The organism is Stieleria maiorica, from assembly GCF_008035925.1.
In the GTDB taxonomy this organism is placed as follows: Bacteria; Planctomycetota; Planctomycetia; order Pirellulales; family Pirellulaceae; genus Stieleria; species Stieleria maiorica.
This window is the reverse complement of sequence record NZ_CP036264.1, coordinates 4171116-4228786: the sequence shown is the minus strand read 5'-3', so window position 1 is coordinate 4228786 and position 57671 is coordinate 4171116. Positions and strand designations below refer to the sequence as shown.

The following is a 57671-nucleotide window of genomic DNA, read 5'->3' as shown; positions in this document are numbered from 1 at the left end:
CTGGCCTGTTTACAGGTCTTTGCCCTCGACCCCGGCAAGGGCTCGAAGGTCGACGATGATACAGAAATCGGCTACTTTGCGGTTCGAGCCGCGATGGCCAAACAGATCCGCGACGCATCACAGCACATCCTTAAAAACGGTGTGGCGGACAATACCGCACCGGCCCTGGTCAAATTGATCAGCCAGATCGGCAAGCGCTTCGGCGTGGTGGTCAGCGAAAAACTGGCCGCGCAAGCAATTCCGGTCATCGGAGCGATCGGCGGCGCGCTGATCAACAGCTACTTCATCGATCACTACCAAGATCTTGCACGGGCACACTTCACGATTCGCCGCCTGGAACGCGTTCACGGCGAACCAATCGTCCGTGAAGCGTACGGTGCGCTGCGGTAAGTCGAGGATCCTTCGTCATGATTCACCGATCCACCGGAGTGATCGATCGGGTGTTGCGGGTTCACAGCTCATGATGACGCGCCGGATTGGCGGATCATCTGACTGACCAGACGCAACAACTTCTTCGCATCGATGGGTTTGGACAGGTAGTCATTGCAACCAGCCTCCAAGCATTTATTCATGTCACCCTGCATTGCGTCAGCGGTCAAGGCGATGATCGGTGCCCGGTATCCGATCGCCCTCAGTTTTCTCGCCGTCGAATAGCCGTCCAACTTGGGCATCTGCATGTCCAGCAGGACCAAATCGGGGCAACTTCCGTTACCCAAGCAATCACTGACGTGCTCCACGGCCAACAGGCCATCCTCGCACTCGTCGACGACCGCCCCCGCACCGGTGAGAATACGCTTGCTAAGAAAACGGATCTCTCTACGATCGTCGACGACCAAGACCCGGCAGGAGAGTTCGATCGGAGATTCATCTTGCGTGGACGCAGCCCCTTCCGCGTCTGATTGGCTTCCGTCCTGTTGGTCCCAATCCGAAGCGTCGACTTGGCCGGTCGCCACGCTAACCGAAAACGTGCTGCCGACGCCTTCGGTACTCCGGACCGAAATGTCCCCGCCCAACATTTCAGCCAGTCGTTGGCTGATCGCCAGCCCCAACCCCGTGCCACCGAAATTACGGGTGACGCTGGTGTCTCCTTGGGCAAACGGATGAAACAGCCGACGGAGTTGTTGGTCGGGGATCCCGATTCCGGTGTCCGCCACATCAATGTGTAATTGCCGTTCGGCGGCGACGAACCGCACCCGAATCGTCACCCGGCCGTTGGGGGTAAACTTGATCGCGTTGCCGACCAGATTGATCAGAATCTGCTTCAGCCTCTTTGCGTCCGATCGAATCAATCGTGGCAGATTTCCGTCGTAGTCGACCTCCAGCGTCAATCCTCCTTCGACGGCGCGGACTTCCATGATACTGCGTACATCCTCGACCAGCCGATGCGGATCAAAACTCTCACGCTGCACATCCAACTTCCCGGCTTCGATCTTCGACAGGTCCAAAATGTCGTTGATGATTTCCAACAAGTAATCGCCGTTTCGACGAATCGTCTCGAGGTACTGTTTGGCCTCCTCGTGATCGATCAATTCCTTGAGCAGATCCGCATAACCCAAGATGGCAGTCATGGGCGTACGGATTTCGTGAGACATGTTCGCCAGAAACTCGCTTTTGGACGCATTGGCTTCGCGGGCGCGACGTTCACTCTCACGCATTGCATCGGCTTGCAGGTGCTCCTGTGTCGCATCCCAATTGACGCCGTACATGCTGACCACGCGCCCCGATTCGTCACACACCGTTTCCCCGACTCCCGCGACCCAGCGAATTTGGCCATCGGGGCGAACGATTCGAAATTCGCTGTCATACGTGTCGACGCCGTCGATCGCGTCCTGCCAGGACTGCTTGAGTGCATCGACGTCCTCGGGATGGACCAGAGAAAAGAACAGTTCGGAATTGGCTTCGCGTTCCGGATCGATCCCCAACAACTCGTACAGCTCACGTGTCCAAATACTTTGGGTCGGCGACCACTCCCACGCCGCCATTCCTCCGGCGCGAAGCGCCATTTCCATCCGTCGTGTTGCGGAACGCTGCTCCTGTTCGATTTTCACACGTTCGCGAATGTCCACGCCGGACGGGATCAGGTACTCGACCCTTCCCTCGGCGTCAAACACCGGCGCGATCATGAAATCGATCATCACACCCTCGCTGCCATGCGAAAACAGTGAGACATCGTAACGCACGACTTCGCCGTCGAGCGCGCGACGCATCGCGTCACGCATTTGCCGGGCGACTTCGGGGTCATAGTTCCACCAGGGCGCATCGGCAAAGTGCTTCCCGACCACCTCCTCCCGCTCCGTTCTGGCAATTTCCAACGATCGGTCATCGACTTCCAACAGGATGCCGTTGCGATCGATGACCCCGACCAGCCCGAGCTGGTTGTTGATCACGCGACGCAGGTGCGCTTCGCGATCGACCAATTCATTTTCCCAATGTTTCCGCTCGGTGACGTCGACCGCGACGCTGACCATCGACAGCGGCGTCCCATCGGCGGCACGCGTGATTCGCCCCCGACTGAGCGTCCACATCGTGGCGTGGTCGTTTCCGCGAATGATTCGGAACTCGACCTCGTGCGTCTCACAGTTCCCGCTGAATGCCGACCCGATCATCCGTTCTAACATCTGACGGTCTTCCGGATGGACGATCCGCAGAAAACCGGCTCGGCTCGGTTCCAGTTCTTCGGCCGTATACGCGAACATCTTGTACATCTGATCGGACCAGGTGATGTGATCCGATTGGATGTCCCATTCCCATAACCCCATCCCTCCGGAATCCAATGCCAACTGCAGACGCTGCTCGCGCTGAAAGACCGCCTTTTCGGCCGCCTTGCGATCACTGACGTCCACACCCGACGGAATCAGATGAGTGATTTGTCCGTCGGCATCTCGCACCGGGCTGATCATAAAATCGATCGTGGCGGTCGCGTGATCGCCCACGCGGACGACCGCATCGTAGCGTACGATCTCGCCGGCGACCGCCCGTTCAAACTCACGCTTCAACCGATCGGCCACCTCGTCATCGTAGTTCCACCAGTAACATTCCCAGAACTTCTTTCCGATCACATCTTCGCGTTCCACCCCGCCGGCCCGCAACGCTGTGGCATTGGCTTCGACCAGCGTTCCGTCCGGCTTGAGCACTCCCACCATACTCAATTGATGGTCGATGACGCGACGCAAATGCCCCTCCCGGTCGGCCAAGTCCAATTCCCTTCGTTTGCGTTCGGTGATATCAGCGATGACACCGAAAAAATCTTCCGCGACACCGTCGGCCGCCCGGACCAATCCCCGCGCTCGCAAATGCCGCATCTCTCCATCGGGCAATCTGACGGGATACTCTTCGTCGTAAACCTCGCCCGTTTTGATGGCACGTTCGATTGCCAACGAGACACGCTCGCGCGATGACTCGTCGACCCGCTGGATAAACTCCAACAACGCCGGTGTCGCATCTTCGTCAAACCCGAACAAACGATTCAGCGTCGGATTGGAAACCGGTTGGCCGGTCTGCATATCCCAACTCCACGGAGCGATATCGGCGACCTCCAGCGATAGCTCAAGACGCATCTTGGCTTCGGCAAGGATCCGTTCATCTCGCCGCCGTTCGGTGATGTCGAAAAAGGTCACGACACAACCGATAATTTCTCCGTCGCGAATCTTCGGATGCGACCAGTACTCGGCCTCGAATGACGTTCCGTCGGCGCGCCAGAAGACTTCGTCATCGATGTGCATCCGCTTGCCTTCGCGAATCGCACGGACGATCTTACATTCGTCTTTCGGATACCGGCTGCCATCACGACGTTTGTGATGAATCACCTCATGCATATCCTTGCCCAGCAAATCATCGGGCGAGTCGTATCCGAGCAGTCGCGCACAGGCGGTGTTGGCAAACGTGCAGATTCCATCACGGTCGGTGCCATAAATCCCTTCGGCGGTGGAACTCATCAACGCCGCCAATCGAGATTCGCGTTGCACGAGATCCGAGACATCGACAAAGGTCACGACGACACCGTCTGTAACGCCGGCGGCGGACCGGTACGGAAGGACACGGCGGATAAAGTGTTTTCCCGACTTCGCACGAACCGTGTGCTCGATCACATCAACCTCGTCCAGCGTCCCCGGTTCAGGCAACGGCGGCATCTGATCGACCGACGGAACGAATTGTTCGAGCGGTCGGCCGACGTCGGACGCCAACAACCCATAGATCTCCTTGATCGCCGGGGTGAACCGCCGAATCTTCAACTGTTTATCCAGGAACACCGTCGCGATTTGCGTACTGCGGAGCAGATTCTCCAAATCCGCGTTGGCACGTGCCAGCGCGTCGCTGCCGGCGCGGATTTGCTCTTTCGAACTCTCCAGTTCCTCATTGGCCGATTGCAACTCCTCGTTCATCGACAACAGTTCTTCGTTGGATGACTTCATCTCTTCATTGGCCGCTTCCATATCCTGCAGCGTTCGTTCCAAGTCACCACGCGTGGTTTCGAGCTCGCGTTCCATTTGAGAGATGACTGCGTCGGCATCGCGGTCTTCCTTGGACTCGGCATCGCCCGACCGATCCTGCGCCTCGCGGCGAATCGGTTCTCCGACATCCTGAAACACGACCAGAAACAATTCGCTGTTTTCGCCCAATTGCGGCATCGGCTGAACCGTCAGCATGACTCGCTGAATTAAACCGCCGTCGCGTATCGAGAGGTTTCGGTGTGTTACCTTGCGGCGAAACTTGGTCGCTTCATTGATGGCCGCCCGCATCCCGATCCGCAATCCCGGGCAAGCCATTTTGACAACGTGATTGTGAAAGTCGCCGCCCGCGACCGCCAAGTACTTCGACACTCCATCGGAAGCATTGAGCACTTGACCGGATTGATCGATCACGACGGCCTGCGGTGCAAACTCATCAAGAATGATCCGCTGACGCAATCCATTGAGATCGACGGTGTGGTCGGGTTGCGTCTCACCGCCGCGAACGGGCCTGACCTGACCTTTCCGCATCGTCAGCGCGTTGACCGGCCCCGTCGCCGCTTCCTTTCGCTGGGAAATACGAAACTGACTGTCCAACGCGTTGAACAACTCACCATGCGATGAAATCGTCTCGCTGGGACCTAAGAACAGAAATCCGGACGGACGCATCGCGTAGTGAAAAAGCGGAATCAGTTTTTCCTGTAAATGCGATCCCAGATAGATCAGCAGATTTCGACAGGCGATCAGGTCCTGTCGCGAGAACGGCGGATCGCTGATCAGGTTGTGTTTGGAGAACAGCACGCGACTGCGCAACTGCTTGGTGACTTGGTAGCCGTTGCGATGTTTGACGAAAAACCGCTTCAGACGCTCGGGGCTCACGTCGTCTTCGATCCCCGTCGCATACTTGCCCTCCCTCGCAACCTGCAACGCCCGCTCATCGATGTCGGTGGCAAAGATTTGGAACTCCGGCGGATCATCCATCCTATCGGCATGCTCGAGGCAAAGCATCGCCAAGGAGTATGCTTCTTCGCCCGTGCTGCAGCCTGCCACCCAGACGCGGACCGTCTCGTTTTCGGGTTTCCCATCGAAAATCTCTGGCAGCACGGTCGACGATATCGCATCGAACGCTTCAGGATCTCGAAAGAAAGCGGTGACGCCGATCAACAGCTCTCGAAACAGCGCCTCGGCCTCGTCATCGCTGGACTGCAATCGAGTCAGATACTCATCTGCGTCGGCAAGTTTCAGCAATTGGATCCGTCGCTGAATGCGGCGAGTCAGTGTGCTGGACTTGTAGTGCCGAAAATTGTGACCGGTCACCTTCAACAGGTGTTTGGTAATCAGCGGAATCGCCGCGCCGATCTGCTCGTGAAGACGCGCCAGATGGTCCTGTTTTCCCAGTTCCGCCACATGCTCCGCGTAACGCCGCAGTTCCGCGGCGATTTCGCTGGGGCGACCGACGTGATCGGCCGCTCCGATCGTTGCCGCACTGGTAGGCATACTGTCGTATTTGGCGGACGGAGGATCTTGGGCAAACGTCAGACCGCCGGCGTCCCGGATCGATTTCAACCCCACCGTTCCGTCGCTACCGGCGCCCGAGAGCACGACGCCGATCGCCTGACCGGCCTGGTCACCGGCCAAGGAATGAAAGAAATGGTCGATCGAAGTCAGTGGACTGTCTTCGCCGCCGAGTTCGATCGGACGCACCGCGCCGTTCTGAATCTCCAAATACATCCGAGCCGGTGCGACATAGACACAGCCGGGTTTCAGCTTGCAGCGTTCGGTGATCTCGACGACTTTCATCTTCGTCGACGTCTCAAGCAATTGACCGAGAAGTGACGGCTTGGAAGGTTCGCGGTGCTGAACGAACACCAACGATAACCTGCCGCAATCCCCGAGGTGCTGCAGTAATTCACCAAAGGCCTCCAGCCCACCGGCCGACGCGCCGACACCGACAATGAGCGGTCCGTCGACGATTTCATCATGATTGTTATTCATGCGCTACCCAGCCCCATCTCCCTAGCCGATCTTCCAGGCCAATCCCATCGGGAGGCAACCCGCCCCCCCGCGTCGATCGATTTTCGATCAAGAGCCAATGGAATCCGATTCAGCCTTGCAGGTCAATCACGCCTCTTCCAAATCGAGTCGGTCCACCGGGCCCTTCACGGATTCTCCCTTCCTAACAGATGCGTCGAATCCGGTCGTTACCCGTCAACGCAATTAGAGACGAATGCGACGGCTTCGTCTCGCGGATTTCCACAGAATTCCAGTCAAGGCTCGAACCAACGGAGGTTTTCCGCTGGCCACGCCTCACTTCTTCGGCCGTAGCGGGTGATCCGATTCCCCACGAAGCAATCGCCGAAGCTTAGGGGAGATGGTCGGACAGGCGTCGGGACTTTCCGGGACCGGAGCTTCCGGGACTGGAGCTTCCGGGACTGGAGCTTCCGGGACTGGAGCTTCCGGGACTGGAGCTTCCGGGACTGGAGCTTCCGGGACTGGAGCTTCCGGGACTGGAGCTTCCTCGCGTCCGCTTGCAGGAGACCAGAGTGGGGCACCGGAACTGTCCGGCTGGAGGCTCGCGACCACGTCGCGCAAGAGACCGTCTCGGTCCAGTGGTTTTGGGGAAAATCGAATTGCCCCCACCCTCTTTGTGATGGACTCAATCTCGTCGTCCTGCAAACTGCTGATCGCGATGACCGGGACACGCTTCAGATCTGCCCCGCCAGACTCGCGAATCGCCCGAATCAGATCCAAACCGCTCACACCGGGCATGTCGATGTCGGTGACGACCAAGTCGACCTTCTGATGCTGGATCAATCGCCACGCCTCCTCGGCTCCAGACGCAAGTGAGCAAGAGAATCCCCATTCGACAAACCATTGATGCAACAGCTTGCGATAGGCTCGGACGTCATCAACGATCACGCACCGCCGATTGGCATAAGAAGTAGTCAATGCATCAAACCACTATTTTCGATTGGTCCACCCCTGAAAGATGAAACGATGCTCCGGCCAGGGGCTGATAAAAACGGCCGCTACAAATCATCTTTGTAACGGCCGCTTAGAAACGCGACGATCGAGGCTTGGATTATTCGTCATCCTCAGGCAACGTGATATCCACGTCCGGCACCTTCACCTTGGCCTTCTCGGTGTCAACGTCCACGTCTACGTCCGGCACTTCGATCTCTTTCTCTTCCATTTCGACATCGACATCAGGGGCGTCGACATCGAATTCCGGGAGGTTCCCGGGATCTCCGGAAACTTCGACATCAACGTCCGGCAACCGGCCTTCCTCGGTTTGCTCGACGTCACAGCCAACGCTCGCGACCAGCAAGCCGACGGCACAGAACGACGCAAAAATTTGTTTCAACATGACATTCTCTTTCAAACGGGTGAGTCACGATGTCGACAGCGGTGACCCACGGAACGGTAGTACTCAGATCGTCGACAAATCGAAGTAATGCAACGGCTGTACCAATCGCAGCCGTGTCACAAAAACTTATTGGCTGTCGCTCCGCCAGCGGAGACCCGCACCGACTTCGCCTGCCCCGCTGGAACACTTGCGAGTCTTGACACGCTCTGCCTGCCTTTCACGGCAGTATCGAATTGCGTAGGTGAATTGAGCCATCGGCAGGATCACACCGTGCACGGTGCGAATGGTTGCGGGGTACATCTCTCTTTCTCCGAGTAGTGCTGATCAAAAACAATTTCGAGAAAGAAGGTGCAACCAACATGCCACTCGCGTCAAATCGCTGCACGCTTTTCAAACTGATTTGACACAGTCCGCATTGATCGATTGTCGACCAACAAAAAAACGCAGTCCCCGGACCAAACGTCCAACGACTGCGTTTTGAGTCAGCGTCCTTTCCTGGGGACCACTGGCGACTACGACGTCGTCGCGCGATCACTGCTAACCAATCGCCGCTCGACTCGGACCGCACCTTCTTCCGGCTCCAGCCCTCGGCCGTACACGGTCGCCCACGCCTGAGTGAACTCCGCCCCCAGCAAGAAAATCATCGACGAGTAGTACACCCACACCAGCAACACGGCCAGCGACGCCGCGGCGCTCCCCAACCGAGCGGCCGGATCGACGTTTTCAAAATAGATGCCCAATCCGTACCGGCCCAACGAAAACAGGGCCGCAGTCACGAACGCTCCGACCGCAACGTCTCGCCAAGCGATCTCTGCGTCCGGCATGAATTTGAACATCGCGGCGAAAATCACCATCGTGACGACGAAGATGACTCCGTAATTCAGAGCCGAAACGACCGTTTCTTCCAAACCGATCCAATGACCGATCTGTGAGCCGACCGCCGCCAGCACCGTACTGACGATCATCGAGACGAGCAGTAAAAATCCTAGCCCCAGAATCATCCCGAGCGATAGGATCCGCTTGACCACGAACGACTTCACCCCCCCTTGCTCAGGATCGGGCTGAACCCGCCAGACCAAGTTGAGCGACGCCTGAACGGCAGCGACTAAACCCGTTGCACCAAACAGAATGCCTCCCAGGCTGACGAGTGACTTCCACCACACGCCGCCCTGTTGCTGGTTATTTTCCAGGATCGATGTGATCTCGTCTGCTGCTGCGTGATTCCCGATCAACTGACCGGACTGATTTTCGATCAACTCTCTCGCCTTCTCCCTGGCGACGTCTGCGTCGTAGGCGAGGGTCATCGAGTACGTGACCACCGTCAACAGCAGGTACAGCAGCGGCGGCAACGCGAAAACCGTGTAATACGCCAACGCAGCTGCCAACGTCGTGCAGTTGTCCTTAGAGAACTGCGTGAAAGTGTTCTTGAGTAGTTTCATCGATGCACCTTCTCTCTGATATGCGGCTTCCCGTCGGCCGGACCGGATGCCCTACAGCATGCCCTACAGCGTGATCGCAAGGGCGTGAATGATCCCGACGATCCAGAATCCCAGCAGGGTCAAGACGATGTTCAGCCAGAATTGGCCCGACAGACCTCTCTGCGCGAAGACGGCTGCCGGAGGAAGCAGGATCGCGAGGATGATCATCAATAGTTTGTTTTGCGTCGCGACGGTGGACATCAGAGAACTCCCAAAGGTTCGTGGTGAAGTAAGACCGAGCGCTGCGATCGCCCGATTGTTCTGCCCATCCCAGGAGCAGCTAACGTGCCAAACTCTCGCAACACGTTGGGCGTCACACCTTCACAATGCCTCGATTTGCCGCCGGCATCAATGCAAGTGACGCAGGTGTGGTTACGGCCTGTTGACCTACAAGCCCCCAGCAGTAGCAAGGGGCGCAGCAAATCCCCTCGCCAGCGTTTCGGGCTCGTCCTGTGTTGTTCGTTCATCAAAAACGATTAACCAACAGGCCGGTGACTCGCACGGCCAAGCGACCGTCTCGAGCCGGACGTACGGGAGCTGTCTACTGGCCAGAAAGTTGAAGCAGCGTCGTCGGATCAACCGGGATAGTGATCCACGGTGACTGCTGCGACGAAGAGTCAGAGCGTGACACGAGACGCATTTTCGTCATCGAAACCAACACGGACAGCGGGGAGGACGGTGTCGTCGAAAAGAGACTGCCGGCACTGTTGACCCCGACCAACAGGTTGCCCATCGGCCCGAGTCGGTCTTCCAACCACGCGCGGTGAATCAGAATATCGGCATGACCGTTCAACGGCACTTCGGCCAGCTCCGCCACGACCGATCGTTCACCGTCCAGGTCGGCCGCAGACGCACCAAGCACGGCATAAAGGGTGTCGTCCGAAGACCAGAACTGCGGATGCTCATTCCCTAAGATCGACTTCAACCAACCCGGCATGCTGTTGAAGCTGATCGATCCGTCCAGCGCTGCGAGTTGCTGATCGACATGCCGCTGAAAATGTTCCGCGAGTCGATCGAGCGTACGGCGACGGCTGATCCGGAGCGTCTGCTCCCGTCTCTCCGCAACGCGTTTCGCGGCAACACGCTTGGTCATGCGAGAAAGCAATCGGCGGTGTGTCGAAATCCCTTCTGTCCGACTACTCGTTTCGCCGTTGATCTGAACGGGTTCGCGGCGCACGCCGTTCTCCAGATCGAATCGCAAAACGACCGACGCATCAAAGTCCGTCCAGCAGCGCGAGTGAATGATGACCGGACCGTTGTAACCGTTGGTCTTGCTGGAAACGCGCCCGGAAAAGTTGATTCGGATGGACGCCGATTCACGACAGGGCTCCAAGTCGGCGTCGATTCGCCCGACCGTGTTCGCCTTTCCAACGACATGCGTCCCCAACAACATCGTGTCGACGTCCATTTCCTCGTTGATCGACGCGCCGAGTTCCTGTTGGATCCACGATTCGGACACCCGAACGATCACACCGGGTTTCGGCTCGGGCGCATCAGCAACGACGATTCCTGCGCCAAACCAACTAAAGACGAACAGCAGCAGCGATTGGCTAACGATTCTCATAGATTCTCTCCGCAACATGCCCGGTCACAATCGCGTTAAAACTCACCGAAGACCGCCGCCTAAGCATTCGGAACACGTCCATGAATCCCCAGCGTTACCAGCAGAGACTCTCGTCTTGCGCGGCCGAGTGCGTGGCGGTTGGCTCGCTCGGTGGGACTCCAGTTTCGACGAATGACGTTGATTTGTTCATGGATCAAACGTTCGGTCACGTCAATCTCGTCATCTTGCAAAACAGTCGGCTCGGTGTAGTTGGCCATCGCTTCAGTCTCCCGCGCTAGAAGTAAGATTTCAATTTCGCCCAGAAGTTCGTCGGGAAGCAACGGCCGTGCCAATCATTTGTCACGAGCGGCCGAATTCTCAAAATCGCCAGGCGTGGACTGACACGCGATTTTTCCGCCAACAGCAAATGCCTAAGAGAAGTCGAGCGGGTAAAACACCCACGCGAACGCAACAACGGTGTAGATCACGATCGAAACCAGACATCCAAGCTCGGCCATCCAATGACGACGGCCGGCTAGGAATCCGACCATTGCGACACTGACCATCGCTGCTTTGAACACACGCAAGCCGATCGCCCCGTGCGCCGAAAGCAACCACTCGGCGATCGGATTCGCTTCATACAACACACCGGCCTGAAATGCCGACAGCGTCATTTCAAGGTCGTACCAATTGAGAAGGGCCAGGATCAATCCAAAGCTTAGAACCCGTGACGCCCGATCAAACTCCCGCGTGAGGCTTACAGCGGGCGCCGGATTTACGAACTCAATCTTCCTGTGTGTTGCTTGCACGACTGCTCCCCCAACGAGTACGAACGGTTCTGCTCGAACCGAACATCACATTGGGTCAAAGGCGCGTCGGCTGAAGCGATGTGTCGACCGACGCAGATACCATGCCAATTGTTTGAGCCCTCCTTACAACTCGACGAAGAGGAGATCTCCGGCTCAAAGCGCAAGGTTTCCGCGCAAGGCCCGGGCAAGGAAACATTCGCCTTGGTTCCTTCTCGCACAAATCAAGATGGCTACGACTGGGCCGTAGCGACGTCTGGTTGGTGAATCGACCATGCCCAGCAGCCACGAAACACCAGCCGTCCCGTTACCTTAGAATCGTCGCCCGATTCACCGGCGGTAAACACCCGACGCCGTGCGGCGCGAGGCGATCCGGGCGGCACCGATCACTGCACCCGACAAAGCCCCCCAAAGCAGTGCTTCTTTCCAACTCACCGTGTGCGAGGCCGGGTTTTTTGGCGGCGGCTGACCAACCGACTTGCGCCAGACGGCCTCCAACGCCTCTCGCATGACAAACGTGGACGCAGTCGCAGCGGCAAACGCGACCACCGCTTCGCTCTTGGTGATTCCCGGGTTTCTTTCCGGCGTGTCACCCAAGCCCGTCGCCTGGCCGAATTTGTCGCGCAGGTCTTCCAATGGTTGGTGGATCGTATCGTGCATCGTCTTAAAGACTCCTGTAAGAAGAATGGATTTCAGGGGCGAGTCGGATAACAGGGAACACTCGCGGCCCTCCCAATTGGCAGCTAATGCGAACACTGTGCCAACGGATCAACCAACCGCCCTCCCACCCGGTCTGCCAGCCGACTGACTTCAAAGCGATCAACGTGGCAGGTCACCGACCGACAAAGTGATCCGGGATGCGACTCGCCCGTCAACTGATTTCCGGACAACCCGAATGCAGTCCCCCCGCGTCAGGCCGTCGCGAGATCATCGGCCAACCACACCACGTTTTTGGCACATCGGTTGCGTCCGGGTGACCGAAAGTTATCTTTCCTCCGATCCCTCCCTACCGTTGACGCAGGGTATTGACAACATGTCGGTTGACACCAACCCGCCGCTGACCGACGAAATGGTCCAACGGCTTCAGGATTTGATCCAAGCGAATATCGATTCCGCGGAAGGCTACAATGACGCCGCAGCCCATCTCGGTGACAGCGAACTTTCCGATCACGTGGTTCAACTGAACCGACAACGACTCAAATTTGCGTCCGAGTTGCAAACCTTCGTCCAAGTCGGCGGTGTTCGCCCGGTGAAAGACGGTAGCTGGCTGGCTAAGTTGCACGGCAGCTGGCTAGATCTCAAGGCAAATTTGATCGGCCGGGACATAGCGGAGATTCTTCGCGACATCCGGCATGTCGAAAAGATGCTTGAAAATGCCTACGACGAAACACTGGCTCTGATGACACCGGCGACCTCAACCGAACTGGCCGATCGCCTCCGTCAGCATCTCGATTCCATCCGACGGGAGAGGGAACGAATCAGCGGTCAACCACCACACGAGCGACTGGACGACGAAAGTAGTTGAGATTCGGTTCGTCGACCCGGTCAATCTACACCAACCCCTGAAACGCAATGTCCCAAACCAAGCGCTGTGTGTTGTTCGTCATCGACGCGCTTTCAGAGCCCGTCGTTCGACGATTCCTCGATAAAGCTCGGCTTCCCGCTTTGGCCACGTTGCTCGAGCAAGGCGGCTCGCTTTTACCCTGCCTGTCGATCTTCCCTTCGATCACACCGGCGGCAACGTGTTCCATCGCAACCGGCGAGTACCCGCGTCGCCATGGAATCGAGGGCGCCTGCTGGCTGGATCCGAAGAATAACGATGCGGCTTATTTCGGCGACGACCTACGTTTGGCGCTCCAAGAAGGCCTGCACGAGTACCTGAAAGACTTCGGTGACCGACTCAATTTTGAACGGCTTCACGCGCCCCTGGTTTACGAACACCTTTTCGAACAGGGGATCGAGTCAGCCTGTCTCAATTACATGTGGTTTCGCGGTCCGCATGAACACGCTCGCTCCACTCCGTTGACGTTGCGAATGGCCGCGGGAAGCCTGAGCGAGACGGTTCGAGGACCGAAGTTTTTAAAACTCGGCGACTTCGTTCACGGACTTCCCGACGACGTTGAGGTTTCGGGGATGAAATCCGGCCTGCTGGGCCGTTACGGATTCCACGACGAAACCACGATCGCCTGCTTGATGGCGCTTGCCGAAGCCGACGCGCTACCGCAGTTTACGCTCGCTTACTTTCCGATCAATGATGATCGGGGGCATGAAGCCGGCTTGGAGGAAGCGGCGGCCACCTGCGTGGAGCGGTTCGACGAGTTCCTGGCCGACTTCGTCGAAACGATCGGAGGCTGGAGCAAAGTCGGAACCGAATACTCGTTCGTCATCGTCGGTGATCACGGGCAAGTCCAATGGGAAGATTCGCCCGACGTGCTCAAGTTGGACGATTTGCTGAGCGAATTCTCGATCGCAGAGACCGCGGCAGGCTTCGGGGATGATGACGAGTTGCTGATCTGTCCGAACATGCGAGCCGCTGCAATCTACTCCGCGACAGACAGCGAGGTGCTGCGCGACCGCGTGGTCCAGCAGCTACTTTCCCACGACGGAGTCGACCAAGTCATCTATCAAGAAGCTCCGGGCAACGCGGCGTCTCCTCTTGTCGTCCGCACCCGCGACCGCGGCCAACTGACGTTCTGCCGGGCCGACGAGAAGTCAACCTCATTCACACAGACCGGCGGCGACCGCTATGGGAATCAATGGTCGTTCCGCGGAGATCTAAGCGCATTGGACCTTCGCCTCGACAACGGCGAACTGCTTCATGACGGCTGCTATCCCAACGCTTTGGAACGGATCGAGGGCGCGTTCACGGGCGCCGCATCGCCCATTTGGGTCACCGCAGACCGACGATTCGAGTTTGCCATCGACGGAACCTCCACTCACGACGGCGGCAGCCATGGTTCCTTGCTGACCGAAGACTCCACCGCTGCGGTCATCACCAGCGACGACGTCTCGCTCGAGCGGCTCCCCGTCCCCGACGCCCCGCGGATCGTCGATGTGATGGACCTGTGTCTGTCCACCCTCGGCGCAACGCGAGGCGGCGAAGTCCGTGCCCCTGGTTTAGTCCGTCGGTGACTTTTCAATCGAGTGCGTCAACCACCGACAACGGTCTGTCGATCGATGGATTCAACCTGACCGACATTGACGGCATGACGGCTGCACTGGAGTCAAGGCGGTCAGTCGATCGACCAGACCAACAAGCTGATCTAATCCTTAATCCCGGTGCAGGATGAAAGTTAAAGTTTCTTGCCGCGTAGATGTCCGCACGTGTTCGTCCGTTTCGCTAAACATCGGCCCACATTCGGAACAGGTTGAATTGGCATTTCTCGGCCAGTTCCTTTGATTGATGTCTGCTTTCGGCGAGTTGGCTGGTGAGGACCGAAAGATCAAATAAGATCCTCCGCTGCTCGGCGCTCCGCACCATGCTTTGGACCCAGGTAACCGCAACCAGCCGTTCGCCCGCGGTCACGGGTTCCACGCGATGAAGCGTTGTTGCCGGATAGACGACCGCATCGCCCGCATTTCCTTTGACCGACAACGGCCCCGCATCGGACTCGATCACCAGTTGGCCCCCCTCGTACTGGTCTGGATCGTTCAAAAAGACGGTCACCGAAACGTCCGTTCGCAGTGGATGGCTGCGTCCCATCAGCGGGTTATCTAGATGTCGGCCGTAACTCATCCCCTCGCGGTAACAGGCGAACATTGGCGCCGCGATCACCTTGGGACGGGCGCTCAAGAGAAATGGTTGGCTTGTTTGCAGTGCACTGACAATCAGTTTTTCGGCCTCTCGGGCGTATTGCCATCCGCCCGATGCCTGGAGGTTTTGCTTGACCTCTCGGGCCGCTTTTCCTGCAGTCAGCTTCCCATCTTGAAACTCCGCCTCGCCAAGCCATCGTTGCATCTGACTCAATTGCTCCGAGTTGAGCACATTTCGGACATTAATCAGCATCTCGCTTCACTCCCAGCTTCATCAATCAACGTTTGACAGGATCGCCGCTTCCGGGACTTCGACGACACAGATCTCGCTCCGATCTGACGATCCCCGCAACCCCTGACATTTGTACAGACCTAAAAATTTGCATCCTGGATTCTCGGCTGTTATAAAGTCTGCCGCCTTCAGCGGAACTAATCCAGCCCCCCCAAAAAGTCGCGCAAGATGTTCTCCGACCATTTCACTCTGAATTGGGTCATGCCTGAAACGCTGGGAACCGGGCCACGTTCGCTGATCGACCGGAATAGACGTTTATCTAGCCCAACGAGTTGGCAATCATGGTTAAACGAAGTCGTTTGCGAACAGCATTGGCCGAAGCCAGACTACGATCCCGTCAAAAGCGTCGACGGACATTACAGCAGAGTGTGTATCGCCGTCTTGAAAGTCTGGAAGAACGCACCGTTTTAGCGCATCTTTCCGGCCTGGGCGACATCGCGTTGACGACGGTCTCGGGCGACTCCGGCGCGGCGCATTTAGACGGTCCCACGCCAGGTTTTGTCGCGACGGATTCGTTTGCTCCGTCGGCGACCGCGTCTGAGATGATTGGTCAGCGGCCAAATCAACTGATCTACTTGGATTTTGACGGTGCGAATGCGGTTGAGTATTCCGGTCCAGTCACCCTAACGGCAATCGATGTGGCAGCCTTTGAACCGCCACCACACCTTGCCGGTCAATCGACAGCCATTGAACAAGCGACCTTCGAATCGCTGTCGCAAAGCTTTCCGTCCGGCGTCGTTTTCACCACAACGCAACCGTCGGATCAGGTCGAATACTCGACCGTCTATATCGGAGGAGACGACAGGACGTTTTCTGAGTTCGGTCATTTCTATGGTGTTGCCGAGCAGGTCGACCACGGCAATCAAGATCGCACGGACCTGGCATTCGTGTTTTCCGACGTCATTCCAAGCGTCGCCCAAACAGCTGAACGGTACGGCGAAGATTTGGCGCGAGTCGCGGCACACGAAATTGGCCACCTGCTAGGACTTGGACACGACGACCTGGACCATGATCATCCCGACGAGTCGATTCTGGCGGATGTCGCGTACAAACCACAAACGCACGTTGAGATCGCGAAGGACGTGCGCGCTGATCTGATCTCCGACGGCGTCCTGACGATTGCCGGACGATCCTACGACGTTCACCCGAAGATTCTCGAAGCGATAAAGAAGTACCCGAGTTTCTACTATGCGGGAGCGACGGGACCGGATGCCTTTCCGGATATCGTGTTCGGCCAGAGTCTGATCCATCCCGTCGACACGGGCATTTGGTTGCAACGAACGTTGGACATGGCTTGGGCCGCCCAGAATGATCCGGCATGGGGCGACGCCGAACGACTCCAGATCCTATCGTTCGTCTACGGGTATGCGACTCATGCTGCCGGCGACTCGTTCGCACATGGTTTGGTCAACGAATTCTCTCAAGGCGTTTTTCCCAACTTGCTCGACGCCGATCAGGAAGAGTTGGCAAACGCCGTGCGTCACTTCCTGGTCGAAAACTACATCGCCGAGGTCACCCCCGGTGCAGACACCGATGGCGTGCGAACCTTATTGCCCGACGGTGATATCAGCGATAGCTTCACCAATGGGATTACCTACGATGCCCCCAATCGTTTTCTTTACGAGACGCTGATCAAGCCGTTTCCCGGGGATCCGGCCGCCGAGGCCGATACCGGCTACACCACATTGAGCGTCAATACGGCGTCACAATCTTTCACTCGTTCCAGCGGCGACTTTGTGGCCGAAGGATTCGCCCCCGGCCAAACCGTGCATGGTTTTGGCTTTGCTGCGAACAACGGGACTTACACCGTCGTCAACGTACTCCCCAGCGTTCTCACCGTCGCCGAAGCGCTGTCCGCAGGCGACGCGGCCGGAAACGGTGATGAAGCCCTCGTGACCCAAGGAAGTCGCGGCGCAATCATCGACCGCTTCCTGGAGCTGAAGGCTGCTGTTGATTCGGCTGCCGACCTGGCGCTCGCAAATCTGGGTTTCCCCCCCAGTGACACCTTCGACAACCTCTTCACCGCCTACTTGGCCACGCCAACGCCGACGCCGCAGCAAACCGAAGAATTGTTTGTGGCATATCTGCTGAATTGGAGCCGAGAAATCGACGACGGTTTGGAAAATTGGGGAATAGTCGGACTCGCAACCTCGAAAGGCCTGTTCGATCCCCAGACACGCCGCGATCTGCAAAACAATCAGGGCGGTAACGTCGGCATCGACGTCGATCCGGCGCGCGGCGATCACGAGTCGGGCATCGGGAGCGTCGACGTGATCTTTGAACTCCTGGAAGATCCCAACCAGGATGACAATCACGATGATTCGTTTATCAACAACCACCTGCTGCCGATGTTCGGGGTGCCGCAGCAATTGGCGGAACTGAACGGCATCTTCAGCGACTTTTCGGACTTCGTGCAAGACAACATCGCCGGACCGGTGCGGTTGATCTTGAACCCCGTCACCGAAACCCTCGCGGATTTGAAGCAAATCCCGAAACAGTTCATCAAAGACATGATCCTGGAACGCTACGGTTTCAACGTGGACCAGGTGGAACTGCTGACACATGTGTCCAACAAGATGGACCTCAAGTCGTTCGCACTTGGCGACAGCATGGTCCCGATCTTCAAGCCGGGGGATCACGAGAGAATCAATCAATACCTGGGCATCAAGGGCTTCGAGAACAGTGAGTTATTGCAGGATGCGTTGAAATCCATCCCCGGGCTGGAGTTCTACGACAACGCAACGATCTCGATCAGCCCCAATGTCGAGTTCGACAAATCCAAATTCGCGGCTTATGCCAACGGCGTGACGTTGAGCAAGATGCTGCTGCTGATGGACGATCCGATTGATGCCGAAACCGTCGGGTCGGGCCAACTCTCCCAGTTGATGACCGACTTGACCGGCGCTCCTTACGAGTGGTCGCTACTAAACCTGAACGGAAATCACGGCGGAAATATTTTCACCACGACGTTGCCAAAACCGGGCGTCGAAGTGCTTGTTGCTCCCGAGTTCGGCCCGACCGGTTTTGTTCCGGTCGATTCACAACCCTGGCTGCGGACGATCGATGGGGGGAGTTGGCGAGATCAAGTTGTCAACCGCACGACCGCCTTGTACCGGGTCAGCTCGCCGTCACCGGGCGCCCCCAACGCGACTGCCGTCTGGACGGTAGATGTGGCACCGAATCATGAGTACGAAATCCAAGTCTCGTGGATGCACAACGTCACGACCCGAATCGATGACCCCAACGTCGATGATGCCGGGTTGGAATTTCCTCATCTTGACGACGTCCCGCTTGATCCCGCCGGCGCCGCAACCTATCGCGTCTACGACGGGGACACGCTGATCGGTCACATTTCGATGGATCAGAGGCGTTTCAACACGGACGTTGTTGATGGCGACGTGACCTTTGACATCCTGGAGAAATCCGGTCAGTCGACGTTTTTGATCGAAAGCGGCACACTGCGAATTGAACTGGACAACGATGCCGACGGCCACGTGATCGCAGGTCCCGTTCGTATCGTATCGGCACCGCAGTATGTGATCCACCGCGAAGGATCAAAGATCGGCGTTCCACCGACCTTGCTGGAAATCCCCGCTGCGACACCGGATGAGTTGGCCGTCGTGATTCGCGATGGCGGATTACGAGAGTACTGGCGCTGCAACGGAAACACGGGGCAGTGGGATCCGGCACCCGATCAAGATCCGCAGCGTGTGCAAGTGAACCGAGATCCCACGACATTGGCGCAGATTCCCGGGAGCGGATACTCCGAACAAGGTGGTCCCTGGTCCGACCTGGCCTTCGGGCCGCCGACGATCGGGGGCGGAAACGGGAATTTCCCGCTCTGGGAAAGCTCCGTTCTGCGACCGGCGTTTCGTCAATTGTTCACCGATTGGCAAAATGGTCCGCTGCAGTTCCCCGATCTTGGAGACCAAACGTCTGCAGATCCGAACACGACGACCGTTGCCGCAACCGCCCAGATCCCGGATCTGTCGACCCCGTTCGGGCCGGCACCTGCCGCACCGACGACCCAAAGCGACGTTATCGTCGACCTGGTGGTCGCCGACGCCCAGGTCCTCAATTACGGTGACGTCACCATCACCGGCATTCGCGGCAACGCCAGCGGCGGCGCCGACACGCTGACCATCGTCTCCAGCGGAACGGTCCAGATCGCCGGCGATGTCGGCGGCGCAGGGCTGAACGATTTGACCATCCAAGCGGAACGGATCTTGATCGATCCGGGCGTGACGGTGTCACTTCCCGGTGACGCCGTTTTGACAAGCATCTCGCTGGAACAGCTTCAATGGACCGTCGGTTTTGACAACGCTGTCTTTCAGTCAAGTCGTTCTGCGGCATCCATCCAGATCGGTGAAGGCGTCACGATCAACGCCCACGATATTCTGTTGGATACCAATGCGGCAAACAACAAAGTCGCCATCGATTCCGGGACAGGAACGCTAACTGACCTACAGCTTGATCTCGCCGACGACGAGGTGGCGCCGATCGGCGCGGTTGCCACGGGCGTGTTGTCCCAAGCGACCTCGCGTCTGGTCATCGCCTCAGGCGTCAACTTAAACGCCGGCAGAAATCTGAGCCTGGACGCGCACGCGGAAGCCGGCAACACGCTGAAAACCGTTGGCGACTATTTCGGATTCGTCTACGGCGGATCGACGCCGACGGCGGAAATCATCGTTGCCGATGGTGCCGTGCTGACGGCGGCCGGACGCGTTGATGTCAATGCATCGGCGAACAACGATCTGAACATCAAGACACTCGTCCCGGATGGCCCGGGCAGCCGCCATTACTCGGTATCATACGGGAAATCGCGGGTCACTTCCCGGATCGAACTCCAGGCCGGATCGTCGATCAACGCATCGACGATTTCGATCAACTCCGACAACCAAAACGCCTACGTCAACGTTGCCGAAGCCGCCGGATTCACCGACAGTGAAAGCGTCGGTGTCGGTGCGGCTCTCGTCTTGGGGACAAATCAGTCAGCGGCAACGACCGATGTCGCCGCGGCGATCAACGTGAGGGGAGACTTGACGGTCCGAGCCAATGCGGACGACAACCGGAATGAATCGCGCGCCTTCGGCCAGGTTACGCAGCACATCGATTCCGCTGTGGCGAACGCACTGCAGGAAATCGAAGATGCCCTCAAAAGCATCGATACACAATTCCTATTGGTCGATCACGATGTCGATGCGTCGGTCGTGCTGCCGGAACTGGCGATCGGTGCCGCGGTGGTGTTCGTCGAGAGTGAAAACAAGGCTGCGGCGCTGATTGACGACGGCGCAGACGTCGTCGTCGATGGTGACCTGATCCTCCGATCGGTCGCCGAGGAGAACTACCAGTCATCAGCGACCGCCAACACCGCCAACGCAACTGACATGGGGCTGGCAGGCGCAATCGTATTCTCGCGTTTGGCGAATCAGGCGACGGCCTTCGTCGGTCCCAACGCGGTCGTCGATGTATCAGGGACGATCGACATCGATTCCGATTCGGTGATCAAGAATCCGGTACCGGTCTTCGACCCGACAATTTCACTGACCGATACCGACACTGCGACGGGAGAGGATCGGATTCGGGAGGAATACGACGACGCCGATGCGGTCGCAAAACGCATTGGCGACCAATTTGTCAACGATGGCGGCGGAGCAGCACCCGCGGATCTGGCGGCGTTTTTGACACCGTCCTTGTCGGACAAATCGCTGGTCGGTAGCAGTTTTGTGCAAGCTGGCAGCGCGTCGGAAAATGGTGACGTCGTTCAGGCCGGTGTCAATTTCCTTGATGTCTACAACCAATCCGCGGCGGGAATCTCGGCGGGCGCTCAAATCAATCAGCGAAACTTCGGCGCCGATGTGGATCAGGACATCCTTCTTGACGCCGATGCGACGATCCAGATGGCCATTCTTGCCGGTCTGAGTTCCGCACTCAACTTTGCCGACGGCCCCGGCGGCGTTGACGATGTTTATGGCGGATACTTCAACGTCCTGTTGGCCGATAACTATGCTCACGCCACCATCGATGACCGCGCGGATGTCGGTGCAGTTCGCGATGTTCGTCTCAGTTCGCGAACGACGAACAACCTTCTGTCCGTGGTGGAAGCCGGAGAAAACGGCAGCAGTAATCTAGGCGTCCTGGGTGCCGTCAGCCTGATTGTGCTGGGACACGAATCGATCGCCAACATCGAAGATCGAGCGCGTGTCTCGGCAGGCAACGACGTTGTGATCAATGCGACGAACACCGGCGACGTCGTGAATATCGCCGGCGGCCTGGTGTCAGCAGGTGACACCGGCGTCGGTGTCTCGGCTGCAGTCACGATCGTCACCGAACCGCGAGCATTGGATGAAGGCGGCAGCCGAGACGAGGAGCTCGATTTGCACGCCAAGACACATGCATTCATCGGCGACCGACGCGAGGACGTGCCTGGCAGCGGCACGGGCGGCGAGACAGGTCGGGTGACGTCGGGCAACGACGTCTTGCTCGATGCCACCTCGACGCTTGAAACGTGGACCATGTCAACGTCAGGCGCCGAGGCGGGGCAAGCGTTCGATCGACTAGGGGGGCTGGCAAACCTGCACAACGGGTTTGAGTATGGGATCGGGGTTTCAGGCGACGCGGCAGTTAACCTGCTGACCTCAAGCGTGCAAGCATTCATTAGAGACAGTGATCGCGTTGCAGCCGGAAATAACATCGCTCTCAATGCATTGGATGCACCGCTGGTCATCACCGGTGCCGGAGCCGTCGCGTTCGGCAGTCATTTGGGAATCGGAGGCTCGTTGGCGCACAACGAAGTGAAGGGAGCGACGCGTGCTTACACCCAAGACACGACATTGGTGGCGGCCAACGTCACTGTCAAAGGGAAAACTGACAACAAACTTGTCGCGATCTCCAACGGCGGCAGCGGTACCAAGGCGAGTGTCGCGGTCGCCGGTTCAGTCAATCTTAACAACTTGGACACGGTCGCCGAAGCAGCGCTCGGCGATCGGACCGTCGCTCACATCCCCAACGACATCATCATCGACTCCGACGGAAACCTGTTGTTGATTTCAACCGCCGGAGGGTCGTCGGCGACGAACCATGGATTCTTGGCACTTGGAACGGCTCTCGACCTGGGAACCATCGCCAACGGCGCCGACGCCTTTGTCGGCATCGACGCGGATGTCTCGACTCCGAATGACCTGGTGGTGGACGCAAAGACGCTGGAAACGGTTCGGACGGTGACCGCGTCGGTGGCGCGTGGGGGCGAAGGCCCGCGGCACCGAGCTTTTTTGAATAACGATTCATCCGCTCCGTTCAACGGTGCCAGCGGACAAGACGCCGGTGGCGGCGACACGTTAACCACCTCAATCACACTTGGCGACATCGACTCAGACGGTGACCTCGATCTCGTCACCGGCAATTTTGGCCAGTTCAATCGCCGCTACCTCAATGACGGATCCGGAAATTTTGAAGAAGGCAAAGAGATCGGAAGCCTGATCGCGTCGCTTCAGAATTTTGAAGTCCCCTACTTCACCCGCGACGCAATTGTTCCCGACTTCACGACCGACATCAAATTGGTTGACGTCGACAGTGACGGCGATTTGGACGCGATTTCGGGAAACCTGGGGCAACCCAATCGTGTGTACATCAACGAAGGCGAAGGAAACTTTGCCGCTGCAAAACTGCACTTCAGGATCGACATCGGTCTGCCCGAGCTGCCAAACCTGGAGATCGAACTGCCGGCCATCTCGCAACGGCTGATTGATGCCGCATCGGATCCACAAGGGGCGCTGCAAGATCTGCTCTCACCGGACAATTCGTTCCTAACGGACTTCGTCAAAGACGTCCAATCGGTGATTGATAAACAGCTCGATCTCGTCCGCCTGGCGCGTGATTCGGTCGATTTCCGCTACGAACCCGGGAGCAAACGATTCGTCCTGGAAATCCCAGGCAGCACGATCGAACTCGGCAATCCCTTAGACTTTGCCCGCGATCTACTTGAAGCGCAATCGAGACTTGACGACGATTTCAGTTTCGGGTCGGAGGTCGTCGGTGCGACGCTAAAGTCCACCGACACTCATCTCGACAACCGATCGATCGAGGATGTCGTCAGTGACCTTGAAAAGGCCCTGGTCGACACGGGTGTGTTCGCGTCAGGCACGTTCGCCATCGGGATTGATCCCGACCAGCAAAACAAAATCACCATTGATTCAGCGGTGCGCGACGTTCAGTTCGTCGACACGGGAGCCATTGAAGCGTTTCTTAACCGCAACCTTCGCCACCAGGGCTATTACGGCGAAGCCCCGTTTTCGCTGACCGTCAATGACACCAGCGACCAATCCAGCGGTGCGCAGCAATTCGACGTCGTGCTGGGCAAGCCGGGAGAATTCATCCACTTTGAAGACGACACTAAGTTTCTCGAGTTCATTCAAACCGCAGTTGACGACGCCGCCGGCGCTGTTCAAGCACCACTTGGCATCAAGGTAACGCTGGACAACGGACTGGTACAATTTGGTCCTAAATCCGAACACTACGAAGTGTCTTCCTCGGCGGCAGACGTTGCATCGGCGACGGTGGAGACCCATCGCAGACGCTTCTACGTCACCGAAGACTTTGCGTTTAGACTCTCGGTCATCGATGCGGATCTGACCACCGCGATTGCGGTCGCGGATATCAACCGAGACGGCACGATGGATGTGATCGCCGGTAATCTGAACCAACCGGCACGCGTCTATTTCAACGATCCGGTCGGCGTGTGGGAGCGGATCGTTGACGTGTTCACCAATTTCGGCGCGTCGACAACCGGCGGCGACTTTGGGGTCGGTCGGGATGTCACCAGTGATACAGGACTGACAACCGCAATCGCAGTTGCGGATGTGGATGGAAAAGACGGTCCGGATATTATCGTCGGAAACGTCGGCTTCGATATCGCCGACGCGCTTGAGAAGAATCTGATCGGTGTCAAGGATTTCGCCAGCGATGTCGTGATCAGCATCCAAGATTTCATCAACAACACGGCGGTGACCTTGTTGGATCTGGTGGAAGACGGACTGGTCGATTCGCTGGACTTTCTTCAGAACAAGTTGCTGCTCGCTCAGGATTTGATCGATCAGGGATTGACCGACTTGGGCAAACTGACGACGGCGGGATTGATTCCGCCCGGCGCTCCTCCCGGGGCGACCATCCCGTTGAATCCCCTCTTAAATTCCGGTCTGGTCAATTTGAATAGCCTGGTCTCCAGTGGGCTTTTGGACGCCGGCGACCTCGTCACACAAGGGCTGAATTTGACGACAGTGCTCAAAGCGCAACTCGTCAATTTGAGGGAGTTGGTCGATGCCGGGTTGGTCGATTTCGGCGATCTGGTCGAAGAGAATCTTGACCTGAAACGACTGACGTCACTCAGCCCACTCGGCGGCCAATCCCGCATTTATCTCAACCGCGGCGACGGTACCTTCGGCGATGATGACCAAACCGCCGGTGTCGAATACGTCCTCGACCTTGGGGCCGATCGATACATCACCACCTCGATCGCGACGGGGTTAGTCAACAACGACCAATACGTTGACCTCGTGCTGGGAACGGCCGACCAGGGGTCGCTTCTGTTCCTCGGTAATGGTGACGGGACTTTCAGCGATCCGACGGTGATCAGCGATGTCTTTGGGAATCCCGTGACTCAGCCGACGACATCCGTCGCGCTGGCGGACATGGATGGGGACGCGGATCTTGATTTGGTGGAAGGCAATCTGAATCGCCCGAACCGGATCTACCTGAATACCAATGGTGTGTTCGGCGTCGGAGCCGATATTTCTGTCGAATCGATTGGAACCTCATCGATTGCCGTGGGCGACATCAACGGCGGAAATCGTGATGTCGTCGCCGCGGAGGTCAACGCCGCAATCGGAGTCGCCGGTTCGGTTGCCATGTTAAATGCGGGCGGGCAAATCAACGCGTACGTCGGATCCGGCGCGAGCGTCGTGACCGATCGCAGCCTGAGCGTAACCGCCAACGATCATGCCGATATCATCACGGTCGCCGGCGCCAACGCGTCGGGGGGATCACTGAGCGTCGGGCTTTCTTTGGCATCGCCAAATGTGGTGCGCGAAATCAGCGCGTCCATCGACGGTACCGTTCACGCCGCCCAAGGCAACGACGCGACCGCGGTCGAACGCCACGTCCTTGTCAACGCAACCGCAACGGATGATTTGATCACGTACGCCTCCGGCACAGCGTTGTCGCGAGAGAAGGGCCTGGTCGCATCGGCGGTTTGGAATCGAATGGACAGCGTCGTCGATGCCCACATCGGGGCCGGCGCCGATGTGCAGGCCGCCAACACCAATTCGGCGGCCAAGCAATCGGTGAATGTGTTGGCCGATCACGTCACCAACGCGATTGGCGTGGCACGAAGTATGTCTTTGGCCTCCAATATCGGCGTCGGAGCGGCACTGGACGGCCATTTTCTCGGCAAGACGATTCGCGCTCACATCGATGGCAAGAACGCCGCAAATCCCTACCAACCACGCACAAACGTTCGTGGTTTGGACCATGTCACGGTTCATGCCGACTCGATCGAAAACATCGACTCGACCGCCTACGGTGTCGCCGGCAGCTTCGAAATCTCCATCGCCGGTTCCGTCTCGTATGCCAAAATCGACCGCAACACCTACGCAACCCTCAACGGGCTTGATGGAATCGACGTGTGGTCGGATGGAAACGTCGTCATCCTGGCGACCAACAACGCGCCTGATTTCAAAGCCACAGCCGGCACAGGCAGCTTTGGCCTGATCGCTGCAGGAGTCTCGGCCGTCGTGTTGGAGAACAGCGCCGATACAAGGGCGTTCATCGAAGGAGCCGCACGCGTCGATGCCCTGGCCAATCGCGCTGCTCAATCGGTTCGGATCGAAGACGACCTCGGCACGCTGACCGATCAAGCGCTTCGCGGTGTGATCATTTCCGCCGTCAACTTGCTGTCGCTCGACGACGACACGAAAGCCGAAGGCGGATCGCTGGGCGGAATCTCGGTCGCCGGCTCGGCGAAAGTGCTGGTCGCCGACAACAGCGCAAAGGCATACATCGATCGAGGCGATCATGCCACCGGTGGACCGGTCATCAACCGAAACGATTCGGGCCGTTCCAGTTCCCAGTCGGTCACGGTTGTCGCCCGTGACAATGTCGCCGCCAGTCGATTAGGATTTGACTACTCAATCGGGATTCTTGCTGATATCAGTGCGGTCTACGAAAGCTCCGATGTCAAACAAAACACCGAGGCTTACATCGGAGATGGTGCCGACGTCGATGCCGACGCAGACGTTAATGTCCAAGCCCATTCGATCAATAATGTCACCATCCTTGCCGGTTCCGGAGCCGCCGGACTGGTTTTGGTTGGCACTGGCATCGGCGCCAATCACGCCTTGCAAGCCGAAACTGCCGCTTTTGTGGGGCGGTCAAAAGTCAATACGCCCAGCCGGGTGCGTGTGAGGTCCAAAAGCTACAGTGATATGTTGGTTGTTGGCGTCGCGGGAGCCATCGGCGGGCTAGCCGGTGTGGAGTTCATGTTGTCAGACATGAACACAGGCGGACAGACCAACGCATCGATCAATGGTGATGTCAACGCCGCGACGATCGATGTCTTTGCCGATGTCGATCTTACCAGCCACGCGATCGCATTCCTGCCGGGCGCTTCGGGGCTGGTGACCGCAAACATCGCCAAACCTTCGATCCGATCGGACCAGGGTGTTCACTCCTCACTGGGACCTTACGCCGTGCTGGATGCGACGGATGTGAATGTCCAGGCGAACACAAAACAGAAGGGTTACGCCGACGTGTTCGGTCTTGCCGGCGGAACCGTCACTGTGTCGCAGATGTCGCTGTTGGCCGACCTCGGTGGCCAAACCATTGCCTCTGTCAACAGCGGCGCAAGGGTGACTGCCGACGGCTTTGATGTGACCGCCCACGGAGACAATGCCGCCATCACAAAACCATCCTTCGTCGGCATCGGAACGTACGCCAAAGCGGGCGGCGGAGAAGAATCACACGTCTCGAAAATTTCGCATCACGTGGGGGTTTTTCACGGCGGCGATCTCGCGGACGTTTTTGATCCTCAGACCGCGGTCGACGACAACGTCCGACCGATAATCGGATACGACTCGGAAAATGATCTACTCGTCGTCGATCCCCGCCAGGGCCTTCAGGACGGCGATGCCGTTTACTACCGATTTGACGACGATGGAGGTGATGAGTCGATCATCGAAGGATTAAGCACTGCCACACTGTACTATGTTCGAGTCAGCAACATCCCGGCGGAAACGTCGTCCGGTGAATCGCCAAAGCTTCTTGTCTCGCTGCACACCTCAAAGGACGACGCCGAAGGTGATGGACAAAACCCCGTCTCCATCTCCGATTCTCGTTCGACAATTGGACGCCATGAAATCGAACGCGTCGCCGATGACGGCAGCGAACTTAAAGACACCTTTTCCGTTGCGGGTGCCGATGCGTTTGTCACCGGCGACGCCGTTTACTATGACTCCGGCGACGGGACACCGGTCGGTGGACTGGTTTCCGGCCAACTGTACTACGTGCGTGTTCAACACGACGTAGGGAAATTCCGCGACAGTGGTCAACAGACCGCAATCTCGCTCCATGCGTCTCGGGCCGATGCCGATTCAGGCGCATCCCCGATCGGGCTTCGTCGTGATTCGGCCGACGGCGACGGGCATCGACTTACTCGCGTCAGCCAAATCCAGGTGGTCGCCGATCGGGTCACCTTTGCGGCCACTTCGGACAACGACGCCCAGGCGTCCACGTTAGGGATTCAAGCTGCGATCGTTTCCGACGTCGATCTGAATCCGACCGCCATCGTCAGCGGCGTCACCCGAGCGAATTTTGGCGGACAAGCCTTGATCAATGCCAAAGCATTGGACGTCACCGCGTTTGCCGACAACGCAGCCGACGCGAGCGTCACGCCCATCACCGTCTCCGGTGTGCAAATGGAAAGCATGCTGTTATCGGCTGATGTCAGCCACCACGTCGATGCATCACTCGGTGCGGACCGTAGAACCGATGAAAGCGAAAATCCGCCGGTCGAATTTCAAGGCGAAATCACCCTGCACGATGGCAAACTCAACGTCGATGCGTCGTCGCTCAATCGCGGGACGGTCGACCAATTCGGGATTTCTGCCAGCGGTGTCGGACTCAGCAACATCAAATCAAACGTCCATCTTGGCGGGTCCACCCAGGCACATGCCGGCGGGGATGTGGTTGTCAACGCGAATAGCGTCAGCAGTCCTACGGGCTTCGACGTCCATGCGTCGTCGGACAATATCGCACTCTCAAAATCGCTGGGGATTGAGGTCACCGGAGTCGTTTGCACGGAAGTCCCTCCGGCCGGAGAAGATCCGCCATGGTACTGCGGCGCGGACGCGACCTCCGTCACAACCGATCACCGAACGGGAGCTTTCGTCGCGCCAGGTGCACAGATCGCCGTCAACAACGCCGGCCTTGACGTCCGTGCCGAAACAATCCGCAACGAAGCGTTGATAGACGTAACGAACTTGGGCATCATCGGTCTGCAGATTAGCGAAACACTGTCCACGGTCGATGCGGGCGGATCGACTCGCGCCCACGTGGAACAGGGAGCGATGATCCAAGCCGATACTCTTGCTGTCCGTGCCCTCGGCGAGAACAACCGCGCAGCGATCAATACCATCACACTCACACAGACCGGCGCTTCGGTCGAAGCGATCGATCTGGTGGCAAAAACCAATCACAAGGTGGAAAGTCACATCGGACCGGCGCCAGGGACGGAACCCGATTGGACCCTGCGTGGTGTGATCGACGTCGGCACGAGCACGTTGACGGTCGATGCCCGTTCTGAAAGTCTCGCCGTCGTGGATCAGATCGGTTTCAACCTGTCAACGTTGTCGATCAAACGCGTGTTGCCCAACGTCACGACGGGGGGAGAAACGTCCGCCTCCCTGGGCGGTGATTACGCGATCACCGCCGGTACGGTCAACCTCAACGGCGACGCCGACGTACGTGCACAATCCAAGGTGATGTCGTTCCAAGTGACGGAACTCGGCCAAAACATTGCGGAATCCAATGTTTCTACCGCGAATGATGTCCGTGTCTTTGTCCAACCTCGTGCCGACATCAACGTGATCGGCGGCGGGCTTGATCTATCAGCCACCACGTCTCGTAACGAAGCCACCTTGGAATCCGCCTCGCTCGGGATCGCCGGTCTGAGTCTCTCGGAGATCGAGACCGATCTCAATGCGGCAGGATCGACGAGCGCTTACATCGGCGATCGAGCCGCCGTTGACGCCAAGACCGTTCACATTGATTCCAATGCCGCGAATAACCTTGCCGAATCCCGAGCCATCACACTCGGCTACAGCGGGCTGTCGATCGACACGGCAAAAATCGACGCAAATACCGAGCATACTGTCAACGCTTTTATCGACGCAGATTCGACCGACCAGACGTTCGAGTCAACGGACGACGTCGACACGGCCTTTCAAGCGTTCGACCCGGCATCCGCCGTCGATCCCGATGCCAACATCATTCAATTGGGCGATCTTACCGGTTTCGAAAACGGAGGTGCATTTTTCTATCGCAAGGGCGGAGGCGACAACCGAGACATCGGCGGCTTGAAAAACGGCAGCCTCTATTTTGTCCGTTTGGTCGATGTTGACAATTTGCGGATCAGTTTGCACAGGTCTCAGGCCGATGCGATGACTGGCGAAGCCCCGATCGACCTGACCGTCGATGCAGAACTCGGTACCGGCCATCGCCTCGACTCCATCACGCTGAACTCGATCACATTAGAGTCTGTCACCGACTATCGCACGGGGGATCAAATCCGCTATCGAGCGCGTGGCGACGAGGCGATTGGAGGGTTGAACGACGGAGGCATCTACTATGTGTCACTGGCGATCGATCAAAACCTGGTTTGGATACACGAAACCAAAGCCGATGCCGTGCTGGGCCGCAACGCCATCGCCCTCTCGTCTCCACCAGCCCGCGGTGATCGACATCAACTTGTCCCACTGACGACCGTCACGGCGGATCAGGGCGCCATCGCGGTTTCGGCAAATTCTACGAATCTGGCCCGCGTCAACGAAACCACACTCGACGTGGCCGGGTTCAACTTTCAAGCCTTCTCGCCGTCGGTCAACACGGGAGGTCGAACACAGGCGTACCTGGGAGCGGGTGGCCTGTTGGTCAATGCTGCTGCGGTGGAAATCAAAAGTGATGCCGACAGTCGAGCGGTTTCGGAATCATTAGCTGTAGCGATCCGCGGCGCATCGATCAGCGCGCCCGCACATTCGATTGGTACCAGCCACGAGGCTCAATCATTTGTGGGAGCGGGCGCCGACGTGGAACTCTCCAGCGGCGCTCTGACGTTGAGTGCGATCACGTCTCGGAACCATGCATCCAATACGACCACCGCGATCGGCATCAGCGGGTTCGATATCGGGGTGCTGAAGGCAACGGTGAATGCCGCCGGCGCAACGAGAGCCTTCGTCGACCAAGGGGCATCGATCGTCGCCTCGGGAGTGGATCTGGACGCTAAATCGAACAACACCCAGGCGTTGATCAACACGTTCTCACTCACCGGAACCGGCGCGAAAGTCCAGCTCTCGAACCTCGTCGCGCGGACCGACCATACCGTTGAATCGTACATCGGCCCCCGTGGCGGAACCTCCAGCGACGGTGTAGCGGCGGGAAGGATCCAAGCCACCAGTGGTTCGATCGATGTTGACGCGGACTCCACGAACTTGGCCACCATCGATGAAATCGGCATCAACCTTGCGGGATACTCGCTGGAGGCCGTCAGTCCCGAAGTGACGACCGGTGGCGCGACTCGCGCCTATGTCGGCGGAGCGTTTACGTTCAACTCCGCGGGCTTGAATGTCGCGGCGACTTCTGACAACCGTGCCACCACCAAAGCGCTCGCGATCGAAATAAAGGGTGCGGGAATCAGCGTCCCGAAGAAATCGATTTCGACCGATCACACCAATGAATCATTTGTCGGTGCCGATGCTGACCTTCGCGTCAGCGGCGCACTGAACCTGAATTCGACGACGACACGAAATCACGCCACATTGTTGTCCACAACCTTCGGAATCGCGGGGCTGGATTTGTCCTATGCCGAAACGAATGTGAGCTCGGCCGGCAAGACGCGTGCTTTTCTCAACCACGGTGCAAGGGTCGATGCGGGTGCGTTGAATCTCTCGGCCGTTTCGGAAAACAATCGCGCGAGCGTCGAAACGTTCTCGTTTGAAATCGCGGGCACCTCATTGCAGGTTGCACACTTGAACGTCGACACCTCGCACGATGTTGAATCCTACATCGGCCCGGGACTGGGTGTTTCGAATTCCGGTCTGGACACCGGCGAACTGACCGTCACCAGCGGGACGATCGTACTGGACGCCCGTTCGGACAGTTTGGCACGCGTGAACGAGATCGGATTTAGCGTCGCAGAACTCTCCGTCGAAGTCATGAGCCCCGACGTCAAGACGTCGGGCAACACGCGAGCATTCTTGGGCGGAGCATTCGACGTCAATGCCTCGAACGTCAACGTCACGGCGCGATCGAATAACGTTGCCACGTCCGACGCATTCTTTTTGCAGGTGGCCGGAGCCGCCGTTTCCGCTCCCACCAAAAACGTGTCGACGGATCATGTTACCGAAGCCTTCGTGCGCGATGACTCAGTCGTCGATCTTGTCAACGGCAACCTGAAACTCGATGCTCAATCAACGAACAACGCCTACCTGGACGAACTACAGCTTTCACTGACGGGGTTGAATATTTCGTTTGCCAACACGGAAGCGAAGGTTGACGGCACGACGCGTGCCTACATCGGTTCCGCCGCACGCGTGACCGGTCGCGACATCGACGTCGTCTCATCGGCCAGCAATACCGCCGACGTGGGCAGCCGGACGTTGGGGATTTCGGGTGCCAACCTCAGTTTCGCGTCGATGGAAGCCATCTCATCCCACGATGTATCGGCCCATACCGGATCGAATTCGATCATCGACGTGACGGGCGACGTTTCCTTCCGGGCTCTCAACCCAACGAATACCGCGACGGCCAAAACGCAAGAACTCGCGATTCGTTTGCTCAGTGGTGGCCAGGTGAGTGCCGACGCGGTGGTCGAAGGAACCGTTGTCGCTCAGATCGGCAACAATTCGACCATCGATGCGGGAAGTTTGACCGTCAAAGCCGATTCCGTTAACAGCCATGCGGACGCGAGTGGCGAAGCCGTACGACTGACGTTGGTTTCCGGGCACATCATCAGGGCGGATGCGGACGTCGATCTGGATGTCACTGCATCGATCGGTTCCGCCCAGGTCACCACGTCGGGCAACGTCACAGTTGACGCGGACGGGCACAGTCGCGCCGACGCGTTGAGCGGCCAGATCGGAGTCAGCCTGGCATCGCTAGCTTCCTCCGACGCGATCGCCCGCGTGAGGAATTCCGTCACGGCGTCCATCAACGACGGCGCGAGCCTGACTGCCTATCGTGTCAGTGTCACCGCGGACAACGATCGCGATGCGGATGCGGACGCCCGCGCTTTCGGAGCAGGACTACTTTCGGGAAATGCCGCCTCGGCCGATGCGCGGCTGACAGGCACGGACCGGGCTTTCCTTGGTGATGCCACCATCCGGGCGACGACAGGTGTGATCGTCGATGCCGACACCGACCGCAGTGCAACTGCGGATGCAGGGCAACTCTCCGGTGGCATCGCCGCAGCCGGAAGCACCGCTGCGGATGCCGACGCGGGCGGCGCAACGACCGCCTCTTCGGCCGCGAATGTCACCGCCGGATCGTTGACCATTCGTGCCGACGACGACAACGCTTGGGTGCGAGCCGATGCCAGGTCGCTTTCCGGAGGCATCCTTAGCGGTCAAGCCTCGAATGCATATGTCCGATACGATCCGACGATCAACGCATTCTTGGACACCGGATCGTTGCTCAACCTGACCGGCAATCTGACGGTCGCGGCAACGTCGAATTCGGCCGACGCCAACGCGACAGCCAACGGAATCGCAGTTGCGTTCGGTGCGACTGCGGGGGAGTCGCAAGCGACTTCACACCTGTCGCCGATTGTCGAGGCTTCCATTCTTGGCGGTCGGGTGAATACCGGCGGCGACGTCTCGATCCGAGCGACCCATCGCCCCGACACAACCGACGCGACCGCGCGGGCGTCCGGGGGGGCCATTTTTGTCGGCGCCTTCGGCGCCAATCCGAATGCCAACGCCGACGCCTCGGTCACCAGTCGAATCTCCGCTCCGGCTGTGCTTGCTGCCGGCGGGAACATCCTCGTTTCGACCCTGTCAAAGAATTCTGCCGATGCCGAAGCGAGAAGCTTGGCGGCGGGAATCTTGGGCGTCGGCACGAGTGATCCCGATGCGGATGTGGGCGGCAGCACCACCGCATATATCAACGGTGATGTAAACGCTGCAAACGATGTGACCGTCCGCGCCGAGGTGACCAATCGTGCCGCGGCCGATGCGGCGGCCACAAGCGGCGGATTGGCCGCGGGCGTCGGAGCCAGCGCCGACGCGGATGTCGCTCACGAACTTTACGCCTACATCGGCAGCAATGCGACGATTGACGCCGACAACAATGTTTCGGTGTATGCGGAGTCCGATAATCGGTCCGAGGCGACTGCCGATGGAGAGACGCTCGGAATCGCCGGAGCGGTCGGGACCAGTGTGGCCGACGCCTCGTTGGATTCGACAACCGTCGCTTACCTGGGATCGGCGACCAACATCAACGCCGGACGCGACGTGATCGTTCGATCTGATGCCTCGGACGTCGCCGAAAGCGATGCCACTGCGGCATCGGCAGGAATCATCAATGGTGCCGGCGCCGACGCAAAATCGCTTGTCGATCCGACGGTCCAGGCGTGGGTCGGTCAAAATGTGACGATCGAGGCGGAACGGGATGTCGAAATTGAAGCGCACGGCAAATCCCAATCCTATGCCGATGCCCAAGGGCGTGCACTTGGAGGCGTCAATCTCGGGAAGTCCGTCGCGGTTGCCGACGCTTTTCCGTCGGTTTTGGCGGAGGTGGGAGAATCGACAAACATCAATGCCGGTGATGAGATCGATGTCATCGCGACGCTCAATCAGAACCTGTCTGGCTATGCCGCCGAGGCGCTTTCCAACGCCTCGGCCGGTGGTCCATTGGCCAGCGGAATCGGCGCCGAAGCGTTTGTCGATTCGCGGGCCTACACCGACGCGGTCGTCGGAAACGATGCCAATTTGTTCTCCGAACGTACGGTCGAGATATTTTCGCAAGTTGACAACAACACACGAGTACGCTCCCTCGGCAAAGCGGGCGGCTTGCTGACGGCGGGATCGACCCAAGCGGAAACCTATCTCGACACCGCGGCCAACATCAACATCAATGCGTTTGCCGACATCAACGCCGACCGCGACGTCATCCTGTTTTCCGAAGCCGATTCGAACGTGTCCAGTTTGGTCGAAGGTGGCGTGGGAAATACCATCGGCGATTTTCTCAAAAGTCTGTTTGAATTCGATATCGCCGAGGCGTTCACCAACGTCCCGTCCATTCTTTCCGCCGGCGGAAGTGCCACCGACGTCGTTGTCTTCAACTCCTCTGTCATCGATGTCGCCTCCAACGCGGAGATCCATGGCGGAAATCAGGTCGAATTGATTGCCGATACGGACGTCTTTTTGGACGTGGACGGAAAAATGACGTCCGAGGGAGCGACGGCCGCGACTGCAACCGCCTTGGTCGATGTCTTTGTCGATTCCGACGCGATCGTCAACATCGGCTCCGGCGCCAGCGTGACCGGCTTTGATGTTCGCATCGAATCGGACAATCGGGTAGGAGGCAATGCAGCGTCGGTGGCTCGTGCCGAAGTCGACGTCGAAGGCGCGTTCGCCAATGCGATCACCCGATTCAGTATCGGCGGTAGCGGAAACCATAGCGTTGCATTGATCGATATCGGTAGCAATGCGGAGATCGCGGGTACCGGGCGTCTGGTGATCGAAGCCACGAACGAGCAGCTCAACGGCAACGTTGTCTCCGACGCGAATTCCAATGCCGAAGCATTGGGAATCATCGGCACGGCCACGGCTCACGCAGCAGGAACCGTCTTGGTCGATTCGGAAGTCCGATCGGCAACCGGTTCTGAAATCGCAAGTGCAGATTTGACCGTCCATGCCGAATCGGACTATCTGCTGGTTCGCAATCCCGTGGCCGAAGCGACGACCTTCATCACACGCGTGATTGAAGTGGTACGCACGATCACCGAGGAAATTTGCAGCTGGTTGCCGGGCGGAATCAAGGACTTCTGCGAAACGGTGACTCGAACGGTGATCGATTTTGTGGAAGAAGTGATTCCCACAACCCAAGTCCTCTCCACCACGGGAGGGTTGGGACTGCGCCAGCGAGATCGGATTGATCTGAACAGCGAGATCTCAGATTCCGCGCTGGGTGCCGACCGGTTCTTGGTCGTCGACCCCGGCGGGTCGGTCAACCCGGCCAGCAATATTCCGGCATCCGAAACCGGCGACGCGATCATCGTCGGAGACATCATCAATGGTCGCCTTGCCAAAATGCGTTTCCTGGCACCCGCTGGCGAGGTGACAGGTAGCGCCTTGTTAATCCTAAACAAGCTCACCAGTCGAATCCTGCTGGAAAACAACTCCGACAAAGACCTGGTCATTCAACGGGTCAACATGGTCGCCGACAACCAGGGTGAGCCGGACGTGGTCTACGAGTTCAGTGAAGGCGGTCGCTATGCATTCGATGAAACGGTCCGGTCATCGCGGCTGGACGTCGAAAACAATGGCAACGGCGACGTGATCTTCACCCGTCCGATCAGCAACTTGTCGGCGACATTTGACATTGCCAACCGTGGCGGTGCCCTAAGAACATTGGGAGGCGCCTATTTGGAAATCGGTGATCAGGGGCGTCTGTATCTGGATGCCTTTGCAGACGATATCGGCGCCAGCACTTCCGAACGATTCGCCGTTCGGCTTGTACGCACCGAAGGTGCACCCTCCAACGCGGTCGTGCGAGCCGTCTCTGGTGATGACGTCCGGCTGGGCGTGACCGGGATCAATTCCAAGTCTTCGGCCTCCGATTCCACGGATCGCGTCGAAGGTATTTCGGTTGACGTGCGTGCCGACGATCTGATCGATGTCCGTTTCTCCAGCGGCATGATTCTTGACAACGCACGCCGAACACGCGTCGTTCCGGGAACCTACGAGGTCGACCGCGCACAATCGTCAGGCGGTAACGTGACGGTGAACGTCGATCACGGGGACTTGCTGCTGAAACGTACCAACGCGATCAACGCCCCCCAAGGTACCGCCACCGTCACTGCCTCCGGCTCCATTGAAGACGTTTCCTCGACCTCAAAAATCCGTGCGGTTGACATCGACCTCACCGCCAACGGCGGGACCATCGGATCAGTTGACAATCGTTTGGAAATCAACAGTTCGTCCTATTCAACCGGCCACGTCAACGCACAAGCGGCCCAAGGCATCTTTATCACAGAAACAACGGGCGATTTGCGGTTGGGCGCCGTGACATCGACCGGTGAAAGTATTCAGTTGTTTTCCAACGGCGGTTCCATCCTGGACGCCTTTGGGGACGTCGCGAGTGATCTCGTCGGATCGGAGATCTTTTTGAGTGCTCCGCTGGGAGGAATCGGCAGCGGTTCGCGGCCGCTCCATCTGGAATCTTCACTGATCAACGCTGAAGCCCGCAACAACACCTACCTGACAGAGGTGACCGGCAACCTTTATGTCGATCGCGTGCGATCCTCGTTCGGCGACGTGACGCTCACGGCATTGACCGGCGCGATTCTGGATGCCAGTCCCGGCGCACAAGCGAATGTGGAAGCAAGAAACGTTGATTTGTTCGCCGGCGGTGGAAGCATTGGGTTGAGCAACAATGACTTTGATCTCAATTCATCGCGATATTCCGTGGGCAAGGTGGACGCCCAGGCGACCTCCGGCATCTACCTCACGGAAACCCCTGGCGCACTCCGCGTCGGCGACATCCACTCCACCGGCGGCCCGATACGACTGAGCGTGCCCGACACCGCCGCGGCTGGCAGCGACCTTGAATGGACCTCCTCCAGTCGCATCATGACCGACACCGATACGGTCTTGTTCCAGGTCGGGGACAACGTGATTGGCCAGGCAGGCGGTCAAGTGTTCGCTCCGGGTGGAGTCATCCTTCTAGCGGATTTCGGCAACCGAGACACCGGAATCGGGACGACCAGCTCGATTGCCGGGACAATCAACAGCCCGCGGATCGAGATTCGAGGCAACACCGACGACGACCATTTCACCGTTATGGTCAATCACTCGCAAACCGGACCGTTCGAAATCTATGGCGACTCGGGTACCGATACCATTTTTGCCGGACCAGGACGGCAAACGATCTATGGTGGGGCGGGGGATGACGTTTTGTGGGGCGAAGCCGGCGAAGACACGATCTTCGGCGAGGCCGGCAGTGACACAATTCACGGTGGAAACGAGAACGACCGAATCTTCGGCGCATCCGGGGCCGACACGGTCGACGGGGGGGCCGGGGACGACTTGATTGAGGGCGGCAGCGAGGGAGACACCCTGCGCGGCGGCCCCGATCATGACACGATTCTTGGACAAGGTGGAGACGACAACCTGGCCGGCGATTCAGGAAACGATTTGTTGGTCGGTGACATTGGCAATGACACTTTGTTCGGAGGCAGCGGTCGCGATTTGCTTTGGGGCGGGACCGAACTCTTCTCACACGCGATGTGGGACCTGACCTCGTCGCAATCGGATGACTTTGTGCTGCCGATGGAGTTCGTGCAGGCAGAAACCGCAACACCAACCCCGTTCGGTCTGATCGCCGACTCCATCAACCAGTGGCGGATCATTCCACTGGAAGTCATTCAAGCAGGGCAACAATTATCGGTTCCTGGAAGCGTAGGCGACGGTGAAGACACGCTGTATGGCGGTCCGGATGGCGATTGGCTGTTCGGCGGTGGCGACGCCGACACGTTGGACGGCGAGGGCGCGAACGACTACGTCGACGCGGGAGCCGGAGCGGACCGCATGGTGCGTGGCGGCGAGGGAAACGACGTGGTTCGCGGCGGCGGAAACGACGACGTGCTGTTCGCCGACGCCGGGATCGACCTGTTGCTGGGCGAACTCGGAAATGACACGCTGATTGCCGGTCCGGGCAGCAACGCCACCTTCGACGGGCCGGGCACGATCCAACAGGGTCAGCGATTGTTCGGTGGCCCAGGAACCGATCGCCTGTACGCCTACGCCGACAATCAACTGGACGAACAATCCAAGATTGGTGACGAATTGCATGGGGGGCCAGATGGTGACATCCTGTCCGGAAATCTGCGTCAGGACTACCTGCTCGGAGAGGGCGGGGATGACACGATTTACGGCGACATTCAACGCGGCCCCGTCAATGAATTGAACCCCGAGTCATCGGTCAACCCGGACGCGGCGGTGATCGGCGGCGATGATCGGATTGACGGTGGCCCCGGAGCGGACAAGCTTTACGGCGGAGGTGGTCGCGACTTTATCGTCGGCGGACCTGATTCCGACCGCATCGAAGGACAAAATGGCCGGGACCGATTGTTCGGCCATGGCGGTAGAGACATCATCATTCTCGACACGAGCGCCGAGTACACCGAGTTGGGTGATGAGTTCGACGGCCACTACGGCATCGTTGACGACGACAACGCGACCGACGTACTGTCGGCCCGGGGAACCAGTGAAGATGACTTTCTCCGAATCTCCGAGGAGGTCGCGATCCTGTCGGCCCCCGAACTCTCGGTCGCGACCGGCGGTGTTCTGTCGGGTGACGCGTTCTTCACCCTCACAATTAATGAATCCATTTCAGCACCGGTGATCGTACGACGATCCGAAACGATCGCAAACGCTACCGAGTGTGATGCAGATTCACCGCAATGGTGTATCGCCGCGTTGGCGGCCGACATCACGGCCGCAATCGATGAACGTCCGGAAATCACCGGAATGGTCCAGGCAATCGGCTTGGGAAATCAGATCGCGATTCTCACCCGCGGACTCGGACGTCATGCAAGCCTTCAATTGTCCGCAGCAAATGCCATCACGCAAAACGAGTTGCGGTTCGGTGCGGAGCAATCCGGACAAGAACAATTGATTGTCGACATCGGTGAAATACCGTCCGGCATCATGCCGAGCGACGTTGACCCCGCGGAGCTTTCCCTGCGGACGTCAATGGCAACCTGGCGATTCGTCGGCGACTCCGCGACACTTTCGTTCGATCAACAGACGTCTTCGGTTTCGGCAACGGGGACCGATCCGATGGAGTTGCTGTTTCCGATCGGGTCGGCGATCAGTGATGGCCAAACATTCTCAATCGGCGACGGAACTCACACACCGTTGGTGTTTGAATTTGAAGACGTTTCGGATGGGCCGGGAAACGGCACCGACGATGTCCACCAACCGATTCGCTTCAAACGGGGCGACTCCGCCGTCACGATTGCCAACGCGGCCGTCGATTCGATCAATTCGGCAGTCGTCCAGTCAAAACTCGGTGGTTTCAATCTGGGAGGCGTTGGAGCGTCGGTTGAATTGACTCCGGCACCCAGTCGACCGTTGATTGAACAAATTCATCTCGCCGGGTTGGTCGGCAACGACCGAATCGAGTTTGTGCAAGGACGCAATGCCGTTGACGTTGCGGTTTTGTCGGCCAGGTCAAATGATTATGTGGGCATGATCGACGGCGGTCCGGGCGATGACTATTTACAAGGCACCAATGCCCGTGACCGGATCGACGGCGGCTCGGGAAGTGACTTCGTTTATGGCCTCGGCGGCAACGACCGCTTGCGGGGCGACGGCGGTTCGTTGGTCGGGCGTCCCGTCGACCACGACGTCTTGTTCGCAGGCGCGGGCAACGATGATTTGATCGGCGGTATCGGTACGAATCAGTTGTTCGCCTGGTCGATGAATCCTGATCCGGAGGTCATCGATTTAAGCCGTCAATCCAATCGCGATGCGTCGACACTCGATCAGATCGGCAGCTCCTTCGGCGTGTTTGCCGATGGATCGGGCCAATTGTTCAACGACTATGAACAAGATGCAGAGTTGGGCAACCTCGAGTCGCTCCGCCGTGTCGTGGGGATGCGGTTGGCCCATCCGATTCAAGCGGACCGGTTCCGTTTTACCTTGAATCCGAATGCCCAGGTCACCGTCGATGTCGGTGCAACTTCGATCTCGCAATCCTTGGCCGACCCGTTGCTACTAACGGTGCCCAGTGGCGACCAGATCATGGACGCCTCGGTCATGGAAATCAGTGATGGAACATCCCTCGTCCGCTTTGAGTTCGACGAACTTGGATCGGGCAACGGGACGAACATAGGAAACGTTCCGGTCGCCTTCGACTCCGGCGACAGTCCTGATGTGATCGCCGCCCGACTGATCGTCGCGATCCAAGACGTCATCGCATCGGGCGGCCTGCGTGAGATAACCCCGGTCGATATGAACGACGGATCGCTCCGCATCGTCGTCCCCGCGACCGACGGCGACGATCGATTACGTCTGGTACCGCAAACGTCGACATCAAAGATCAGCTTTGAATTATTCGCCATCAACGGCCAACGCCTGCGTGCGGTGACGTCGGAAGCCGGGGGCGAAGCCGTCATCAACCTGTCAGGATTACCGTCGGGCAGATACGAAATCGTCGTTGTGGGAATCGCGGCAGACGGTATCACCGACAACGAGGCATTCCCGGTCGATTACGAAATTCTCGCCGAAGCGAGTGACACGACCGACGAGCGGATCCGCATCGTCGATCTGTCACGAACCCCCGAGGACACCGGACTCAATCGAATCCTCGGCGAATCGAGGACCGACGAACTGTACGGCGGAACAGTGCTCGACTTTCTGTACGGAAATGGAAGCGACCCGAATGATCCCGACCGTTTATTTGATCGCCACGGAAAACTTTTCTCGGCCCGCGACGGCGCGTTGGCCGGCGACGAGTGGAAAGCGTTCGCACGAGAAACGGATGCGGTTTGGTATTACAGCGGAACGAATCTGGACGATGTGATCACGGTCGACTTTGTGACCGAACCGGGATTTCTGGAAGGCCGGCACTTGATCACTCGACTGACCAACAACAACGGGAACTTCACGTTTGACGCCCAAGCTCAGCTGGATTTTGACGCCGTCGACGATGACGGCAACTTCATCTGGAATCCCGATGATGCGTTTACCGACTACCGGCTGATCGGCGCCAAATCAATGCCTGCCGATGGCCAACTGAGCGGTGACGCCACATTTTCGCTTAGCGTTCTCGGTCAAGATCCGGTGGCAATCACCGTGCCGGTGAACGATTCGCGTGAGACGGCTTTGACCGGGACCGTCCAAGCGCCCCCGGCCTTGTCCGCGGCCACTGAGTTTTCGTTGTTGTTGGACGAGGATCCGATCGAAATCACGGTTGGCGTCGATGCCATGAATACGTCGTCCGGCGCTGAATTGGTCGCCGTGATCAATCAGGCGATTTCTGATGCGGAGCTGTCACAACGAGTCAAAGCTGAAATCGATCGCGACGGCAGGGTCGCACTGCATCTGCTTGAAGGGTCATTTCTGCAGATCGCATTTTCACCACAGGCGACTCAAGTCCTTCGCGATGAGCTTGGATTTGTCAGCGGCCAGCGTATCGCGAAACATGGCACCGTTGATAACCGCAACGTCGACGACCTGATCGACGACATCAATTTCTGGATCGGCCAGGCCGGCCTTGGTGATCACGTTCATGCCGAACGGGTGCTGAAGGCAACCGATGGGGGGCAACAGGAGCACCTCGGTTTTCGAGTCGACGTCGGCGACGCAGAATCTGCCCCAACCGCCGACGGCCGTCCGCCGGCCGAATTGAGCATCACGTCATTGAATCAGGTCGCACAGGATGATTTCGGGCTCGTCGAAGGGCAAGTGGCTGTGGTCGACCGTGCGGGTGGAATCAACATCAGCCGACTGCTACCGCCGGAAAGCGATTTTGTGGCGATCATCGTTGACGCCTTGGACGGTGATGACCAGGTCACGATCGGCCCCACCGTGATTAAAACGGTCTGGACCGACGGAGGAGACGGAGATGACGTCATCAAGACGACCTCGGGCACACCGATCCTGATCGACAGCACGGAACATCCGACACGCAACGATGCGCTTGGCACACCGTTCGATCTGGGGCTGATCGATTTGAACCGCAACCCGTCGGCCATCGGGCTGACCATCGATCATCCGCGGGATGAAGATTGGTACCGGTTCGAATTATCGTCCGCCCCGATGGATGGCGATGCGATCAATCTGTACAGCCTTTCCGAAGATGACGACCTGACTTTGGAGCTCACGGATCTTGATGGTCGGATCCTGGCGTCGGCGTCACGGGTGGGCAGTCTGCATCGACTGCCACTAACCGGAATCGATTCCGACGGCGATTCCAGCAATGGTGTCTCTCCGTTAGTGGCCGGCACGTACCTGCTGCACGTGACGACGAACCTGACACCCACCCGCTACCAGATCGACTTTGTCAGTCGCGATTGGTATGACCGCGCAGACTTCAACCAGTCTGTCCTCGGCGCGAGCCGATTGGGCGATGGCGGAATGAGTCTCCGGGAACAGGAAATCGGTATTGTCAGCGACTTGACACTTCACTCGGGTTTCGACACCGATTGGTATCGATTCGCGCTTGATGCCGACGATGCCAGCGCCGGTGCATCAATTCGCATGGACTTGCTGTCAGCCACTGCGGGAGTTTCGATCACACTTTACTCGGCGGATGATCCGCAACACCCGATTCGATATTGCTCGCAATCCGTTTTGGGCGGCTCCGCATGCGATCTCGTGGATTCCACGGTAACGACGCGCAGCCTGGGCCGCTCCGCAATCCTTCCCTTGATGACCTCCGAAACCGTCGACGGACAAACACGCCCCGTGCCGCTGGGTGCGGGAGAGTATTTCTTGGAAGTCACCTGGAGCGACGACGTCGGTCCGCAAGACTTTGCCCGCTACGAGTTGATTCCGACATTCGATGCGCCGTTGTCGAAGTCGCTCTCGGACCCCGTCAGATTTGCCCCCCATGACTACAGCAATCCTCTGCTGGACAACATCGACCAGCGGCGCGATGTCATTTTGGGAGGTGCCGGAAATGATGTGCTGGCCGGCGGCTCGTATGAAGAGTGGATTTTTGGCGAGGAAGGCAACGACGTGCTGACCGGTGGTGCGGACCGCCAAGCGAGCGATCTGCTATTCGGCGGCATCGGCGACGATATCTTCCAAGTCATTCCCGATGGACTTCCGTTGGATAAGCGTACCGAACGATTCATCGACTCGGCCCGCCAAGAAACCACGGTGCTGACGTTGACCGACCGCTTTGAGGGCGGCGATGGTGAAGACCAGGTGTTGTTTCTCGGTGGAGATCTGGACCGACGTGGACAAGCCATTCGCGATCACGTGGCGGTCGGTTACGACACGGTGTTTCACCAATACGTGATCGGCGCCCTCGTTTGGGATCCGGATCGGCAACAGTTCCATACCGACCCTACCGACGATGGTGCATTCCAGGTCCAACGATCCTACTTCACGACCAACGAAGTCGAGAAGATGGTGATCAACACGCGTTCCGGCGATGATGTCGTTCGTGCAGATCCCGGCTTTCAATTTCCCGGTGACGAAAGTGAGTGGGGCATCAAACCCGAATCGTTCCCGCAGCGAGCTTTGCTGGGAAATCTGACGATTCTCGGTGGTCCCGGAAACGATCGATTGTTCGGCGGGGCGGGCGATGACGAAATCGATGGTCAATCCGGCAACGACTTCATCGTCGGTGGGGGCGGAAACGATTTGGTTCTCGGCGGCGCCGACGACGATTATCTGTTGGGCGGATCGCGTGACGACTTTGTTCTTTCGCAAATTGAATTCGGTTGGACCAGCGTCTCCAGCGAGATTGATTTCTCTCGTCCGCTGTTCCCCACGCTGACCTGTGGCTGCCAGTCATTCCCGTTTACGGAGGTCAACGGCGGACAAGCCGTCGTCACCGACCTGCTGGGGATGGACGCCGCCTCACTTGGCATTAGCGCCCTGGACGATGTGGTCTTTCGATTTGGCGACATGGTGGCCCCGTTTACGGCGCCCGCACTGACCCTGGTGGACTTTGACAATGGTGACCAGACCGGTCTGGCGGTGCAGCGTTTCCGTCCAACGAGTGGGACGGACAACAGCGTCGAACTGTTAAACGACGGAATCGTCGTGGCGGTCGGAAACGTGTTGGGTGTGGACGTCATGACGACAAAGACGTTGCAGTCGACCGCACGGGGGACCTATCAATTCACCGCACCGGGGTCGGATTCGAGAATCTTCAACGAGATCCTGTTGCGCACCGGCGGGACCGGAACCGTCGAATTCACGCTCAACGATTTCGCCTTTTCCGGCACGGGGACCGACCCGGGAACATTTGTGGCCAACGGGTTCTCCGAACTTTCCGGCAACGCGATCGAATCACCGCCCGCCTTTGTTCCGGGACCGGACCGATTCGAATTTGTCACCCGCGGCGGTGCGGTCAGCCCAAACGACAACCCATTGTTCGCATCGCAACTTGATCACATCGTAAGCGGTCAAACGATCGGAGGCCTGACGTTCCATAAAGGGGGGCTCGATCAAAACGGCGACATCCATCTCGATCTGAACGACTGGTATCTGATCCAGACGCCGTATGCGATCAACCGTTTCGGCGGCGGTGAACGAGCCTTTCTCAGCCGAGAGATGTTTCATGTCGTCGGCAGCCGTGATGACAGCGTCGTGCTCGATGTGGAACTGTTTCCGGCACAGCGATCGGGAGACACGATCATTCCCGTGGACCAGTTTTCCGGTGTTCCCGAATTCTACCTTTTAAAGATTCTGCGACCGGGCGACGCCGACGCGATCACTCCCGCTTTTGAATACGAAATCCGGGTCGATCTACATCCCGAGTTCTTCAACGTGCTGGGCGCGACCGTTGACGTGCCGGCAGAAACCGGGATTCTGAAAATCGATTCCGATGTGGCGTCTGATGAACCAGCAGTGATTCCATTGGGTGATATCAATGGGGACGGCCGCCCAGATTTTGTCAGCATGTTGCGCGAGAGCTACGGCGATTTCAGCGACTATTTTGAGTGGGTCGATGCGGGCGGAACGGACAGCGGGCGTCATCCAGCGGACTTTGTTTCGAGCACGTTTGCCAAGGTTTACTTCGGTGGCGACCCGCTCCAGGACACGACCCTGGACAATAACGCGATCACGCTGCAATTGCCGGCTCCAGTCCGAGAACCGTCCATCTTCGGCTCGCAATCCTCCATCGTGCGCGGAGACTTTGACGGCGATCAAATCGATGACATTGCGATCGCCGTTTCTTTGCAGGAATCGTACGGTTCGCTGGGAGATTCATTTGGAAATTCCGGTCTCTACATCATCTTCGGACGCGACACCCCGCAATGGGATCAAATCGACCGCCCCATCGATGTGCTGAACGATCTGGTCAGCGGAATGGAGAAGCCGATCAATCGCTTTCGCGGTGCGGCCGACCTCGCTGCGATCAACATCGATCAGGATGCATTTGACGATTTGCTGATTGACGATGCCAAGGACCAAGACGGGTTTGGACGGACGCGGGTCTATCGCGGTCGGCCCCGTGGCCAATGGCATCCAAACGTCATCAATGCCGATCCGATTTACGTCTTGCGAACCGAAACACCGCCCGGCGTGGATTTTTTCTCAGACGCCGGCACGATCGGCGACTTCAACGACGACGGGAGAGACGATTTCGCGATTCGATCCGGTTCCGATGGCAGCATCATTGACCTCTATTTCGGCGACGACCAGATGGGCATTCAGCCGCTGGGAGGTGTAGCGCCTAGGAACTTGGTGGAGTTCGACACACGGGTCTATTTTGTCAACGATTCGACGACCGCTCCGCAACTGTATCGGACCGACGGTTCCGGGGCGGTTGAAGCGGTGCCCAATGTGCCGGCGTTTGAGTTGTACGCCGGCCGCGAGCTGTTCACGTTTGAAACCGCCGGTTCCGAATTGCTCGTCTTTCCGCTCGACGCGCAGGATGGGGCAGGACGTGAACTTTGGGCCTTCGACGGTTCTGCGGCACAGCGTCTTTCGGACATCAATCCCCACGGTGATGCCGACCCCGCCGACTTTTACGTCTTCCTCGGTGAATTGCACTTTACCGCGGACGCGGGTAGCGGGTTTCGGCAGTTGTTCAAAATGGATGCCGATCAGAACGTCATTCGCATGTCGCCGGCAGCCACAGTCTTGTACAGCGAGTCGTTTGAGAACGGCCATGAAGGGTTCACGTTGTTCAACGATTTCGAAAACCCGGCCTCCGTCATTCAAACCGGAAACGATTTCTCGCTGCGAGGCGACTTTACCTTTGACGACGACGTGCAGTTGGTCGGCTTTTCCGTCGACACGACCACCACTGTCACGATGCAGTTGATGGGATACGGTGGCGGGAATCAGGCCGACGGAACGTCGATTCAGCCGGGTGGGTTTGATCCGATTTTGACTCTTTACGACGCCAGTGGCGACTACATCACCTTCAACGATGACAGTGAGTTCGGTGCGATCGATCCGACGACCGGTAGCGCCTACGACTCGGCAATCGTGCAAGAGCTTGCCCCCGGTGGTTACGTCCTGGCGATTACCCAATATGACAACTTTGCCGTCGGTGCCGATGGAGAAGGTGGCGGCACGGGACCGGTGACGTTGGCCGATGGATTTATCCGCGACGGACAAGGGAATTTCACATCCAGTTTTGGGCCGGGATTCCGTTTTAATTCTGGTGGCGACCAACGAAACGGCCAATGGGCGCTCGATTTATTGAACGTGGACAGCGCCGCACCAATCCATGAGGGTTGGCACTTGACGACCGGCCGACAGAACGATGGTCTGGACAATCACTCACCGACCAATAGCCTGTACTTTGGACAAAACGAGACCGATTTGATCGGTGGCGATTACGACTTCCTGACCGGTGAGGGTTACGGCAACGAAGGTATCGCCTCCACTCCCGTCATCTCGCTCCCGGCCGGCAAACGAATCGCACTGCGATTTAATCACCTACTGGAAGTCGAAGAGGATGTGGATATCGCAGAGGTCGAGGTGCTGGGCAGTTCCGGAACACCGGTGGACCTGATCCAATTGACCGGCACGGACGGTCAATGGAGAAACGTGAATGCCGACCTGACTGCTTTTGCGGGGCAAGATGTCCAACTGCGATTCCGATTCAGCATGCTCGATGACGGCGGTGGCAACGGATATCTGAATCAATACGAGGGGTGGTTTATCGACGATGTGGAGATCCTGTCTGAAGAATTGGACGTCGGCGACCAATTGATCGACTTCGAGGACGTCAATGGTCAGACCGGCCTTTATTTTTCATCCGACAGTGGTGACGGCCGAGGCCGCGAACTCTGGATGCACAATGGTGTCACTTTTACCCCCGTCTCAGATATCCACGTAAACGGCGATTCAGATCCGCGTGATTTCGTCGTCTACGGTGATCGGCTTTACTTCGCTGCTTCCGCCGATGGGTTCAACGAGCGATTGTATGGCTACGGTGGAGAGATCAGCGTCCCGCCCGCGGCCGAGACAGATTCCGGCGCAATTCTTTCGTCGACTACCCCCAAACCGCTGGGAGTCTTCAACGAGCAACTGCTGTTCATGGCTGCACCGTCGAATGGTGAAGAAGGTCCGATTTTCGATCGGCTGGCCAGCTATGACGGAACGTCCGTGCAACTCCTTAAGACCGTGGACGAGACCCCTGCGCCAGCCCTGACCCTGTTTGAGGAAACGTTCGACGAAGGGCTGGGAGAATTCGTCATCGACAACACCATCGGATCGGGCGATGGACTGTGGCATCATTCCAGCGGGCGACAAAGTGACGGACTGGCCGATCATACGCCGCCGGGCAGCCTGTACTTCGGAATGAACGAAGGCCCCACCGGTGGTGGGAATTACGACACGGATGCCGCGGTCGGTGGTGCGGTCTACTCACCGACCATCCGGCTTCCGGGCGGGACAGCTTCATTCCTGCATTTCAATTCGTTCTTTGCAGCTGGCTATCGTGATTTCGCCAAAATTGCGATCGATGCCGGCAACGGGTTCGAGGCGATCTCGACGCTCACGCCAACCGGAGGGGATTGGGACAGGTTTTCGTTCGGCTTGTCGCAATACGCCGGCAAGGACATCGTCTTGCGTTTCAGTTTCGACAGTCGCAGCGCTTTCGATAATGCGCACGAGGGCTGGTACATCGACGATGTGCGGATTGAATCGTACCGAACCGCGGATTCAAATTTCATCGTCGATGACGATGTGGCCTACCTGACGCCCGCCTCGGGATTGACCAACGAGTTCTGGGTCTATGACGGCGTCACCGTGCGGGCTGCGAACGATGTTCAGCCCATCGGTACTCCGGCGGCCCTTGGATCCTCTTCACAAGGTGTCTTCGTTTCTGGCGCGCTGGATGATGGCTCGGTTGAACTGATCCGATTCCGCGGGCCGGATACGACGATATACGATCAGTCGGGCGTTCTCGCAACCGGTCAAGCAATCGTGGCCGTCGGCGATGTGGACCGCCACGACGGACAGGGACATGAGGAGTTCTTGTTCACTGGAAACACGGCGACTTGGATGTTGTTTGGTCGACAACCGACCGAACGGGTCGAATTTTTGGCCGATCTGATTGATGTGGGTGCGGTGATTCCCTTGCCTACGGCCACGCCGGATCGCCCCGACGACGCGATCATTACGCGACACGTCGCCCTCGGCGATCTGGACGGCGATGGGCGTGCCGACATCGGTGGCGAAGCGTTGGAGCGTAGTGCGACATTGGACATCAACACGCACGATGAATTTCATCAGGTGGCCCACATCTATTACGGTCGAGAGCGATCGCTGATCGACTTCGCGATTCCGGACGTCGTGATCGAGTCGGTCGTTCCCGATTACGACCTCAGAGACTTGAACGATGCCGTGCATTTCCGTTTGGCCGGAGTCGGCAACCTGGACGGCGATCCACAGGGCCGCGATGAAATCGCGGTGGCTGATGCGATCGGAGGCGCGTTGCATCTGTTCGCCGGGGCGTCTCTCGAGCCCGCCGGAGGACTGACGTCCGTGGTCGGAACGCCGTATTTGTACGAATTGGCAACCCCGTTGCTGGAAACAAGGAAGGTCGGTGTCGATCTTCGTCCGGTCGATAAGGCGTTGCCGATCGCGGAACAAACCAAGTCGATCGGCGACGCGGTCGCACTGCGGGGTTCGGTCGAAAACGAACGTCTGAGGAACGTGCTCGATGTCGGGGATGTCAACGGTGACAACTATTCGGACACCCTCGTCTATGGAAACGGCAATAGCTATCTGTTCTACGGTCCCACCGATTTGACGTCGGTATCCGACGTGTCGGCGCAGGCAGACGTGGTGATCGATCAAACGTTGGGAATACCCGCCCGACGGATGGGAGACATCAACGCTGATGGGTTGAACGACTTGGTTTTCCTTAGCACCACCGCCCGCGTCGTTTTCGGAAACGCCGACTTGTCGCGGAACCTGTCACTGGTCGACTCGCAAGACTTGACGGTCGGTTTTGGAGCCACGAGCGCTCACGTGTTGACCTACCGTGGCGACTTCAATGTGCGCACGGCTCGCTTCTACCAGGACATCTTGCTGACCGGCGATGACTATGCGGTGATCGTGTCGGGCAAACAAGTCGTCGCGACCACGCCGGATAACGACTTGATCTTTATTGGAGCCGACGCACTTCCGCTCGATGGGGAGGGAGGCCCCGATCGGCTTGCCGTGGTTGAGAATCTGTTGGGACAAGAACCGAGCAACGAATGGTTTCGAGACCCTCCCAGCCCGAAACTTGATGCGACCGTCCCGGGTGACGTCAACGGCGATGGTCTGGACGACATCGTCTTCGGCGACCCCAATTTTGCCGAAGCAAACGCATTGATCGATTTGGGCGGAACCACAATTCCCATTCGCTTTAACGTCGGCCGCAATTACGTCGTGTATTCCGGCGATCGCGACTCTATCACGTTGGATCAAGCCGACGTCATCTACCAGGACTTTAACTTGGGTGGCCCCGCTTATGAAATCGGAGATTTGAATCAAGACGGCTTCGACGATCTTGCAATCAGCTACGTGTCCCAGGATGCACGCGGAAACGCCGCCTTCATCGATCTTGGCGGCCCGACAATGGAAAGCTTGAATCCTCCGGCAGCTGGTGAGCCACTGAGAACGGAATTGATTTTGCGGCGGAGCGAAAACGCCGATCCGAACACCTTGTTGCGGGGACCGCTGCAGATTACCGCCGGTGACTTCGACAGGAACGGTACGCTCGAACTCGTCGTCTCGGACCCAGGCTATGAAATCGTCGTTTCCAATACCGGCCAACGTGTTGGGCAATCGCGTCAAGGAAGTGTCTACCTGCTTGATTCCGTCGACGTGACGCCCGGTGGTACGTCGATCGAACACCTGTTGACGGCACCGATGTTTGTCGGGGAGACGGCGAATGCCGAACTCGGATTCCTGCCGAAGACTCCGTCGATGGACATCGACGCCGACGGGGCGGACGACTTGGCGATCGGCGCCCCCGGGACCGATGTCTTTAACCCTGACATCACGTTGAGCGGTGGTAAGGTCTATGTCATGTACGGCAGACCGGTGGGTTTACAGCAGTTCTACGAACGCTTCCAAGCTGCACAGCGTGCCGAAACACTTGAGAATGAACCGATCTCCGGAAGTGGAGAATTCTTGGTCAAAGGAGGGACGGGTCGTCCGGAGATCTTTGATGGTTATGAACTGACCGAGGAGAACGACGAACAATGGTTCCGTTTCACGACACTCGGGCATGGGTTGCCGGGTGAGTACTTTGCGGTCACGCCCAATCCCATCGATCCGGTTGCCATCGAGCCGTGGAACTCGGGAATCATTCGGTCAAACGGCGACGTCCTTCGTCCCGAGGATGCTGGCGGATTCGTCACGCTGGGCGGACCGGACGGCGATGTCGGGATCCTCGAATTCGATTTGTCCTCGCTGATCGAATTTGCCGACGATGGCGGACAATTGATAGATTTCGCGGCATTGAATCTGCACTATTCCGCAACGGCACTCTCCGGGAATCCGTCGGCGACCACCCTAACAATCGAAGTCCTGGATGACGAGGGCGATGCGGCAATCGATGTGGCCGACCGAGTTGCCGATCCGATCGCGGTGCACGACGAAACGCTGCTTTTGGCGGGCTCCCTTGCGCATGTTGGAGGCGAGTTTCAAGATCCGTGGTTCACCGAAACGGTTCGCGAATTCCTCGCTGCGGGAAGGACGCGTCTCATGATTCGTCTTTCTTCCACCAGCCCGGACGTCACCGTGATGGTCCGTGCGAGTGCACCAAGTCTGCTCGATCCGCTCAGTGGCGTTACGGGATCCTCCACGCATCTGTTCGTTTCGCCTCGTCGCCACGGGGCTTTGTTTGATCTGTACGACGGTCAAGGTGGTCTGCGAGCATCGGGCAAGTCGCTGGTCGATTTCCGAAATCTGGAGGCGGGCACCTATTTTGTTCGCGTGTTCAATCCACACGCGAACCCGGAAGAGAGTTTCTCGCTTCCGTTTGAAATCGAAGTGCTTCCGCCACGGGCTGGCGAATCGGCAGCAGAGTTCTTGGCCCAAGACAGAGATGTCGTGCATGGTGGGGATGGCGACGACACGGTCATCGGAAATGAAGATCTCGATCGATTGTTTGGTGGCGATGGTTCCGACTTGATTGTCGGATTGGCCTCGGAACTTCGCGACCATGCCGAACAGCGGGTTTCACCGATCGCATCAGAAGCCAATTCCTACATCGAGCTGCAAGCGATTGATCCGGTCGTCAACAGTGAAATCGCGGCGTATCTTCGAGCAGAATTAGCCGGTCGGCTTGGACTAAAAACGGTCGAGCTCAGCTACCCCAGCCTCGTCGCGGATCCGATCTATGCCAGCGAACTTGCCGAAATTCAACGACTTGACCTCGGCGGCCTGGGAATGCCCGACATTTCCGGTCTTGAATACCTGATTCATTTGCGGGCACTGAACCTTGCCCACAACAACATCACCGACCTCTCTCCTCTGGGAGACGGTGCATCGCAAGCTGCGAAGATTGAATACCTGTCCTTGGACTTCAATCCACTTCTAAACGGCAATCGCCGAACTCAGGTCGCAATGTTTGCCGATCCGAACGTCTATGACATACGGGACGACAGTTTCGCGGGATCGGAGACGTACAATCTGGTGTCGACGATCACAGACGCCGGGTTCCCCTTACGCGTCTTCTCCGGAACGACTGCCAGCGCCTTTTCCGTGGGGATCGAAGATGCCGACGTGCTGGTGATCCCCGAACTCGAATCGTCAAACGGATTCGAGACGTTGTCCTTTGACGTCTTCGACACGCTTCGTGATTTTGTCGACGCCGGTGGGACGTTGATCACGTTCGGTGACTTCGGCGGAAATGCCGCTGATTTGATAAATGTCACGTTCGGTCTGGCAACATCAACGGCATCCGTTTCAGGTGAATCGTGGAAAGCCGACACTCGATACACCAGATTCGTTGCCGGCCCGCAACCGATCCCTCGAAATGACGCCACCTTTGTTCTCAACTCCCTGCCGGCCGGAGCGACAACCCTTTATGAACTTAATGGCGGCGGCGCCACGGTGGTGGAGATCCCTTCGGGCGAAGGCAACGTCTACTTTATGGGATGGGATTGGTTCGACGGCGCGCCCAATGGAGCACAGGACGGTGGCTGGCTGGACGTATTGAACACCGCGATCATAGAAGGAGGCGAGAAAAACCTCGCCGACCAGTCAAACAACCAACTCGGTGCACTTGCCAGCTTGAACGACCTGCGATTCTTAAGCATGGACGGGCTTCTCGGTCCCGGAAGAATCGGCGGATCCGAAATCGATGCGATCGGCGATCTTCAGGACTTAGTGTGGCTGAGCGCTGCCGGTAACGGCATCGGTGCAAAAGTCGATCGGAAGATGATCCTCGGAGCCGATGGCCCCGGGAAATTGGCGTCTCCCTTTGATGTTGCGGTCAACAGTGCCGGTGAGGTCTATGTACTCGAACAGGAAGACGGCATTCATTCGGGCCAAATCAAGGTCTACGATTCCCAGGGGGAGTACCTCCGCACGTTTGCGACCGGAGACCTGTATTACCCCGAGGGAATCGCGATCAATTCACAAGACCAGGTGTATGTTGCCGATTCAGCAAATAACGTGATTCGCCGCTACAGTGCCGCGGGCGCATTGCTGCAGACCTTTACGGGCGAAGAAGGCGGTTCGTTCACGCCGTTTGCATTCCCGACCGATATCGCCGTTGACGACCAAGACAATCTCTTCGTGCTTGACATCGGCAATCGCCAGATCCGCAAGTACGACAGCGGTTTCAATTCGGTCAGCGACATTGACGCGAGTTTCGGCACCGCACGTAGTCTGGCGGTAAGCAAGGACGGATTCATCTTTGTCGCTGATACCCTGGACAACGAAGTTGAGGTTTACGATCAGACTGGTGCGGTCCGCTCCCGGTTCGTTCTTGGCAGCGACACGCCGACGACGTACTCCCGTCCATTCGGAATTGAAGTCGACGGCAACGGCAATGTTTTTGTCGCCGACTCAGTTCGCCACCGCGTCCAGGTGCTCGACCGCTACGGGAATCTGCAATTCATCATCGGCGGTGATGACGACCCGACTGCCGGTTTCGGATTTGTCCAAGATCTCGTTGTTGCTGGCCATCGATTGTATCTGACCGATGGATTGAACCAGGTGCAAGTGTTCGAGCTGATCAATCAGGACGGGGACGAGCTGAACGCGTTGTCAGACCTGAATCAATTGACCTTTGCCGATCTATCGGACAACCAGATCGAGGCGATCGATCCACTGGCGCAGTTGCCGCGGTTGCGCCACGTCGATTTATCCGACAACCGGATTGGCAGTATCGATGCGTTACTCGGCTTATCCGTGATTGACAATTTTGACACGGGGTATGTCGAGATTGGCCCTGATTTTTCTGGTGGCGACCACGCGGGAGCATTCGAGGGTGACTATCGCTTGATCCCGTCGGGCAGTGATTCGACAGCGTTGTATGAATTCCGCGACTTGCCCGAGGGAACATACGACCTGTACGGGACGTGGCCCGCACACGAATCACGAACCGACCGTGCCACGATACAGGTCATTCAGGAAATCCCCGTCGTCGACGTCGAATTGAGCGGATCACAAACGCTCGCCCGGACTCTCGATTTCACGCCCATCGCTCCGACAACCGGCCCGCAACGCTCGGTTTACATCAACACCGACTTCTTGACGATCACCGGCGACGGAGACGGTGATCCTAAAAGCTTTTATGGGACACTCGTTGCGGACACGTTCAGCGTCGATGCGAATGGGATTGCCAGCCTGTATGTCCCCGGCGATTTGGTGATCGGCCCGGACACCGTGACGATTGCCGGCTCGCGTCCGCTTTCGATCACGGTCGGCAATGATCTGTACATTCATCCCGACGCTGTGATTGACGCTTCCGCGTCGGGCCGCACACCCGGCGCCGGAGGCGGGGGTGGCGGAAGGGGCGGACGAAGCACCGGTGGCGTCGGTGGCCGCGGCGGCGATGGCGGTACCCCACTTTCGCCGTCTGGTGACGATGGCTTGAAGGGTACCAACGGCGGCACGGATCACGGCGACCCGGGTTTGGCCGGATTCAATTCATTGACGACCTCAACGGCCGGTATTGGCGGCCGAGGCGGTCTCGCATTCTTTGCTCCGGGACAAGGTGGCGGGCCGAGCCAACACGGAACCGATGGAATCCTCGGAGACCACGGCGACGATGCGATCAGCCGGGGTACCGGCGCAAATCATGTCGCGATCGATCAAACGATCATCTCGGCCGGAGCCGGCGGTGCTGGCGGCGGCGGCGGCGGAACGGGCGGCGGCGGCGCTGGTGGCGGTGGAGGCGGCGGAACGTCAACCGGCGGCGTCGGTGGACGCGGCCAGGATGGTAGCCACGGCGGGTTCGGCGGCGACGGCGGTGACGGTGGCGGCGGCGGCGGCGCATTCGAGATCATCGCGCAGGGCAGTTTTTACCTGGGTGGTTCATTCAACGCCCAGGGAGGCGACGGGACGCCAGGAGAATCCGGTACCGCGGCCGCAAATCCCAGTGGCAACCGCAATGGCAGCAACGGCGGCGGGCGCGGTGGCGCGGGCGGAAGGGGCGGCGATGGAGGCGACGGCAAATCGGGCGGTGGCGGCGCCGGCGGCACGATCCGATTCTCGGCCGCACTCTACGAATTCGGCAACGCATCGGTTGATGTCTTGGGCGGCAGCGGCGGCGACACCGGAATCAATGACGGTGGCAGTGGTCGTTTTTTGTTTGGTAGTAACACGAACGACGGCTACTCGGGAAGTCTGTTTGGAACAATCAGCCCCGGTCCCGGATCGCGCAGCGCGAATCCTTACCTCGGTGGACTCAGCACGCCCAATCTGCCCACGCTGGTGGGAGGGGCGGAGGCATTTGGACTTTTGGACGCTAGTCAGGTCCGATTCGACGGGCTGTTTTCGCCGGAGTTCAAGGAACTGATCCCCGCAGCGACGGAACTGTTGTTGTTCCGTGTCGATACGGCTGAGATCGGGTTGGCGATCCCAGGTTTCGACGCTGTCTTGATCGCCAACCCCACATCAAACGCGGTCGATCTCCCTCACTTCGGTACCGGGTCGGTAAACGAGCCGCTGCTGCGAGGTGGCTTTTCCAACGACCCTCGCTTTGGCGGAACTTCCGACCAGGAATTGACTCAGCTCGATCCGCTGAACGTCTACATCACGCTGATTCCCGATGGCGTGACGGATTTGGCGATCTCGGCCGATTTGGGAAGCGGATTGACTGCCGCCCGCGGGACAGTCACCAATCAGCAGATGCTGTTTTTGGCCGATGCGGGCAGACCGATCGAAGTCATGCAACGTTACGAGCCGGATGGCCCCGTCTTGGGTGGTCGACCTTGGCAGAAACTTCGTCACGGCATCCAGGTTTCAGGAAGCGGTGACATCGTCCGCGTCGAGATGACCAATGTGGGCGACGGCAACATGGCCATCGACGCACTCCGACTGCAGCGAGCGGTCTTGCCCGAATTGTCCACACTCAATCTGGAACAGAACCCGCTTGATAACGCGGCACACGAATATGTACTCGGTACAGCCGATCAGCAGTCCGGCTCAGATCAACTTAGCCTGCAAGGCAGACGGAGCGGAGGATTCGCCGGGCTCGCTGATGACCCGCAAACCAAGTTGATCGAAGGTCTCCGCTTTGACGACAACCCCGATGCACCTCAATTCTCACAAAAACTCGGCGTCGTAGTGATCGACTCGGGCGAATCGCTCAACATCGACCTCGCCGACTTGGCTTTTGAACCTGACGGCTGGCTCGCCGGTGGCGGCGCCGGCGGTTTTGATAACGCCGCAGACATGGCGATCGACCAGCAAGGCAACGTTTTCGTCGCTGGGTATTTCAACGGCACCACCGCCCGATTCGGAAGCACGGTTTTGACAGGGCGCGGTGCCACGGACATGTTTGTCGCCAAATACGACGCGAGCGGCACTTTGCAATGGGTGCGTTCGGGCGGCGGTTCGAGTTCCGAAAGCGTGCGTTCGATCCATCTTGACGGGGACGGCAATGTGATCCTGGTGGGCAGTTCGCTCAGTTCCACCGCGACCTTCGGCAGCCTGCAAGTCACTGGAAAGGGAAGTACCGACCTGATCGCCGTGAAGTACGACAGCGATGGGACGGAACAATGGGCCCGCAGCATCGGATCGCCCGGATTTGATTCACTGGCCGGTGTATCGATCGACGCCTCGGGGAATCTGCTGCTGTCGGGGTCGGTTTCGGCCGCGACCGTTTCTTTT

15 protein-coding genes (2 of these 15 cut by a window edge) are annotated in these 57671 nt (G+C 58.2%); 4 read left to right on the top strand and 11 right to left on the bottom strand.

The features are described from left to right. On the top strand, positions 1-390 hold the 3' end of the coding sequence (locus Mal15_RS14420) for an EcsC family protein (protein WP_147868416.1). Its footprint begins 426 nt before the window's first position; 390 of the gene's 816 nt are visible here — the last part of the coding sequence; its start codon lies beyond the left edge, outside the window; it ends in the stop codon at positions 388-390. A gap of 68 nt (positions 391-458) precedes the next feature. Here the strand turns inward: Mal15_RS14420 and Mal15_RS14415 are convergent, their stop codons facing one another. From Mal15_RS14415 to Mal15_RS14375, 10 genes are all read right to left on the bottom strand, one after another. Then, positions 459-6443 carry a PAS domain S-box protein gene (locus tag Mal15_RS14415; protein WP_147868415.1) on the bottom strand — a complete coding sequence of 1995 codons (5985 nt, stop codon included), beginning with the start codon at positions 6441-6443 and terminating at the stop codon, positions 459-461. A 312-nt stretch (positions 6444-6755) separates the two neighbouring features. Then, positions 6756-7367, bottom strand: a complete 612-nt coding sequence (locus tag Mal15_RS35140) for a response regulator (RefSeq protein WP_390623531.1) — start codon at positions 7365-7367, stop codon at positions 6756-6758. 163 nt (positions 7368-7530) lie between these two features. Then, entirely contained in the window at positions 7531-7815 is a 285-nt protein-coding gene (locus Mal15_RS14405; protein WP_147868413.1) for a hypothetical protein, read from the bottom strand. Positions 7816-7941: 126 nt separating this feature from the next. Then, complete coding sequence (locus tag Mal15_RS34080; RefSeq protein ID WP_167546818.1) at positions 7942-8115, bottom strand: hypothetical protein; 174 nt, start codon at positions 8113-8115, stop codon at positions 7942-7944. Positions 8116-8327: 212 nt separating this feature from the next. After that, a complete protein-coding gene (locus Mal15_RS14400; protein WP_147868412.1) occupies positions 8328-9254 on the bottom strand; it encodes a YihY/virulence factor BrkB family protein in 927 nt (308 codons plus the stop codon). Positions 9255-9317: 63 nt separating this feature from the next. Next, on the bottom strand, positions 9318-9494 hold the full coding sequence (locus Mal15_RS14395) for a YqaE/Pmp3 family membrane protein (protein WP_147868411.1): 177 nt from the start codon (positions 9492-9494) through the stop codon (positions 9318-9320). A gap of 340 nt (positions 9495-9834) precedes the next feature. Next, positions 9835-10857 carry a hypothetical protein gene (locus Mal15_RS14390; RefSeq protein ID WP_147868410.1) on the bottom strand — a complete coding sequence of 341 codons (1023 nt, stop codon included), beginning with the start codon at positions 10855-10857 and terminating at the stop codon, positions 9835-9837. A 59-nt stretch (positions 10858-10916) separates the two neighbouring features. Then, positions 10917-11177 (bottom strand): hypothetical protein, encoded by a 261-nt coding sequence (locus Mal15_RS14385; RefSeq protein WP_147868409.1) that lies wholly within the window; start codon positions 11175-11177, stop codon positions 10917-10919. 90 nt (positions 11178-11267) lie between these two features. After that, positions 11268-11645: a DUF5658 family protein gene (locus Mal15_RS34890; RefSeq protein WP_261344623.1), complete on the bottom strand. Its 378-nt coding sequence runs from the start codon at positions 11643-11645 to the stop codon at positions 11268-11270. Between the two features lie 327 nt (positions 11646-11972). Beyond that, a complete protein-coding gene (locus Mal15_RS14375; protein WP_147868407.1) occupies positions 11973-12302 on the bottom strand; it encodes a DUF4235 domain-containing protein in 330 nt (109 codons plus the stop codon). A gap of 373 nt (positions 12303-12675) precedes the next feature. Here Mal15_RS14375 and Mal15_RS14370 point away from each other — a divergent pair, with 373 nt between their 5' ends. Continuing rightward, positions 12676-13167: a PA2169 family four-helix-bundle protein gene (locus tag Mal15_RS14370; protein WP_167546817.1), complete on the top strand. Its 492-nt coding sequence runs from the start codon at positions 12676-12678 to the stop codon at positions 13165-13167. A 47-nt stretch (positions 13168-13214) separates the two neighbouring features. Further along, positions 13215-14774 carry an alkaline phosphatase family protein gene (locus Mal15_RS14365; RefSeq protein ID WP_147868405.1) on the top strand — a complete coding sequence of 520 codons (1560 nt, stop codon included), beginning with the start codon at positions 13215-13217 and terminating at the stop codon, positions 14772-14774. Between the two features lie 208 nt (positions 14775-14982). Here Mal15_RS14365 and Mal15_RS14360 read toward each other — a convergent pair whose 3' ends face one another. Further along, entirely contained in the window at positions 14983-15648 is a 666-nt protein-coding gene (locus Mal15_RS14360) for a Fe2+-dependent dioxygenase (RefSeq protein WP_147868404.1), read from the bottom strand. A 320-nt stretch (positions 15649-15968) separates the two neighbouring features. On the opposite strand from Mal15_RS14360, the gene Mal15_RS14355 reads away from it, so the two are divergent. Next, positions 15969-57671, top strand: the 5' portion of a protein-coding gene (locus tag Mal15_RS14355; protein ID WP_147868403.1) for a DVUA0089 family protein. It continues 7245 nt past the right edge of the window; 41703 of the gene's 48948 nt are visible here — the first part of the coding sequence; it begins with the start codon at positions 15969-15971; its stop codon lies off the right edge, out of view.

Coding starts and splice junctions, on each gene's coding strand:
- Mal15_RS14415 (WP_147868415.1), bottom strand. CDS start 6,443: ATGAATAACAATCATGATGAAATCGTCGACGGACCGCTCATTGTCGGT.
- Mal15_RS14400 (WP_147868412.1), bottom strand. CDS start 9,254: ATGAAACTACTCAAGAACACTTTCACGCAGTTCTCTAAGGACAACTGC.
- Mal15_RS14370 (WP_167546817.1), top strand. CDS start 12,676: ATGTCGGTTGACACCAACCCGCCGCTGACCGACGAAATGGTCCAACGG.
- Mal15_RS14375 (WP_147868407.1), bottom strand. CDS start 12,302: ATGCACGATACGATCCACCAACCATTGGAAGACCTGCGCGACAAATTC.
- Mal15_RS14360 (WP_147868404.1), bottom strand. CDS start 15,648: ATGCTGATTAATGTCCGAAATGTGCTCAACTCGGAGCAATTGAGTCAG.
- Mal15_RS34080 (WP_167546818.1), bottom strand. CDS start 8,115: ATGTACCCCGCAACCATTCGCACCGTGCACGGTGTGATCCTGCCGATG.
- Mal15_RS14405 (WP_147868413.1), bottom strand. CDS start 7,815: ATGTTGAAACAAATTTTTGCGTCGTTCTGTGCCGTCGGCTTGCTGGTC.
- Mal15_RS14395 (WP_147868411.1), bottom strand. CDS start 9,494: ATGTCCACCGTCGCGACGCAAAACAAACTATTGATGATCATCCTCGCG.
- Mal15_RS14390 (WP_147868410.1), bottom strand. CDS start 10,857: ATGAGAATCGTTAGCCAATCGCTGCTGCTGTTCGTCTTTAGTTGGTTT.
- Mal15_RS14365 (WP_147868405.1), top strand. CDS start 13,215: ATGTCCCAAACCAAGCGCTGTGTGTTGTTCGTCATCGACGCGCTTTCA.